At 58.2% G+C, this 56560-nt stretch carries 53 protein-coding genes, 1 other RNA gene and 1 riboswitch (1 of these 55 cut by a window edge); of the genes, 28 read left to right on the plus strand and 26 right to left on the minus strand.

Annotation, left to right across the window (positions count from 1 at the left end):
* The 3 genes from IM300_RS06495 (at position 1) to pnuC (ending at position 2186) form a co-directional block, all read left to right on the plus strand.
* Positions 1–169: non-coding RNA, RtT sRNA (locus IM300_RS06495), on the plus strand.
* A 231-nt stretch (positions 170–400) separates the two neighbouring features.
* A complete protein-coding gene (gene nadA / locus IM300_RS06500) occupies positions 401–1444 on the plus strand; it encodes a quinolinate synthase NadA (protein ID WP_193035791.1) in 1044 nt (347 codons plus the stop codon).
* A gap of 22 nt (positions 1445–1466) precedes the next feature.
* Positions 1467–2186 (plus strand): nicotinamide riboside transporter PnuC, encoded by a 720-nt coding sequence (gene pnuC / locus IM300_RS06505; protein ID WP_193035793.1) that lies wholly within the window; start codon positions 1467–1469, stop codon positions 2184–2186.
* Here pnuC and zitB read toward each other — a convergent pair.
* Both zitB and IM300_RS06515 read right to left on the minus strand, forming a co-directional pair.
* A complete protein-coding gene (zitB, locus tag IM300_RS06510) occupies positions 2183–3121 on the minus strand; it encodes a CDF family zinc transporter ZitB (RefSeq protein WP_193035795.1) in 939 nt (312 codons plus the stop codon). The two genes, pnuC and zitB, sit on opposite strands and share 4 nt — an antisense overlap.
* 99 nt (positions 3122–3220) lie before the next feature.
* Positions 3221–3580 carry a protein YbgS gene (locus tag IM300_RS06515; RefSeq protein WP_063449330.1) on the minus strand — a complete coding sequence of 120 codons (360 nt, stop codon included), beginning with the start codon at positions 3578–3580 and terminating at the stop codon, positions 3221–3223.
* A 304-nt stretch (positions 3581–3884) separates the two neighbouring features.
* Here IM300_RS06515 and aroG point away from each other — a divergent pair, with 304 nt between their 5' ends.
* A complete protein-coding gene (gene aroG / locus IM300_RS06520) occupies positions 3885–4937 on the plus strand; it encodes a 3-deoxy-7-phosphoheptulonate synthase AroG (RefSeq protein ID WP_193035797.1) in 1053 nt (350 codons plus the stop codon).
* Between the two features lie 61 nt (positions 4938–4998).
* Here the strand turns inward: aroG and gpmA are convergent, their stop codons facing one another.
* The 7 genes from gpmA to modE form a co-directional block, all read right to left on the minus strand.
* Positions 4999–5751, minus strand: a complete 753-nt coding sequence (gene gpmA / locus IM300_RS06525) for a 2,3-diphosphoglycerate-dependent phosphoglycerate mutase (RefSeq protein WP_006809557.1) — start codon at positions 5749–5751, stop codon at positions 4999–5001.
* A 273-nt stretch (positions 5752–6024) separates the two neighbouring features.
* Entirely contained in the window at positions 6025–7068 is a 1044-nt protein-coding gene (gene galM / locus IM300_RS06530; RefSeq protein ID WP_193035799.1) for a galactose-1-epimerase, read from the minus strand.
* Positions 7062–8210 (minus strand): galactokinase, encoded by a 1149-nt coding sequence (galK, locus tag IM300_RS06535; RefSeq protein WP_107534946.1) that lies wholly within the window; start codon positions 8208–8210, stop codon positions 7062–7064. The genes galM and galK overlap by 7 nt, the downstream gene beginning before the upstream one ends.
* A 2-nt stretch (positions 8211–8212) precedes the next feature.
* Complete coding sequence (galT, locus tag IM300_RS06540) at positions 8213–9259, minus strand: galactose-1-phosphate uridylyltransferase (protein ID WP_193035801.1); 1047 nt, start codon at positions 9257–9259, stop codon at positions 8213–8215.
* 9 nt (positions 9260–9268) lie between these two features.
* Complete coding sequence (galE, locus tag IM300_RS06545) at positions 9269–10285, minus strand: UDP-glucose 4-epimerase GalE (protein ID WP_063449325.1); 1017 nt, start codon at positions 10283–10285, stop codon at positions 9269–9271.
* Positions 10286–10486: 201 nt separating this feature from the next.
* Positions 10487–11959 carry a molybdate ABC transporter ATP-binding protein ModF gene (gene modF / locus IM300_RS06550; protein ID WP_193035803.1) on the minus strand — a complete coding sequence of 491 codons (1473 nt, stop codon included), beginning with the start codon at positions 11957–11959 and terminating at the stop codon, positions 10487–10489.
* Between the two features lie 67 nt (positions 11960–12026).
* The gene (modE, locus tag IM300_RS06555) at positions 12027–12815 is read right to left on the minus strand and encodes a molybdenum-dependent transcriptional regulator (protein WP_193035805.1); all 789 of its coding nucleotides are present in this window, start codon (positions 12813–12815) and stop codon (positions 12027–12029) included.
* Between the two features lie 127 nt (positions 12816–12942).
* On the opposite strand from modE, the gene IM300_RS06560 reads away from it, so the two are divergent.
* The 4 genes from IM300_RS06560 (at position 12943) to modC (ending at position 15797) form a co-directional block, all read left to right on the plus strand.
* On the plus strand, positions 12943–13095 hold the full coding sequence (locus IM300_RS06560; RefSeq protein WP_003858549.1) for an AcrZ family multidrug efflux pump-associated protein: 153 nt from the start codon (positions 12943–12945) through the stop codon (positions 13093–13095).
* 178 nt (positions 13096–13273) lie between these two features.
* The gene (modA, locus tag IM300_RS06565; protein WP_102751480.1) at positions 13274–14050 is read left to right on the plus strand and encodes a molybdate ABC transporter substrate-binding protein; all 777 of its coding nucleotides are present in this window, start codon (positions 13274–13276) and stop codon (positions 14048–14050) included.
* Complete coding sequence (gene modB, locus IM300_RS06570; RefSeq protein ID WP_063866136.1) at positions 14047–14739, plus strand: molybdate ABC transporter permease subunit; 693 nt, start codon at positions 14047–14049, stop codon at positions 14737–14739. Before modA ends, modB begins: the two co-directional genes overlap by 4 nt.
* Positions 14739–15797: a molybdenum ABC transporter ATP-binding protein ModC gene (modC, locus tag IM300_RS06575; protein WP_112792583.1), complete on the plus strand. Its 1059-nt coding sequence runs from the start codon at positions 14739–14741 to the stop codon at positions 15795–15797. The genes modB and modC overlap by 1 nt, the downstream gene beginning before the upstream one ends.
* Here modC and IM300_RS06580 read toward each other — a convergent pair whose 3' ends face one another.
* On the minus strand, positions 15798–16616 hold the full coding sequence (locus tag IM300_RS06580; protein ID WP_063449319.1) for a pyridoxal phosphatase: 819 nt from the start codon (positions 16614–16616) through the stop codon (positions 15798–15800).
* 120 nt (positions 16617–16736) lie between these two features.
* Here IM300_RS06580 and pgl point away from each other — a divergent pair, with 120 nt between their 5' ends.
* Entirely contained in the window at positions 16737–17732 is a 996-nt protein-coding gene (pgl, locus tag IM300_RS06585; RefSeq protein WP_063449318.1) for a 6-phosphogluconolactonase, read from the plus strand.
* A gap of 90 nt (positions 17733–17822) precedes the next feature.
* Here pgl and IM300_RS06590 read toward each other — a convergent pair whose 3' ends face one another.
* Positions 17823–19106, minus strand: coding sequence for a putative acyl-CoA thioester hydrolase (locus IM300_RS06590; protein WP_063449317.1), 1284 nt, complete (start codon positions 19104–19106; stop codon positions 17823–17825).
* Between the two features lie 223 nt (positions 19107–19329).
* On the opposite strand from IM300_RS06590, the gene hutI reads away from it, so the two are divergent.
* From hutI to hutH, 5 genes are all read left to right on the plus strand, one after another.
* A complete protein-coding gene (gene hutI / locus IM300_RS06595) occupies positions 19330–20553 on the plus strand; it encodes an imidazolonepropionase (RefSeq protein WP_193035807.1) in 1224 nt (407 codons plus the stop codon).
* A complete protein-coding gene (hutG, locus tag IM300_RS06600; protein ID WP_193035809.1) occupies positions 20550–21488 on the plus strand; it encodes a formimidoylglutamase in 939 nt (312 codons plus the stop codon). The genes hutI and hutG overlap by 4 nt, the downstream gene beginning before the upstream one ends.
* An 18-nt stretch (positions 21489–21506) precedes the next feature.
* Positions 21507–22241 carry a histidine utilization repressor gene (locus IM300_RS06605; protein ID WP_193035811.1) on the plus strand — a complete coding sequence of 245 codons (735 nt, stop codon included), beginning with the start codon at positions 21507–21509 and terminating at the stop codon, positions 22239–22241.
* A 127-nt stretch (positions 22242–22368) separates the two neighbouring features.
* On the plus strand, positions 22369–24057 hold the full coding sequence (hutU, locus tag IM300_RS06610) for a urocanate hydratase (RefSeq protein WP_193035813.1): 1689 nt from the start codon (positions 22369–22371) through the stop codon (positions 24055–24057).
* Complete coding sequence (hutH, locus tag IM300_RS06615; RefSeq protein ID WP_193035815.1) at positions 24054–25574, plus strand: histidine ammonia-lyase; 1521 nt, start codon at positions 24054–24056, stop codon at positions 25572–25574. The genes hutU and hutH overlap by 4 nt, the downstream gene beginning before the upstream one ends.
* An 84-nt stretch (positions 25575–25658) precedes the next feature.
* Here the strand turns inward: hutH and IM300_RS06620 are convergent, their stop codons facing one another.
* Both IM300_RS06620 and bioA read right to left on the minus strand, forming a co-directional pair.
* Complete coding sequence (locus IM300_RS06620; RefSeq protein WP_063449311.1) at positions 25659–26135, minus strand: kinase inhibitor; 477 nt, start codon at positions 26133–26135, stop codon at positions 25659–25661.
* A gap of 47 nt (positions 26136–26182) precedes the next feature.
* Complete coding sequence (bioA, locus tag IM300_RS06625) at positions 26183–27490, minus strand: adenosylmethionine--8-amino-7-oxononanoate transaminase (RefSeq protein ID WP_193035817.1); 1308 nt, start codon at positions 27488–27490, stop codon at positions 26183–26185.
* Between the two features lie 68 nt (positions 27491–27558).
* Between bioA and bioB the strand changes: the two genes are divergently transcribed.
* From bioB to bioD, 4 genes are read left to right on the plus strand one after another with little or no spacing between them, the layout of a single operon-like run.
* Positions 27559–28599 (plus strand): biotin synthase BioB, encoded by a 1041-nt coding sequence (gene bioB / locus IM300_RS06630; RefSeq protein WP_063866146.1) that lies wholly within the window; start codon positions 27559–27561, stop codon positions 28597–28599.
* Positions 28596–29753 carry an 8-amino-7-oxononanoate synthase gene (gene bioF, locus IM300_RS06635; protein ID WP_193035819.1) on the plus strand — a complete coding sequence of 386 codons (1158 nt, stop codon included), beginning with the start codon at positions 28596–28598 and terminating at the stop codon, positions 29751–29753. The genes bioB and bioF overlap by 4 nt, the downstream gene beginning before the upstream one ends.
* A complete protein-coding gene (gene bioC / locus IM300_RS06640; protein WP_193035821.1) occupies positions 29737–30492 on the plus strand; it encodes a malonyl-ACP O-methyltransferase BioC in 756 nt (251 codons plus the stop codon). The genes bioF and bioC overlap by 17 nt, the downstream gene beginning before the upstream one ends.
* Complete coding sequence (bioD, locus tag IM300_RS06645) at positions 30485–31186, plus strand: dethiobiotin synthase (RefSeq protein ID WP_173937199.1); 702 nt, start codon at positions 30485–30487, stop codon at positions 31184–31186. The genes bioC and bioD overlap by 8 nt, the downstream gene beginning before the upstream one ends.
* Here bioD and IM300_RS06650 read toward each other — a convergent pair.
* The gene (locus tag IM300_RS06650) at positions 31149–31871 is read right to left on the minus strand and encodes an ABC transporter ATP-binding protein (RefSeq protein ID WP_193035823.1); all 723 of its coding nucleotides are present in this window, start codon (positions 31869–31871) and stop codon (positions 31149–31151) included. The two genes, bioD and IM300_RS06650, sit on opposite strands and share 38 nt — an antisense overlap.
* A gap of 748 nt (positions 31872–32619) precedes the next feature.
* Between IM300_RS06650 and uvrB the strand changes: the two genes are divergently transcribed.
* A complete protein-coding gene (gene uvrB, locus IM300_RS06655; RefSeq protein WP_063449304.1) occupies positions 32620–34635 on the plus strand; it encodes an excinuclease ABC subunit UvrB in 2016 nt (671 codons plus the stop codon).
* 89 nt (positions 34636–34724) lie between these two features.
* Here the strand turns inward: uvrB and yvcK are convergent, their stop codons facing one another.
* Positions 34725–35633: a uridine diphosphate-N-acetylglucosamine-binding protein YvcK gene (gene yvcK / locus IM300_RS06660; protein WP_063866505.1), complete on the minus strand. Its 909-nt coding sequence runs from the start codon at positions 35631–35633 to the stop codon at positions 34725–34727.
* A gap of 226 nt (positions 35634–35859) precedes the next feature.
* Positions 35860–35993: riboswitch (molybdenum cofactor riboswitch) on the plus strand.
* Here yvcK and moaA point away from each other — a divergent pair.
* The 6 genes from moaA (at position 35981) to IM300_RS06690 (ending at position 39454) form a co-directional block, all read left to right on the plus strand.
* A complete protein-coding gene (moaA, locus tag IM300_RS06665; RefSeq protein WP_063866152.1) occupies positions 35981–36970 on the plus strand; it encodes a GTP 3',8-cyclase MoaA in 990 nt (329 codons plus the stop codon). It overlaps the preceding riboswitch by 13 nt.
* Positions 36971–36994: 24 nt before the next feature.
* Positions 36995–37507 (plus strand): molybdenum cofactor biosynthesis protein B, encoded by a 513-nt coding sequence (gene moaB, locus IM300_RS06670; protein WP_063449302.1) that lies wholly within the window; start codon positions 36995–36997, stop codon positions 37505–37507.
* A gap of 3 nt (positions 37508–37510) precedes the next feature.
* On the plus strand, positions 37511–37996 hold the full coding sequence (gene moaC, locus IM300_RS06675; protein ID WP_063449301.1) for a cyclic pyranopterin monophosphate synthase MoaC: 486 nt from the start codon (positions 37511–37513) through the stop codon (positions 37994–37996).
* Entirely contained in the window at positions 37989–38234 is a 246-nt protein-coding gene (gene moaD, locus IM300_RS06680) for a molybdopterin synthase sulfur carrier subunit (RefSeq protein ID WP_193035825.1), read from the plus strand. The genes moaC and moaD overlap by 8 nt, the downstream gene beginning before the upstream one ends.
* 1 nt (position 38235) lies before the next feature.
* Complete coding sequence (gene moaE / locus IM300_RS06685; RefSeq protein ID WP_107534963.1) at positions 38236–38688, plus strand: molybdopterin synthase catalytic subunit MoaE; 453 nt, start codon at positions 38236–38238, stop codon at positions 38686–38688.
* A gap of 58 nt (positions 38689–38746) precedes the next feature.
* Entirely contained in the window at positions 38747–39454 is a 708-nt protein-coding gene (locus tag IM300_RS06690) for a Bax inhibitor-1/YccA family protein (RefSeq protein ID WP_063866155.1), read from the plus strand.
* Between the two features lie 89 nt (positions 39455–39543).
* Here IM300_RS06690 and IM300_RS06695 read toward each other — a convergent pair whose 3' ends face one another.
* Genes IM300_RS06695 through IM300_RS06705 form a run of 3 tightly spaced genes read right to left on the minus strand, consistent with a single transcriptional unit; the run spans position 39544 to position 42502 of the window.
* On the minus strand, positions 39544–40506 hold the full coding sequence (locus IM300_RS06695; RefSeq protein ID WP_193035827.1) for a YbhN family protein: 963 nt from the start codon (positions 40504–40506) through the stop codon (positions 39544–39546).
* Positions 40506–41744, minus strand: a complete 1239-nt coding sequence (clsB, locus tag IM300_RS06700; RefSeq protein ID WP_193035829.1) for a cardiolipin synthase ClsB — start codon at positions 41742–41744, stop codon at positions 40506–40508. The genes IM300_RS06695 and clsB overlap by 1 nt, the downstream gene beginning before the upstream one ends.
* Positions 41741–42502, minus strand: a complete 762-nt coding sequence (locus IM300_RS06705; protein ID WP_107534966.1) for an endonuclease/exonuclease/phosphatase family protein — start codon at positions 42500–42502, stop codon at positions 41741–41743. The genes clsB and IM300_RS06705 overlap by 4 nt, the downstream gene beginning before the upstream one ends.
* 133 nt (positions 42503–42635) lie before the next feature.
* Here IM300_RS06705 and IM300_RS06710 point away from each other — a divergent pair, with 133 nt between their 5' ends.
* The gene (locus tag IM300_RS06710; RefSeq protein WP_006809522.1) at positions 42636–43046 is read left to right on the plus strand and encodes a YbhQ family protein; all 411 of its coding nucleotides are present in this window, start codon (positions 42636–42638) and stop codon (positions 43044–43046) included.
* Here the strand turns inward: IM300_RS06710 and IM300_RS06715 are convergent.
* Genes IM300_RS06715 through cecR form a run of 5 tightly spaced genes read right to left on the minus strand, consistent with a single transcriptional unit; the run spans position 43008 to position 48696 of the window.
* Positions 43008–44114 (minus strand): ABC transporter permease, encoded by a 1107-nt coding sequence (locus tag IM300_RS06715; RefSeq protein WP_063866159.1) that lies wholly within the window; start codon positions 44112–44114, stop codon positions 43008–43010. The two genes, IM300_RS06710 and IM300_RS06715, sit on opposite strands and share 39 nt — an antisense overlap.
* Before the next feature lie 57 nt (positions 44115–44171).
* Complete coding sequence (locus IM300_RS06720) at positions 44172–45305, minus strand: ABC transporter permease (protein WP_193035831.1); 1134 nt, start codon at positions 45303–45305, stop codon at positions 44172–44174.
* Positions 45295–47034 carry an ATP-binding cassette domain-containing protein gene (locus IM300_RS06725; protein WP_107534967.1) on the minus strand — a complete coding sequence of 580 codons (1740 nt, stop codon included), beginning with the start codon at positions 47032–47034 and terminating at the stop codon, positions 45295–45297. The genes IM300_RS06720 and IM300_RS06725 overlap by 11 nt, the downstream gene beginning before the upstream one ends.
* A complete protein-coding gene (gene hlyD, locus IM300_RS06730; RefSeq protein WP_107534968.1) occupies positions 47027–48022 on the minus strand; it encodes a secretion protein HlyD in 996 nt (331 codons plus the stop codon). The genes IM300_RS06725 and hlyD overlap by 8 nt, the downstream gene beginning before the upstream one ends.
* Complete coding sequence (cecR, locus tag IM300_RS06735) at positions 48019–48696, minus strand: transcriptional regulator CecR (RefSeq protein ID WP_193035833.1); 678 nt, start codon at positions 48694–48696, stop codon at positions 48019–48021. Before cecR ends, hlyD begins: the two co-directional genes overlap by 4 nt.
* 204 nt (positions 48697–48900) lie before the next feature.
* On the opposite strand from cecR, the gene rhlE reads away from it, so the two are divergent.
* Both rhlE and dinG read left to right on the plus strand, forming a co-directional pair.
* Entirely contained in the window at positions 48901–50283 is a 1383-nt protein-coding gene (rhlE, locus tag IM300_RS06740; RefSeq protein WP_193035835.1) for an ATP-dependent RNA helicase RhlE, read from the plus strand.
* Positions 50284–50380: 97 nt separating this feature from the next.
* On the plus strand, positions 50381–52564 hold the full coding sequence (dinG, locus tag IM300_RS06745) for an ATP-dependent DNA helicase DinG (protein WP_193035837.1): 2184 nt from the start codon (positions 50381–50383) through the stop codon (positions 52562–52564).
* Here the strand turns inward: dinG and IM300_RS06750 are convergent.
* The 3 genes in view from IM300_RS06750 to IM300_RS06760 are tightly spaced (at most 22 nt apart) and all read right to left on the minus strand, a layout consistent with a single transcriptional unit that may run on beyond the window.
* Entirely contained in the window at positions 52551–53054 is a 504-nt protein-coding gene (locus tag IM300_RS06750; RefSeq protein ID WP_112792568.1) for a fimbrial protein, read from the minus strand. The two genes, dinG and IM300_RS06750, sit on opposite strands and share 14 nt — an antisense overlap.
* A gap of 5 nt (positions 53055–53059) precedes the next feature.
* Positions 53060–54049 carry a fimbrial protein gene (locus IM300_RS06755; RefSeq protein WP_193035839.1) on the minus strand — a complete coding sequence of 330 codons (990 nt, stop codon included), beginning with the start codon at positions 54047–54049 and terminating at the stop codon, positions 53060–53062.
* 22 nt (positions 54050–54071) lie between these two features.
* Positions 54072–56560, minus strand: partial view of a fimbria/pilus outer membrane usher protein gene (locus IM300_RS06760; protein ID WP_139158012.1) — the 3' portion only. 55 nt of this gene lie beyond the right edge of the window; the window shows 2489 of its 2544 coding nt (coding positions 56–2544); its start codon lies off the right edge, out of view; its stop codon occupies positions 54072–54074.

Here is a 56560-nt window from a genome sequence, read left to right on the forward strand (position 1 = left end):
TAGCTCAGTTGGTAGAGCAGTTGACTTTTAATCAATTGGTCGCAGGTTCGAATCCTGCACGACCCACCAATTTTAATGTCTTACTCAGATGTTAAACGTGAAGGATAACGTTGCTGTAGCAACGGCCCGAAGGGCGAGGCGAAGCCGAGTCATCCTGCACGACCCACCAATGTAAAAAGGCGCCCTAAAGGCGCCTTTTTGCTATCTGTCGTTCCCCAGTGCTTTGTAGGTCGGGTGAGGCGAAGCCGCCACCCGACAAATGCTGCCGGCACCAATTCCCGATGACATTCCACCTGATATTCGCTATCTTGTTTAGTATATAAAACACCATTGCCGTCATTTTTGCTATCTACCGCAAAACAAAGGCAATATTGTTAAGCCAGTAAAACGAGAAGCCATAATGAGTGTGATGTTTGATCCCGAAGCCGCAATTTATCCCTTCCCGCCGAAGCCAGCGCCGCTAAGCCGGGATGAGAAGCAGTTCTATCGTGAGAAAATTAAGCGCCTTCTTAAAGAGCGTGATGCGGTGATGGTGGCGCATTACTACACTGACCCGGAAATTCAGCAGCTGGCAGAAGAGACGGGCGGCTGTATCTCAGACTCGCTGGAGATGGCGCGTTTCGGCGCTAAACATCCTGCCTCTACGCTTCTCGTTGCGGGCGTTCGTTTTATGGGCGAAACGGCAAAAATCCTCAGCCCGGAAAAAACGATTCTGATGCCGACGCTGAATGCCGAATGCTCCCTCGATCTCGGCTGCCCGATTGATGAGTTCACCGCCTTCTGTGATGCTCACCCCGACCGTACCGTCGTGGTCTACGCCAACACCTCCGCTGCCGTCAAAGCCCGGGCAGACTGGGTAGTGACGTCCAGTATCGCCGTTGAGCTGATTGAACATCTGGACAGCATGGGTGAAAAAATCATCTGGGCGCCCGATCGCCATCTGGGAAACTACGTGCAAAAACAGACTGGTGCGGATGTGCTGTGCTGGCAGGGTGCCTGTATCGTCCACGATGAGTTCAAGACCCAGGCGCTGACCCGGATGAAAGCCTTATACCCGCAGGCCGCGATTCTGGTGCACCCGGAATCCCCGCAGTCGATCGTCGAGATGGCGGACGCCGTCGGCTCAACCAGCCAGTTAATTAACGCGGCAAAAACGCTGCCACACAAGCAGCTCATCGTGGCGACCGATCGCGGTATCTTCTACAAAATGCAGCAGGCCGTGCCGGAAAAAGAGCTGCTTGAAGCGCCAACCGCCGGAGAAGGGGCGACCTGCCGTAGCTGCGCGCACTGCCCGTGGATGGCGATGAATGGCCTCAAAGCCATTGCGGAGGGGCTGGAGAACGGTGGCGCTGCGCATGAGATCCACGTGGATGCTGCCCTGCGTGAAGGCGCGTTAATTCCGCTTAACCGCATGCTGGATTTTGCGGCTACACTACGTACTTAACTTATTACGCCCCGGAGAAAAAATGGATTTTTTTAGTACACAGAACATCCTGGTTCACATCCCCATCGGTGCGGGCGGCTATGACCTGTCGTGGATTGAAGCGGTAGGTACGCTGGCCGGTTTACTCTGTATCTGGCTGGCTAGCCTTGAGAAGATCAGCAACTATGCGTTCGGGCTGATTAACGTTACGCTGTTTGCGATCATCTTCTTTCAGATCCAGCTCTACGCCAGCCTGCTACTACAGCTGTTCTTCTTTGCGGCCAACATCTACGGCTGGTATGTCTGGTCACGGCAAAACAGCCAGCAGGAGGCGGAGCTGCAAATCCGCTGGCTGCCGTTGCCCAAAGCCCTCGCCTGGCTCGCGGCCTGCGTGGTGGCTATCGGGCTGATGACCGTCTTTATCGATCCGGTATTTGCCTTCCTGACGCGCGTGGCGGTCGCGGTGATGTCGGGGCTGGGATTGAACGTCACCCTGCCAGAGCTTCAGCCGGACGCCTTCCCGTTCTGGGATTCCTGCATGATGGTGCTGTCGATTGCGGCGATGATCCTGATGACGCGTAAATACGTTGAGAACTGGCTGTTGTGGGTGGTGATTAACGTGATTAGCGTGGTGATTTTTGCCCTTCAGGGCGTTTATGCCATGTCGCTGGAGTACATGCTGCTGACCTTCATTGCTCTCAACGGCAGCCGCATGTGGATTAACAGCGCGCGTGAGCGTGGCTCTCGCGCGCTTTCCCGTTAATGGTGATGTGCGTGTGAGTGGCCCGACTGCGCCTCGTTAAGGTGGCAGTCTGGCCCGCTGCAAGGCTGGTACTCCATCTGGATAGTGGAGTGCGCGATCTCATAGTGATGCTCAAGGAAATGCTGAATACGTTCAAGGAGCGCGTCGTGATCGTGGGGCGGAACAACCTGAACGTGCAGCGTCATAAGCGGTTTTTCGCCAACCAGCCAGACGTGAACGTGATGAACGTTACGAACCTCAGGAATGGAGCGACTCAGGTTGCGCTTCAGTTCGCCAATATCCAGTGACGTGGGCGCGCCTTCCAGCAGCTCATTTACGCTCTCCTTCAACAGCCGCCAGGCGCTGCGCAATACCAGGCACGATACCAGCACGGAAAGAATCGGGTCGATAGGGGTCCAGCCCGTGCCCATAATGATCAGCGCTGCCACAATCGCACCAACAGAACCCAGCAAATCACCGAGCACGTGGAGCGCCGCGGCCCGCACGTTCAGATTTTTTTCGCTGCTGCCGCGGTGCAATATCCAGAACGCCAGAATATTGGCAATCAGGCCGGCAATGGCAATCACCATCATCGTTGTCCCGGCTACCGGTTGAGGATGCCGAAAGCGCTGAAAAGCCTCCCAGACGATGAGTATGGTAATCACCACTAAGGCAATCGCATTCACAAAGGCGGCAAGCGTGGTCAGCCTGAGCCAGCCAAACGTGTGGCGGGCATTGGGCGGGCGACGGGCAAACTGCACGGCCAGCAGCGCGAAAAGCAGCGCCGCGGCATCGGTAAGCATGTGACCTGCATCGGCCAGCAGCGCCAGCGAGCCGGATATAAGGCCACCGATGACCTCAATAACCATAAACGTGGCGGTGACCGCAAATGCCAGCAGAAGCCGTTTGGCGTTTTCATCGCCGGAAGAGGGAGAATGGGAGTGGGAATGCGCCATGATATCTTTCCTGATTTATTATTATTTTTAGTGTAGCGTTTTTAAGTGCTTAAATAAAAAAGGAGAGCATGCGCTCTCCTTATTTCTTCTTAGACAGGCTTACTGAGTGGTGCCGTCCGTTTTGGTATTGGCATCGCTACCCACTTTGTCATTGGGGTCCGGACATTTACCGTCTTTACACATCGAGTTTTTATGAACCTCATCGTTGGTCATGCCGTCGTGGTTCATGGTGCCGGTATTCGTACCGCCGGTGTTAGTATTGCCCGTGTTGATATTGCTGTTATCAACATTATTTGGCGCAATATTCTGTTTTGCATCCGGCGCAACCTGGCCTGCTTCGGCAGCAGCATTCGCGTCACCGTTGCTGCCGGATGAACCTGCATCGGCTGCCAGCACGCTGCCGCTTGCCAGGGTAAGGGTTGCCGTCAGGAAAAGCGTAGTCAGTTTCGTCATTTTCATCATGGTGCTCCTGTTCTTATCGTTACGCTGGATAACATTCTCCAACAGTGCATCTTGTTCAGTGGCGAAAGATCCCGGATTTCTGCGTGAGGGCAGAATGGAATCGCGTATAAATATTTAAATTCAGCTGTTACAAGTAAAAAGTTTAGGCCAGATCTCATTTTTCGCTATTTTGTGGTGAATTTTAGGCGAATTCCAGGAATTATCTGCGTGAAGTGTAAAAGCCCGTTTACACTTCAAGGCCGACAAGTTAGATTGAAAGCATTGCTTTCATTACTAAAGATATGGCAGAGCCGGAAAGAAGATGAATTATCAGAACGACGATTTACGCATTAAAGAGATCAATGAGTTATTACCTCCCGTAGCGCTCCTTGAAAAATTCCCCGCCACTGAAAATGCCGCTAACACGGTGTCTCATGCCCGCAAGGCGATCCACAAGATCCTCAAAGGTAGCGACGATCGTCTTCTGGTGGTGATCGGGCCGTGCTCTATTCACGATCCTGCTGCGGCCAAAGAGTACGCGTCACGACTGCTCACCCTGCGTGAAGAGCTGAAGGACGAACTGGAAATCGTGATGCGCGTCTATTTCGAAAAACCGCGTACCACCGTGGGCTGGAAAGGGCTGATTAACGATCCGCACATGGACAACAGCTTCCAGATTAACGATGGTCTGCGCATTGCGCGTAAGCTGCTGCTGGAAATTAACGACAGCGGGCTGCCGGCGGCGGGAGAATTCCTGGATATGATCACGCCGCAGTATCTGGCTGACCTGATGAGCTGGGGCGCCATCGGCGCGCGCACCACGGAATCTCAGGTTCACCGCGAGCTGGCGTCTGGCCTCTCATGCCCGGTGGGCTTCAAAAACGGCACGGATGGCACCATCAAGGTCGCGATTGATGCCATCAATGCGGCTGGCGCGCCGCACTGCTTCCTGTCGGTGACCAAGTGGGGCCACTCGGCGATTGTGAATACCAGCGGTAACGGCGACTGCCATATCATTCTGCGCGGCGGTAAAGAGCCTAACTACAGCGCAAAACACGTGGCGGAAGTGAAGGCGGGTCTGGAGAAAGCGGGACTGGCGCCGCAGGTGATGATCGATTTCAGCCATGCGAACTCCAGCAAACAGTTCAAAAAGCAGATGGAAGTCGGGGCGGATGTTTGTCAGCAAATCGCCAACGGTGAACGCGCGGTGATTGGGGTGATGATCGAGAGCCATCTGGTGGAAGGTAACCAGAATCTTGAGGGCAGCGAACCGCTGGTCTACGGCAAGAGCGTGACGGATGCCTGCATTGGCTGGGACGATACCGATGCGATCCTGCGCCAGCTGGCGGATGCGGTAAAAGCGCGTCGCGGCTGAGTCTATCGCGGGCAATAAAAAAGCGTGGATGGCTCCACGCTTTTTTTATGTCCGGCGAAAATTACTTCGCTTTACCCTGGTTCGCCACTGCCGCCGCTTTTGCAGCGATTTCGTCGGCGTTACCCAGATAGTAATGTTTAACAGGTTTGAAGTTCTCGTCGAACTCGTACACCAGCGGTACGCCGGTAGGGATGTTCAGCTCGAGGATCTCATCTTCACCCATGTTGTCCAGGTATTTCACCAGCGCGCGCAGGGAGTTACCGTGAGCAGCGATAATAACGCGCTCGCCGCTTTTCAGGCGCGGCAGAATGGTTTCGTTCCAGTAAGGCACCACGCGGTCGATGGTCAGCGCCAGGCTTTCGGTCTGTGGCAGTTCAGCCTCAGTCAGCTTCGCGTAGCGCGGATCGTGACCCGGGTAGCGCTCGTCATCTTTGCTCAGCTCTGGAGGCGTTACCGCGAAACCGCGACGCCACTGCTTAACCTGCTCGTCACCGTATTTCTCTGCGGTTTCCGCTTTGTTCAGACCTTGCAGCGCACCGTAGTGACGCTCGTTCAGTTTCCAGGATTTCTCAACCGGCAGCCAGGCCTGATCCAGCTCGTCCAGAACGTTCCACAGGGTATGGATGGCACGTTTCAGCACAGAGGTGTAAGCAAAGTCAAAGGTGAAGCCTTCTTCTTTCAGCAGTTTACCTGCCGCTTTTGCTTCGCTCACGCCTTTCTCGGACAGATCAACGTCATACCAGCCGGTGAAGCGGTTTTCATTGTTCCACTGGCTTTCGCCGTGGCGCACCAGGACAAGCTTAGTATTAGCCATTTCTTACTCCTCAAGCATTTTGAATGATAACAATTCTCATTATATTGCCGTGACTGTGCCAGCAGCAACGCTTAACCCTAACCATAGCGAAAATAGTTCGAGAGTGTAAGATGCATGTGAATCCAGGGTTATGATTTTGTCTGCGATCGCCGCTATTTTCAGCAAGCGGAGATAAAAAAGCCCTCGCGGTGAGGGCCTGGCTTTTTTGCCGGACGGCGCTTCGCTTATCCGGCCTACATTCAAAGGCCCGTGCAGGCGCAGCGCCGCCGGGCGTTAAGCGCGCGGAATGAAATGATACTCGGTGACGCTCGTGTACTCTTCACCCGGACGCAGTACGCAGTCCGGCTGCGGCCATTCTGGATGGTTAGGGCTGTCCGGCAGGAATTCGCTCTCCAGCGCCAGACCTTGCCAGGCGGCGTAGTCGTTATATTCACGCGCCGTGGTGCCCTCCAGGTAGTTGCCGGAGTAGAACTGAAGGGCAGGGGCGGTGGTGTAGACCGTCATCTGTAACTTCTCATCCGCGGACCAGACCTGTGCGGCAGGTTGAGAAAGATCGCCTTTCGCCTGCAACAGGAAAGCGTGGTCGTAGCCTTTCACCTTGCGCTGATCGTCATCACTCAGAAAATCCTGGGCGATGGTTTTCGGCTGACGGAAATCAAAGCTATTGCCGCTTACCGGTTTCAGCCCCTGGTACGGGATACCCATCTCATCGACCGGCAGATACGCGTCCGCCAGGATCTGGAGTTTGTGGTTACGGACATCGGTCTGGTTGCCGTCAAGGTTGAAGTAAGCGTGGTTAGTCAGGTTAACCGGGCACGGCTTGTCGACCGTCGCGCGGTACTCAATAGCGATGCGATTATCCCCGGTCAGGGTGAAGCGCGCGGTTGCGGTCAGATTGCCCGGGAAGCCCTGGTCACCGTCGAGGGAGTCCAGAGAGAACCAGACCTCACCGTCATTTTGCTGCACAATCTTCCAGCGGCGTTTATCAAACCCTTCCGGACCGCCGTGCAGCTGATTTTCCCCCTGGCTTGAAAGCAGGGAATATTCTACGCCGTCCAGCTCAAACCGGCTTCTGGCGATGCGGTTGGCGTAGCGGCCTATGGACGCGCCAAGAAAAGCGTTCTGCTCAATATACTGCTCGGGGGATGCGCAGCCGAGCAGGGTTTCGCGCACGCTGCCGTCAGGCATGGGGACGCGGGCAGAAAGTAGGGTTGCGCCCCAGTCCATCAGCGTAACCACCATCCCGGCGCTGTTGCGCAGGGTTAACAGGCGATACGGCAGACCATCCGGTGCGAGTGTAGGTATTTCGTTTAGCACTGTCCGGCTCCTTGTGATGCTTTGCAGACATAGAAAGTTTCTTTGATGCCCGTTTTGGCTTCGTACTGTTTCGCCACGGCGTCCTGAACGGCAGGAACCAGCTCTTCCGGCACCAGGGCGACGACGCAGCCGCCAAACCCACCGCCGGTCATACGCACGCCGCCTTTGTCGCCAATCGTGGCTTTTACAATTTCAACCAGGGTGTCGATTTGCGGCACGGTGATTTCGAAATCGTCGCGCATGGAGGCATGCGATTCTGCCATCAGTTCGCCCATGCGCTTCAGGTCACCTTTCGCCAGCGCGGAGGCGGCTTCTACGGTACGGGCATTTTCCGTCAGCACGTGACGCACGCGCTTCGTTACGACCGGATCCAGCTCGTGGGCAACCTTGTTAAATTCATCGAGAGAAACATCACGCAGGGCCGGCTGCTGGAAGAAGCGCGCGCCGGTTTCACACTGCTCGCGGCGGGTGTTGTACTCGCTGCCCACCAGGGTGCGTTTGAAGTTACTGTTGATGATCACCACCGCCGCACCTTTTGGCAGCGGAACCGCTTTGGTGCCGAGCGAGCGGCAGTCAATCAGCAACGCATGCTCTTTCTTGCCCAGCGCGGAAATAAGCTGATCCATAATGCCGCAGTTGCATCCCACGAACTGGTTTTCCGCTTCCTGACCGTTGAGGGCGATCTGCGCGCCGTCCAGCGGCAGATGATAAAGCTGCTGGAAGACGGTGCCGACCGCCACTTCCAGTGATGCAGAAGAGCTTAATCCTGCTCCCTGCGGCACGTTGCCGCTGATAACCATGTCGGCCCCGCCGAAATCCTTGTTACGCTTCAGAAGATGCTTCACCACGCCGCGCACATAGTTCGACCACTGCTGGCTGTCGTGGGTCACGATCGGCGCGTCGAGGGAAAATTCGTCCATTTCGTTGCCGTAATCCGCGGCGATCACCCGCACCATACGATCTGAACGTTTCGCGCAGCCGATCACCGTCTGGTAGTCAATGGCACAGGGCAGCACAAAACCGTCGTTATAGTCGGTGTGCTCGCCAATTAAATTAACGCGGCCTGGCGCCTGAATAACGTGGGTGGCAGGGTAGCCAAATTTTTCAGCAAACAGGGATTGTGTTTTATCTTTCAGATTCATTTTTAGACTCCTGATTCGCGGTAATGGACGTCGCTAACGGCACGCAGACGTTCTGCCGCCTGTTCCGCCGTCAGGTCGCGCTGGGTTTCCGCCAGCATTTCATAGCCCACCATGAATTTACGTACCGTTGCTGAGCGCAGCAGCGGCGGGTAGAAATGCGCATGTAGCTGCCAGTGTTGATTCTCTTCGCCGTTGAACGGCGCGCCGTGCCAGCCCATGGAGTAAGGGAAGGAGCACTGGAAGAGGTTATCGTAACGGCTGGTCAGTTTTTTCAGCGCCAGGGCAAGGTCGTCTTTCTGCGCGTCGCTGAGATCGGTAATGCGCTGGACGTGGGCTTTTGGCAGCAGCAGCGTTTCAAACGGCCACGCCGCCCAGTACGGCACCACGGCAAGCCAGTGCTCGGTTTCCACCACGGTGCGGCTGCCGTCCGCCAGCTCACGCTGGGTGTAATCCACCAGCATCGGCGACCCGTTCTCTGCGAAATAGGCTTTTTGCAGCCGGTCTTCACGTTCGGCTTCGTTCGGCAGGAAGCTGTTCGCCCAGATCTGGCCGTGCGGGTGCGGGTTAGAGCAGCCCATCGCCGCGCCTTTGTTTTCAAACACCTGCACCCACGGATAGGTCTGGCCCAGCTCCGCCGTTTGCGCCTGCCAGGTGCTGACAACCTCTTTCAGCGCCTCAACGCTCAGCTCCGGCAGCGTTTTGCTGTGGTCGGGTGAGAAGCAGATCACGCGGCTGGTGCCGCGGGCGCTTTCGCAGCGCATCAGCGGGTCGCGGTTTTCCGGCGCGTCCGGCGTGTCGGTCATCAGCGCCGCGAAATCGTTTGTGAAAACGAAGGTGCCCTTGTAGTCCGGGTTTTTATCGCCCGTCACGCGCGTGTTGACCGGACAGAGGAAGCAGTCCGGATCGTGCTGTGGCAGCGTCTGTTTTGCAGGCGTCTCTTGCGCCCCCTGCCAGGGGCGCTTGGCGCGATGCGGTGAAACTAAAATCCATTGCCCGCTGAGCGGGTTAAAACGACGATGCGGGTGATCGACGGGATTAAATTGCGTCATGACAAATCCTTAGTCCGGATAGCCCTGCGGATGGCGTGACTGCCAGTGCCAGGTATCCTGTGCCATTTCATCGAGCGTGCGTGTGACACGCCAGTTAAGCTCTTTATCCGCTTTGGAGGCATCGGCCCAGTAAGCCGGAAGATCGCCATCGCGGCGCGGCGCGAAGTGGTAGTTCACCGGCTTGCCGCAGGCTTTGCTGAAGGCATTCACCACATCCAGCACGCTGCTGCCGACGCCGGCGCCGAGGTTGTAAATATGCACGCCCGGTTTATCTGCCAGCTGCTGCATCGCCGCCACGTGGCCGTCGGCCAGATCCATCACGTGAATGTAATCGCGCACGCCGGTGCCGTCTTCGGTGGGATAGTCGTTACCAAAAATCGCCAGGGAGTCGCGACGCCCCACGGCAACCTGCGCGATATACGGCATCAGGTTATTAGGAATGCCCTGCGGATCTTCGCCCATGTCGCCTGACGGATGCGCGCCAACCGGGTTGAAGTAGCGCAGCAGCGCAATGCTCCACTCAGGCTGGGCTTTTTGCAGGTCGGTCAGGATCTGCTCCACCATCAGCTTGCTTTTGCCATACGGGCTTTGCGGCGTACCGGTCGGGAAGCTTTCAACGTAAGGAATTTTTGGCTGGTCGCCGTAGACGGTCGCGGAGGAGCTGAAGATAAAGTTTTTCACGTTTGCCGCACGCATGGCGGAGATCAGACGCAGGGTACCGTTGACGTTGTTGTCGTAGTACTCAAGCGGTTTTGCTACCGATTCGCCCACCGCTTTCAGGCCGGCGAAGTGGATAACGGTTTCAATCGCGTGATCGTGAAGGATTTCAGTCATCAATGCTTCATTGCGAATATCGCCTTCCACGAAAGTCGGCTGTTTTCCCGCAAGGCGTTCAATGACCGGCAGCACGCTGCGCTTACTGTTGCACAGGTTATCAAGAATGACGACGTCGTGACCGCTTTGCAGCAGTTGCACACAGGTATGACTACCTATGTAACCGCTACCACCTGTTACCAGAACTCGCATATTTCGCTCCATTAGGCTTATGGTATGAATTAACCATAGCATATCAGAGACGCGAAAAGTGTGACATGGGATAAAATAGTGGTATCGTTTACACAGGGTTTCACACGCGCTTTTTCACAGACTTCGTGCATTTTAGATCAAAGAGATAGAGAAGTATTGTTGCGGGTTGTCTGAAAAGCGGAGGGCGGCGCCCTCCATGGGTTAATCGATTTTGCTTAGCAGGTAGCGGTAATGCTCGCCGTCAGGCACAAATTCCAGCCGATGGGTCATGCAGGACGGGGCGTCTTCAGCATGGTGGGAGACAAACAGCAGCTGGGTTTCACCTTCGCTAATCAGTACATCCACAAAGCGTCGGATCAGCTGGCGGTTAAGCGGATCCAGTCCCTGCAACGGTTCGTCCAGAATCAGCAGCGTAGGGTGTTTGACCAGCGCGCGGACGATCAACGCCAGCCGCTGCTGCCCCCACGACAGGCTGTGGAAGGGCGCATCGGCTACCCGATGGTCCATGCCCAGAATATTCAGCCACTCCTGCGCCAGCTTGTGCTGCTTGTCCGATACCGCCTGATAAATACCGATAGAATCAAAGAAGCCGGACAGGATCACGTTGCGCACCGTAGTGCTGACGCGGTAGTCCAGATGCAGGCTGCTGCTGACATAGCCGATGTGCTTTTTGATGTCCCAGATGGTTTCCCCGCTGCCGCGACGACGACCGAAGAGGGTCAGATCGTTGCTGTATCCCTGGGGGTGATCCCCGGTGATCAGGCTCAGCAGCGTGGATTTACCCGCCCCGTTGGGGCCGACGATCTGCCAGTGCTCACCGGGATTAACCGTCCAGCTGAGGTGATTAAGAACAGGGCGATCGTCGTAGGCAACCACACCATCGCGCAGCACGATGCGCGGCTGATCGGGATCAAGCCCGTGTCGCGCCGATGGCGCATCCGGCTCCGGCAGGGCGATACCGTCCAGCTTTTCGCTGTGCGCCAGCTGCGCAATCAGCGCCTGCCGGAGCAGTCCGGCTTTCTCGCCGGTTTCGGTCAGGCTACAGTCAGCCAGCACGCCCGCATAATGAACGAAATCAGGGATCTCATCAAAGCGGTTAAGGACCAGCACAAGCGTGTATCCCTGCTGGTTAAGCGTTGACAGCAACGCGGCCAGCTGCGCGCGGGACTGCACATCCAGCCCGTCAAACGGTTCATCCAGAATCAGGAGTTCCGGCTCGCTCATCAGCGCCTGGCACAGCAGCGTTTTGCGCGTCTCGCCGGTAGAAAGGTATTTGAAACGGCGGTTAAGCAGGGCGGTAATGCCAAATTGCTCCGCAAGCTGCTGACAGCGGGCAGGGTCTTTAATTTCATCCTGGATAATCTCCGCCGTCGTGCGGCCGGTATCTTCTTCACCGGGGCTGAGCAAATCGGTATTGTTACGCTGCCACTCATCGCTGACCAGCTTTTGCAGCTGTTCGAAGGAAAGGCGCGTCAGCCGGGTAAACGTGCACCGACGCTCACCCTCCAGCTGGGTTAATTCACCCGCCAGGGCGCGGGCCAGCGCCGATTTTCCGCTGCCGTTCGTACCCACAAACGCCCAGCTTTCTCCGGCGCGCAAGGTTAACTCTGGCAGCGATAAGGTACGGGTATCGCCAAGACGAAACGTGCCTTGCGAAATATGCAATGATGACATGTGTTATCCCATTTTTTGCAGCAACAGATGTCAGGGATACCCAGAGTCGTCAGGGTTGTCAATGCGCTTAGCATAATGTGGCGATAATTACCCGGTCGGCATTGAAATATGCGGTCACCACAGCACCTTCGACTAATTCAGCCGCGTTGTTCACCGGAACGGTGGCGCAGAGCGACTGTCCATCCGGCAGGGTCATCAGCACTTCACACTGTTCTGCGCCGCGTTCAATGTGGCTGATTTCACCGCGTAGCTGGTTGTCGGCCTCTGCGGCCTGCTCAGGGTTCAGCGCGATGCCGATCCAGGGCGCTTTAAGTAATACCAGCACCTCCTGACCTTCATTCAGCCCGAGGCGCTGACCGCTTTGCGCGGTGATGGCGGCTTTAAGGCGCGTCGTACCGTCCGCCAGCAGGATCTCAATATGCTCCTGCACCTGCGAATGGTCGCGTCCCGTCACCGTACCAAACCACTGGTTGCGGGCGCTGGTCTGTAATGAAAAACGGGAGATGGCGCCCAGCAGGCTGTCCAGCGGCAGATTGTCGTCATCGCTCAACACATCAAATGCTTTTTGCTGGATCTGCGCCAGTAAATCGTAGAGCTGGATCAGACGTTGCCCGTAACGCGTCAACACGGCGCCGCCGCCGCCTTTTCCGCCTGTGGCGCGCTCAACCAGCGTTTGTTCGCTCAGGGTGTTCATGTCGTTAATCGCATCCCAGGCGCTTTTATAGCTGATGCCGGCGTTTTTGGCGCCCTGGCTAATCGAGCCAGTTTGTTCTATTTGTTTTAACAGGGCGATGCGTCGCGGATCGGCGAAAAGCTTCTGCTGAAGGCGTAGGGTGAGGAGAATTTCAGCCTGCATAACGGGGTCCCGGCAAAAAGGCTATTGTGACCCAAATGCCCTGATGCGAAAAGCGCACCGCACAAAAGGGGATGTTTTTCTTACTTTTCAGGGTAGAATAAGCCGTTCACAAGATCTGGAGAAAACCATGTTAGAGTTGTTGAAAAGTCTGGTATTCGCGGTAATCATGGTGCCAGTAGTGATGGCTATCATCCTCGGTGCCATCTACGGCCTGGGTGAAGTGTTCAACGTCTTTTCGAACATTGGTCATCGTCGTGACCAGCCTAAAAAGCAGCAATGATTTCCTCCAAAACGCCCGGTCAGTCCGGGCGTTTTGCTCTCAAGTTTATTTCTCTCCCGCCGATATCTTTTACAACGTTCCTTGAGTTTACGCACTAATGGGTACGATTTAACGCTATGAACGCCTGTGATATATCGTTATATTTATTTGTATATAACGAAACGCACAGGAGCTTCAAATGGCACGTTCATGGGTACGCCTTTTCGCAGGGGCAACGCTGACACTCTCGCTCACCGGCCACGCGCTGGCGGATGAAGGAAAAATCACGGTCTTTGCGGCGGCGTCGCTGACTAACGCGATGCAGGATATTGCTGCGGAATACAAAAAAGAGAAAAACGTCGAGGTTGTCTCGTCATTTGCTTCCTCTTCCACGCTGGCCCGCCAGATCGAGGCGGGGGCGCCTGCGGATCTGTTCATCTCTGCCGATCAGAAATGGATGGATTACGCGGTGGACAAGAAGTCTGTTGAAACGGCTACCCGCGAAACGCTGCTGGGCAATAGCCTGGTGGTGGTCGCGCCCGCAAACAGCAAGCAGGGCGACATTGCCATTAACAAACAGACGGACTGGACCCGTCTGTTGAACGGTGGCCGTCTGGCGGTGGGCGATCCGGAGCATGTTCCTGCCGGAATTTATGCGAAGGAAGCGCTGCAAAAGCTGGGCGCATGGGAGACCTTATCGCCTAAGCTGGCACCCGCAGAAGATGTGCGTGGCGCGCTGGCGCTGGTGGAGCGTAACGAAGCCCCGCTCGGGATTGTTTACGGCTCCGATGCCGTTGCCAGTAAAGGCGTGAAGGTAGTGGGTACCTTCCCGGAAGACTCGCATAAGAAAGTGGAATATCCTGTTGCGATAGTTGATGGACATAAAAATGCGACCGTGACGGCCTTCGTTGACTACCTGAAGGGGCCGGAAGCGTCCGCTATCTTTAAACGTTACGGATTTACGACTCACGAATGATATTGACCGAACCTGAATGGCAGGCCGTGCTGCTGAGCCTGAAAGTCTCTTCCCTGGCGGTTGCGCTGAGTTTGCCCTTTGGGGTGTTCTTTGCCTGGTTACTGGTTCGCGTGAAGTTTCCAGGCAAAGCCCTGCTCGACAGTGTTCTTCATCTTCCGCTCGTCTTGCCGCCTGTGGTGGTCGGCTATCTGCTGCTGATCTCCATGGGGCGACGCGGCGTTATCGGCGAGTGGCTGTACGACTGGTTTGGCCTGACCTTTGCTTTCAGCTGGCGCGGCGCGGTGCTTGCCGCGGCGGTGATGTCTTTCCCGCTGATGGTGCGCGCTATCCGTCTGGCGCTGGAAGCGGTGGATATCCGGCTGGAACAGGCCGCCCGCACGCTGGGCGCAGGCCGCTGGCGGGTATTTCTGACCATCACCCTGCCGCTCACGTTACCGGGCATTATCGTCGGTACGGTGCTGGCCTTCGCCCGCTCGCTGGGCGAGTTTGGTGCGACTATTACTTTTGTATCAAACATTCCGGGCGAGACGCGGACCATCCCGTCGGCGATGTATACCCTGATTCAGACGCCGGGCGGCGAAGGTGCGGCGGCCCGGCTGTGTATTATTTCGATTGTGCTCGCCCTGGTCTCGCTGCTGGTGTCGGAGTGGCTGGCGCGCCTCAGCCGTGAACGGATGGGGAAACCGTGATGCTGGAACTCAACTTTACGCAAACCCTGGGCAACCACACCCTGACGCTGAACGAAACGCTGCCTGCCAGCGGTATCACCGCGATTTTTGGCGTTTCCGGGGCGGGAAAAACGTCGCTGATAAATGCGATTAGCGGCCTGACGCGCCCCCAGTCTGGCCGCATTGTGTTAAATAATCGCGTCTTAAACGACGCGGAAAAGAAGGTTTGCTTGTCACCGGACAAGCGCCGCATCGGCTATGTGTTTCAGGATGCGCGCCTGTTTCCACACTACAGCGTGCGCGGTAACCTGCGCTACGGCATGGCAAAAAGCATGGCCGGACAGTTCGATAAGCTGGTGGCGCTGCTGGGTATCGAATCGCTGCTGGATCGTCTGCCGTCTTCGCTGTCGGGGGGCGAAAAACAGCGCGTGGCGATTGGCCGCGCCCTGTTAACCGCGCCGGAGCTGCTGCTGCTGGATGAGCCGCTGGCCTCGCTGGATATTCCGCGCAAGCGCGAGCTGCTGCCGTACCTGCAACGTCTGGCGCGGGAAATCAACGTGCCCATGCTGTACGTCAGCCATTCGCTGGATGAGATCTTACATCTGGCCGATAAAGTGCTGGTACTGGAAGCGGGGAGGGTGAAGGCCTTCGGTAATCTCGAAGAGGTGTGGGGCAGCAGCGTTATGCACCCGTGGCTGCCAAAGGAGCAGCAGAGCAGCATTCTGAAGGTGAGCGTACTGGAGCACCATCCGCACTATGCGATGACCGCCCTGGCGCTGGGCGATCAGCATCTGTGGGTTAACAAAATCGACACGCCGATTCAGTCGACGTTACGCATCCGCATTCAGGCGTCAGATGTCTCACTGGTCCTGCAACCGCCGCTGCAAACCAGTATCCGCAATGTGTTGCGCGCAAAAGTGGCGCAGTGTTTTGATGATAACGGCCAGGTGGAAGTGCAGCTGGAAGTGGGCAGCAGAACGCTGTGGGCGCGCATCAGCCCGTGGGCCAGGGATGAGTTAGGCATCAGGCCTGGCCTGTGGCTTTACGCGCAAATCAAGAGCGTCTCCATCACCGCCTGATTACAGCAGGTGGGTGTAGATAAACTGCGCGATGCTGTCGGTGGTGTTATCGCCAATTACTACGTCAGCACGCGCTTTCACCGCGTCATCGGCGTTGCCCATCGCCACGCCCGTGCCGGCGGCTTCCAGCATGCTGATGTCGTTATAGTTATCGCCAAAGGCAATCACGTCGCGCATCGATCCGCCCTGAGATTCAACGAACTGGGTCAGACGTTTGCCTTTGCTGTTGCCTTTGCGGGCGATATCCACCTGATCGTGCCAGGACCATTCACATTCCAGACCCAGCGTATGCTCAACATGCTTCGCGAAGGTATTGAGTTTGCTGGTGTCCTCATCGGTCAGGGCAAATTTCCAGATGGCCTCAACGTCTTCCGCCGCCCGGCGCAGGGAGGCAACCTGAGTGAACACCGGACGCTGCGCTTCCGGCAGGGACAGAGCCCAGTTGCTGGTGCGGATCACATGACCGGTAGGGCGTTCATACAGCATGGCGTTATCCACATACATCAGGCCGTGAATTGCGTGCTCATCCAGTAAATCAATTAATTGCAGCGCCTGAGAAACAGGAAGCGGATCGGAGGTTAAAACCTTTTTTGCCTGATAATCATACAAATAGGTGCCATTACAGCAAATTGCAGGTGTATCTAAGCCCAGTGCCTGATAAAAAGGATGAATGGCAACGTGATGTCGACCCGTTACGATGAGGAGTTGATACCCCGCTTCCTGGGCTCGTTTGAGGGCTTCAAGGGAAGAGGGGAGCAGGGTTTTCTGCGGGGTAAGCAGTGTTCCGTCTAAATCCAGTGCAATCACTCGCGAGGTCATTTTTTCTTCCGGGTTAACGTTGAATTTAAGGTCTGTCGGGATGGTACACCGAGAGCGGAACCCTGCAAAATCCCGGACTACAATTCAGCATTCACCGTTAAAAAATAATCAGGAGTATTCATGAAACAAACCGTTTATACCGCCAGTCCTGAAAGTCAGCAGATCCATGTCTGGCGTTTGAATACAGAAGGTTCGCTTACGCTGGTTCAGGTTGTTGATGTGCCAGGCCAGGTTCAGCCGATGGTCGTCAGCCCGGATAAACGTTTTCTGTATGTCGGCGTGCGCCCGGAATTCCGCGTGCTGGCCTACCGCATCTCCCCGGATGATGGCGCCCTGACCTATACCGCAGAAGCCCCGCTGCCGGGCAGCCCGACCCATATTTCTACCGACCACAAAGGCAACTTTATCTTCAGCGGCTCCTACAATGCAGGCTGCGTGAGCGTTACCCGCCTGGAAGACGGTATTCCCGTTGAAACCGTCGACGTGGTCGAAGGGCTCGAAGGATGCCACTCCGCCAACATCTCGCCGGATAACCGTACGCTGTGGGTGCCCGCGCTCAAGCAGGATCGCATCTGCCTGTTTACCCTGAGCGATGACGGCCATCTGGTCGCGCAAAGCCCGGCGGAAGTCACCACCGTGGAAGGGGCAGGCCCGCGCCACATGGTCTTCCACCCGAATCAGCAGTATGCCTATGTCGTTAACGAGCTGAACAGCTCGGTAGACGTGTGGGAACTGAAAGATCCTAACGGGCAGATCGAGTGCGTACAGACGCTGGATATGATGCCATCTGACTTCTCCGACACGCGTTGGGCGGCAGACATTCATATCACGCCGGATGGCCGTCACCTGTATGCCTGCGACCGTACCTCCAGCCTGATCACCGTGTTCAGCGTTTCAGAAGACGGCAGCGTCCTGGCAGTTGAAGGCTTCCAGCCGACAGAAACCCAGCCGCGCGGCTTTAACGTCGACCACAGCGGCAAATATCTGATTGCTGCGGGGCAGAAATCCCACCACATCGCGCTGTATGAAATCACAGGCGTGCAGGGGCTGCTGGAAGAGAAAGGCCGCTACGCGGTCGGACAAGGTCCAATGTGGGTTGTGATTAACGCGCACTGATCCGCAGACATAAAAAAACCTCGCCCATGCGAGGTTTTTTTATGTCTGGAGTAGGCCGGGTAAGGCGAAGCCGCCACCCGGCAAAACAGCTTACTGCTTCGGCTCAGCAACCACTTTACTGCCCAGACCGCGGTTGTTGTATTCCCACATGCGGTTAAAGTTAGCGTCGTTCAGGTTGCGCTGCACGTTCTCTTTATCATCCACCGTGCCCGTGTTGCCGGAGAATGGACGTTTCGAGATCGCCGCATCCGCCCACGGTTTCGCCATGTTAAAGCCTTCATTAATCACGCTGTCGCGGATCACGACCTGGCCATTGGTGGCAGAGTCTACGTCCAGAGAGCGACCAAGCTGGGCAACGCCATCGCCAGCCGCAGTAAAGCGGCTATTCACGGCCAGGAAACCATAGAACAGGTTGGACTGCGTGGCCGGTGCGAACACGTAACCTTCCTGCTGAGTACGTGAATTCACCACGCGGAAATCGGTGTTCTCAAACACCACCGCACCACGGCCAGAGACCATATCCACGTCGCCTTCAACGTAGCTGTTGGTCACCAGAGTACGCGTCAGACGGTTGTTCTGAAGGGTGTTCTGCACGCCGCTGTTGGTCACGAAGAAGGTGTTCTGGCGGCCCAGAATATTGACGTTGTTAATCTGTACCTTGTCGCCATCGCTGCGCAGCGCCACGGCCTGGTGATTACCCGCGTCAACGCTGTCCCCCAGGGTGTTCTGAATGGTCAGGTTCTGCAATTGCAGGCCGTTGTTCTGTGACCAGAATACCGCAGAGCACATCACGCCAATGGTGGCGGCACGCTTGCTCTGGCAGTTATCAAACATATACCACGCCGGTTTACCTGGCATGTATTTACCGGCCGGGTTCACCAGATGACGCCAGGTGGTACTGTCGATTTCGGAATCAATCGCCAGGCCAATTTTCACGTCGACCGCTTTTTCACCCAGGCCGTAAAGCGTAATGCTTCCCGGCGCGGCAGGAACGTAAACGGTTCCTTCGTATTCACCCGGCAGGATGGCAATGTACTGCCGAGATGCGCTGTGTTTGGTGATGGCAGCATCAACGGCTGCCTGAATGGAGGTGTGCGTCACGCCCTGCGCCCCGGCCGGACCCACGACGAAGTCTGGCTGTTTCGGCAGATTAATAGAAGAAGGCGTCCACGGGGCTGCATTAGGATCCATCGCCGAGAAGTAGTGCGCACGGGTGAAGTTCTTCGCTTCATCCGCTGACAGGATCGGACGGGAAGCGGTGCCCGGAGCAACCTGCTCAGAAGGTTGCTGATCCGGTGGAGTTGAACTGCAAGCGGATAAAGTCACGCCAAAGGCAAGTGCCAACGCCAGACGGGAAATCCTGGATATAGTCAAGGTAATGCTCCTGGGTATGCAAGTCTTATCTGGATAGACGAAATAGCCTGCTTTTTTATACTAAGTTGAGCGAAACGGGAAGATAAAAAGGGCAAAAGTTGCATTTTTGCCCTGAGGCGACGGGAAAGTCATCACAAATAAATAACATTTTCCCACAAGGCGGTTGACAGCAGGCGACAGATGAAAATAAATGTCTATACAACCCATGACAAGTGGAAGGCACATGCAGCAGCTTCATCCCGACGATGTGATATGGCGAAATGCGCGACTGGCAACCCTGGCCGCAGGCGAGCCGGAACCCTATGGCCTGAAGGCGCATCATGCCCTCGTCGTGCGCGGCCAGACGATCCTGGCCGTTATCCCTGATTCAGAGGTTCCCTCCGGGCATTCCCAGTGTATCGATCTCCATGGACGTCTGGTGACACCCGGCCTGATTGACTGCCACACCCATCTGGTGTTCGGCGGCGATCGCGCAGCGGAATGGGAGCAACGGCTTAACGGCGTGTCGTATCAGCGTATCAGCGAGCAGGGCGGCGGCATTAACGCCACGGTCACGGCCACCCGCAACAGTTCGCCGGAAACGCTGCTGACCGTGGCACAGCAGCGGCTCCAGCGGCTGATGAATGAAGGCGTAACGACCATTGAAATCAAATCGGGATACGGACTGAATGCCGAAGCCGAAGAGAAAATGCTGCGGGTTGCCCGTCAGCTCAGCCTGAACAATCAGGTCGATATAAGCCCGACGCTGCTGGCCGCGCACGCCGTCCCCGCGGAGTACCGACAGGATCCGGATGCGTATCTGACGCTGGTCTGTGAGCAGATCGTGCCCGCGCTGTGGCAAAAAGAGTTGTTTGAAGCGGTGGACGTGTTTTGTGAAAACGTTGGCTTTACGCCGGCGCAAACCGAGCGCCTGTTCCGGGCCGCTACCGCGCTCGGTATTCCGGTAAAAGGGCATGTGGAGCAACTGTCGAATCTGGGCGGTGCAGCGCTGGTCAGCCAGTATAAAGGGCTGTCGGCCGATCATATTGAGTATCTTGATGACGCGGGTATTCAGGCAATGGCGCAAAGCGGTACGGTGGCGGTATTGCTCCCCGGCGCGTTCTATTTTCTTCAGGAGCGCCAGCGTCCACCGGTGGCGCAGCTCAGAAAGCAGGGCGTGCCGATGGCCGTCGCCACCGACTACAACCCCGGCACCAGTCCGTTTGCCAGCCTGCATCTGGCGATGAACATGGCCTGCGTCCAGTTTGGCCTCACGCCGGAAGAGGCCTGGGCTGGCGTGACGCATCATGCGGCGCAGGCGTTAGGACGTGGTGAGACGCACGGGCAGTTAAGGGCGGGTTATGTGGCTGATTTCGTCGTCTGGGAGGCGGACCATCCGGTTGAGATGGTTTATGAGCCGGGGCGGAACCCTTTATATCAACGCGTGTTTCGGGGGCAGGTAGCATGAAATTGTGGCATCCCGTTTCCCCGCAGGTGTGGCAGGGACGTGACGACAGCGCCGAGTCCAGCACCGCAAAACGTCTCTTCCAGACCATACAGCAGCGCGAACGCTTTTCACCCGTACCGTCGGGCATCGCCCTGATGGGCTTTGAATGTGATGAAGGGGTAAAGCGTAACCAGGGCAGGCCCGGCGCTGCACGGGCGCCCGATGCGTTGCGCGGTGCGCTGGCGAATATGGCAAGCCATCAGGGACATGCGCGTCTCGTGGATATGGGCTCCATTTACGTTGAGGGCAATGATCTGGAGGCGGCGCAGCAGGCGCTGAGCGAGGCCATAACCACGTGCCAGCAATCCGGGATGCGTACTCTTGTTTTCGGCGGTGGACATGAAACCGCCTGGGCGCACGGGCGCGGCGTACTGGACGCTTTTCCACAGGATCGCGTTGCGGTGATTAACCTGGATGCGCACCTCGATTTGCGCAAGGCCGAGCGGGCCACCTCCGGTACGCCGTTCCGCCAGCTGGCGCAGTACTGCGCGTCGCAGTCGCGGGACTTTCTCTACGCCTGCCTGGGGGTCAGCCGCGCGGCGAATACTCAGGCGCTGTGGGAGGAAGCCGGGCGGCGGAACGTTACGCTGGTTGAAGATCTTGATTTTCGCCGCGACGCGTTATCCGCGCTGGACAGCGTGCTTGCGCAGGCAGATCGGGTTTATCTCACCGTTGACCTTGATGTGCTGCCCGCCGCAGAAATGCCCGCCGTGTCGGCCCCTGCGGCGTTGGGGATCCCGGCGCTGGATCTGTTACCGGTGATTGAGCGTATCTGCCGAAGCGGTAAACTACAGGCGGCGGATCTGGTGGAATATAATCCGCACTACGACCGGGACGGTCAGGGGGCGAAGCTTGCTGCCCGACTGGCCTGGCAAATTGCTCACTGGTGGGCATAACACATTACAGGAGTCAGCATGTTTTCACGCTCACCGCAGCAACCCTCCAGCCCACCCGCACCTTTTTATGAGAAGGTGAAAAAGGCGATCAGCGAAAAAATTGCTGCCGGCGTCTGGCGTCCGCACGATCGTATTCCCTCAGAAGCCGAGCTGGTCGCACAGTTTGGCTTTAGCCGGATGACCATCAACCGGGCGCTGCGGGAACTTACCGATGAGGGATTGCTGGTGCGTTTGCAGGGCGTCGGGACCTTCGTGGCCGAGCCTAAAGGGCAGTCGGCGCTGTTTGAAATCCGCAGCATTGCCGATGAGATTGCCGCCCGTAACCATCAGCACCACTGCGAGGTGCTGGTGCTTGAAGAGACGCAGGCCAGCGGCGAGCAGGCCATCGAGCTGAACGTTAAAGAGGGCACGCGAATTTTTCATTCGGTGATGGTGCATTATGAGAACGACATTCCTGTCCAGATTGAGGATCGCTGCGTCAACGCGGAGCGGATACCGGAGTACCTGAATCAGGATTACACCCAAACCACGCCGCACGCGTATCTCTCGCTCGTCGCCCCGCTGACGGAAGGGGAGCATATCGTGGAGGCCGTGCGCGCGACCCCGCAGGAGTGCGAGCTGTTGCGCATTAAAGAGCACGATCCCTGCCTGCTGATCCGCCGTCGGACCTGGTCGTCCACGCACATTGTGTCGCATGCGAAGCTGCTGTTCCCGGGGGATCGCTACCGGTTACAGGGCCATTTTATGTCATAAGTTTTATAAGCGTGATCGCTAACGCAATATAGCAAAATTGTATCTTTTTTGTTAAATCCGGCCTTGTGTGTGCTTGTCTATACAAGTATATCTAAATGCATCACCTGTCCCTTATGAGGAACACACAATGTCGTCAGATAAATACCGCAAGCAGGATGTCCGCGCCCCGCGCGGCACCACGCTCACTGCAAAAAGCTGGCTCACCGAAGCACCGCTGCGCATGTTGATGAACAACCTCGATCCTGAGGTGGCTGAAAATCCCCACGAGCTGGTGGTCTACGGCGGTATTGGCCGCGCCGCGCGCAACTGGGCGTGCTATGACGCCATTGTCGACTCTTTGACGAATCTCGAAAACGACGAAACGCTGCTGGTGCAGTCCGGTAAGCCGGTCGGCGTATTCAAAACCCATAAAAATGCGCCACGGGTGCTGATTGCCAACTCCAACCTGGTGCCGCACTGGGCGACGTGGGAGCACTTTAACGAGCTGGACGCGAAAGGGCTGGCCATGTACGGCCAGATGACCGCCGGTAGCTGGATCTACATCGGCAGCCAGGGGATTGTGCAGGGCACCTATGAAACCTTCGTGGAAGCGGGGCGTCAGCACTACAGCGGCTCGCTGAAAGGCCGCTGGGTGCTTACCGCCGGACTGGGCGGCATGGGCGGTGCCCAGCCGCTGGCCGCGACGCTGGCGGGCGCGTGCTCGCTGAACATTGAATGCCAGCAGAGCCGCATTGATTTCCGTCTGCGTACCCGTTACGTCGATGAACAGGCCGACAACCTCGATGACGCACTGGCGCGCATCAAACGCTACATCGCCGAAGGAAAAGCGGTGTCGGTTGCCCTGTGCGGCAACGCGGCGGATATCCTTCCTGAACTGGTCGCGCGCGGCGTGCGTCCGGATCTGGTTACCGACCAGACCAGCGCCCACGATCCGCTCCACGGCTATCTGCCAAAAGGCTGGACGTGGGAAGACTACCAGCAAAAAGCAGAAACCGACCCTGAAGGTACGGTGCTGGCGGCGAAGCGTTCGATGGCGGAACACGTCTCCGCGATGCTGGCCTTCAGCCAGATGGGTATTCCAACCTTTGATTACGGGAATAACATCCGCCAGATGGCGAAAGAGATGGGTGTGAATAACGCCTTTGACTTCCCCGGCTTCGTGCCCGCCTATATTCGTCCGCTGTTCTGTCGCGGCATCGGGCCGTTCCGCTGGGTTGCCCTGTCCGGCGACCCGGAAGATATCTACAAAACCGATGCCAAAGTGAAGGAAATTGTTGCCGACGACGAACACCTGCACCGCTGGCTGGATATGGCGCGCGAGCGCATTAATTTCCAGGGCTTACCGGCGCGTATCTGCTGGGTCGGGCTGGAGTGGCGGCAAAAACTCGGCCTGGCCTTTAACGAAATGGTGCGCAGCGGTGAGGTCTCCGCGCCGATTGTTATTGGTCGCGATCACCTGGACTCCGGCTCCGTCGCCAGTCCGAACCGTGAAACCGAAGCCATGCGCGACGGCTCGGATGCGGTTTCCGACTGGCCGCTGCTGAATGCTTTACTGAATACCGCCAGCGGTGCGACCTGGGTGTCGCTGCACCACGGCGGCGGCGTCGGGATGGGCTTCTCCCAGCACTCGGGGATGGTTATTGTCTGTGACGGTACCGACGAAGCGGCGGCGCGTATTGCCCGCGTACTGCATAACGACCCGGCAACCGGCGTGATGCGCCATGCGGATGCGGGTTACGAGATTGCCATTGATTGTGCCAAAGAGCAGGGTCTGAACCTGCCGATGATCCACGCCACACAAGGAAAGCCTGCATGAACGCCTTAACACTGACTCCCGGCTCTCTGACGCTCAAACAGCTGCATAACGTCTGGCGTAAGCCGGTCACGCTCTCCCTTGACGAAAGCGCCCACCGTGCCATTAACGACAGCGTGGCCTGCGTAGAGGCGATTGTGGCAGAGGGACGCACCGCCTACGGCATCAATACCGGTTTTGGCCTGCTGGCGCAGACCCGCATCGCTACGCACGATCTGGAGAATCTACAGCGCTCGCTGGTGCTGTCGCACGCGGCGGGGGTTGGCCAGCCGCTGGATGATGAGATCGTCCGCCTGATGATGGTATTGAAAATCAATAGCCTGGCGCGCGGTTTTTCCGGCATTCGCCTGAGCGTGATCCAGGCGCTGATGGCGCTGGTCAATGCGGAAGTTTACCCGTGGATCCCGGCGAAAGGTTCTGTCGGGGCCTCCGGCGATCTGGCGCCGCTGGCGCATATGTCGCTGCTGCTGCTGGGTGAAGGCAAAGCGCGCTGGCAGGGCGAGTGGCTGCCTGCGAAAGAGGCGCTGGCAAAAGCCGGCTTAACCCCAATCACCCTCGCGGCAAAAGAGGGGCTTGCGCTGCTTAACGGCACCCAGGCGTCGACCGCTTTCGCGCTGCGCGGCCTGTTTGAAGCGGAAGATCTGTTCGCCTCCGCGGTGGTCTGCGGTGCGCTGACCACCGAAGCCGTGCTCGGCTCACGTCGTCCGTTTGACGCGCGTATTCACGCGGTGCGCGGCCAGCGCGGGCAGATTGATGCCGCCGCCATGTACCGCCACGTGCTTACCGACACGAGTGAGATTGCGGATTCACACCATAACTGTGAGAAGGTGCAGGATCCGTATTCCCTGCGCTGTCAGCCGCAGGTGATGGGCGCATGCCTGACGCAGCTGCGCCAGGCGGCAGAGGTGCTGCTGGTGGAGGCCAATGCGGTCTCCGACAACCCGCTGGTGTTTGCACAGGAAAATGAGGTGGTTTCCGGCGGCAACTTCCACGCCGAGCCGGTGGCAATGGCGGCGGATAATATCGCGCTGGCGATTGCCGAAGTGGGCGCGTTGTCCGAACGTCGCATCGCGCTGATGATGGATAAACATATGTCCCAGCTGCCGCCGTTCCTGGTGCGCAACGGCGGGGTGAACTCGGGCTTTATGATCGCCCAGGTGACCGCCGCGGCGCTGGCAAGCGAGAACAAAGCGCTGTCGCATCCGCACAGCGTGGATAGCCTGCCAACCTCCGCGAACCAGGAGGATCACGTGTCGATGGCCCCGGCTGCCGGGCGTCGACTGTGGGAGATGGCCTCTAACACCCGTGGTGTGCTGGCAGTAGAATGGCTGGCGGCGTGTCAGGGTATCGATCTGCGCGAAGGGCTTAAATCCAGCCCGCTGCTGGAGCAGGCGCGTCATACGCTGCGCGAGCACGTTACGCACTACGATGATGACCGCTTCTTTGCGCCGGATATTGATAAGGCGATGCAGCTTCTGGAAGAAGGAACCCTTGCTGGACTGCTACCTTCCGTGCTGTGATTTTTTGCCCGGTGGCGCTGCGCTTACCGGGCCTGCGAATGCGAAATGTAGGCCGGGTAAGGCGTAGCCGCCACCCGGCTTTTTTTATGAATACATCGCCGTAATCGACGCGCTGCCCAGCGTATGGAAATGGACGTTGAAACCGACCATCGCGCCGCTTGCCTCTTCGTCGACCTCAATCTTGTCCACGTCCAGCGCGTGCACCGTGAAGATATAGCGGTGGGTTTCCCCTTTTGGCGGCGCCGCGCCGCCGTAGCCCGCTTTACCAAAGTCCGTGCGCGTCTGTATCGCGCCGTCCGGCAGGGCGACCAGGTCGGAGCCCGACCCCTGCGGCAGCACGCGCGTATCCGCAGGCAGGTTTGCCACCACCCAGTGCCACCAGCCGGAGCCGGTCGGGGCGTCCGGATCGTAGCAGGTCACCACAAAGCTTTTGGTTCCCGGCGGCACGTCGTCCCACGCCAGATGGGGAGAGATGTTATCCCCCTGATAGCCCATCCCGTTAAACACATGACGTTCCGGCAGCTTTTCACCGTCGCGCAAATCTTTACTGATGATTTTCATCCGATTTCCCTCGTTACTGACTCATTCAGAAAGTGTAACGCATGGGGCTAAATCGTGAAATGCGCTGGCATGTGAACGGCTTTGACCACTGCGTCGGTCAGTTTGCGTAACTGCTCCGGAGAAATGGTGTACGGCGGCATGAGGTAAATCAGCTTGCCGAAGGGCCGCACCCACACGCCCTGGTCAACGAAGAAGCGCTGCAATGCGGCCATGTTTACCGGATGCGTTGTCTCGATCACGCCGATGGCGCCCAGCACGCGGACGTCCGCAACGTATTCCGCTTCCGCCGCCGCGCTCAGCTGCTGCTTCAGCTGCGCCTCAATCGCCGCCACCTGCGCCTGCCACTCGCCGCTTTCCAGAATGGCGAGGCTTTCGCTTGCCACGGCGCAGGCCAGCGGGTTGCCCATAAACGTCGGGCCGTGCATAAAGCAGCCCGCGTCGCCGTCGCTGATGGTGTCGGCAACATGCCGGGTGGTGAGCGTGGCGGAGAGCGTCATGGTGCCGCCGGTCAGCGCTTTACCCAGGCACAAAATATCCGGTGCGATCCCCGCATGTTCGCAGGCGAAAAGCTTCCCGGTGCGGCCAAAGCCGGTGGCAATCTCATCGGCAATCAGCAGAATACCTTCGCGGTCGCACATCTTGCGAATGCGCTTCAGCCACTCGGGGTGGTACATCCGCATTCCGCCCGCGCCCTGCACAATCGGTTCGAGAATAACGGCGGCAATTTCATGGCGATGGGCCGCCAGCAGCCGCGCGAAGCCCACCATGTCCCTCTCGTCCCATTCGCCGTCAAAGCGGCTTTGCGGAGCCGGCGCAAACAGGTTTTCCGGCAGATAGCCTTTCCACAGGCTGTGCATGGAGTTGTCCGGATCGCACACCGACATCGCCCCGAAGGTGTCGCCGTGATAGCCGTTGCGGAAGGTGAGAAACCGCTGGCGCGTTTCGCCCTTCGCATGCCAGTACTGCAACGCCATTTTCATCGCCACCTCCACGGCCACCGAGCCGGAATCGGCAAGGAACACGCACTCCAGCGCGTCGGGGGTCATTGCGACCAGGCGGCGACACAGATCGACCGCAGGCTGATGGGTGATCCCGCCAAACATCACGTGTGACATCCGGTCAATCTGCGCCTTCATCGCCGCGTTCAGCCGCGGGTGGTTGTAGCCATGGATCGCCGCCCACCAGGAGGACATTCCGTCAACCAGCCGCTCGCCGCTGGCGAGATGCAGCTCGCAGCCGTGGGCTGAGGCCACCGGATAGACGGGAAGGGGGCGGGTCGTGGAGGTGTAAGGGTGCCAGATATGCTGCTTGTCGAAGGCGAGATCGTCCTGGGTCATAATCGACTTGTAAACCATTTTGAAAAGTTTTAGGTTTACAAGTATAAACCGAACCGACAATTAACAAAACCCTTTGGAGAAGCCCGATGGCTCACCACGCACGCTGGACGATGTCGCAAGTCACTGAATTGTTCAATAAACCTTTCCTGGAGCTGATGTTTGAAGCGCAACAGGTGCACCGCCAGCACTTCGATCCTCGCCATGTGCAGGTCAGCACGCTGCTGTCGATCAAAACCGGGGCCTGCCCGGAAGACTGCAAATATTGCCCGCAAAGCGCGCGCTACAAAACCGGTCTCGAATCCGAACGCCTGATGGAAGTCGAGCAGGTACTCGACTCCGCGCGTAAGGCCAAAAACGCCGGCTCGACCCGCTTCTGCATGGGCGCCGCGTGGAAGAATCCACATGACCGCGACATGCCCTATCTGGAGCAGATGGTGAAGGGCGTGAAGGAGATGGGGCTTGAGGCCTGCATGACCCTCGGCACGCTGAACGAGGAGCAGGCGCAGCGCCTCTCGGCGGCGGGGCTGGATTACTACAACCACAACCTTGATACCTCGCCAGAATTTTACGGCAATATCATCACCACGCGCACCTATCAGGAGCGTCTGGACACGCTGGATAAAGTGCGCGATGCGGGGATCAAGGTCTGTTCAGGCGGCATCGTGGGGCTGGGCGAGACGGTAAAAGATCGTGCCGGCCTGCTGTTACAACTGGCGAACCTGCCGACCCCGCCGGAAAGCGTGCCCATCAACATGCTGGTGAAGGTAAAAGGCACGCCGCTGGCGGATAACGAGGACGTGGATGCCTTCGATTTTATCCGCACCATCGCGGTGGCGCGCATCATGATGCCGACCTCCTACGTGCGCCTCTCTGCCGGTCGCGAGCAGATGAGCGAGCAGACCCAGGCGATGTGCTTTATGGCCGGGGCCAACTCTATTTTCTACGGCTGCAAGCTCCTGACCACGCCGAACCCGGAAGAGGACAAAGACGTCCAGCTGTTCCGCAAGCTGGGGCTGAACCCGCACCAGACAGAGGTGCTGGCGGGGGATAACGAGCAACAGCAGGAGCTGGAGCAGCAGATTTTCAACGCCGACACCGACCAGTTCTACAACGCGGCAGCCGTATGACCTGGCAGGCACGTATCAATTCCGCGCTCGACGAGCGTCGGGCAGCGGATGCGTTTCGGGTACGCGGGGTAGTGGAAAACGGCGCAGGCCGTTTTCTCACCCGGGAAAGCCGGCGGTTCTGTAATTTCTCCAGCAATGATTATCTTGGCCTGAGCCAGCACCCGCAGATCGTTCGCGCCTGGCAGCAGGGCGCGGAACGATACGGCGTGGGCAGCGGTGGCTCCGGGCACATCAGCGGCTATACCACGGCGCATCAGGCGCTGGAGGAGGCGCTGGCAGACTGGCTGGGTTACCCGCGAGCGCTGCTGTTTATCTCCGGTTTTGCCGCGAATCAGTCGGTCATTGCCGCCCTGATGGGCAAAGACGACCGCATTGTCGCGGACCGCCTGAGCCATGCCTCCCTGCTTGAAGCGGCACACCTCAGCCCGGCACAGCTGCGGCGTTTTGCCCATAACGATGCCGCTCAGCTGAACGTCCTGCTGGGGAAACCCTGCGCAGGACTTCAGCTGGCGGTAACGGAAGGGATCTTTAGCATGGATGGCGACAGCGCGCCCCTTGCCGCGCTGCACGACGCCGCAAAGCAGCAGAACGCCTGGCTGCTGGTTGACGATGCCCACGGCATTGGCGTTACCGGCGAGGAGGGACGCGGAAGCGCTTATCAGCAGAGCGTCAGGCCGGAACTGCTGGTGGTCACCTTTGGAAAAGGCTTTGGCGTCAGCGGCGCTGCGGTGTTATGCAGCGAGCCGGTGGCCGACTACCTGATGCAGTTCGCCCGACACCTGATCTACAGCACCAGCATGCCCCCGGCGCAGGCCGTGGCGCTGTCTGCCTCGCTGGACGTGATCCGCGGCGAGGATGGCGCTGAACGCCGCGCGCGTCTGGCTGAACATATTCAGCGTTTTCGTCGGGGAGTCAGCGAGCTTTCTTTCCGGCTAACCGACTCCCGCAGCGCCATTCAGCCCGTAATGGTGGGTGAAAACCCGCGCGCGCTGGCGCTGGCACAGATGCTGCGAGAACGCGGGCAGTGGGTAACGGCGATCCGTCCGCCTACCGTGCCGCCGGGTACGGCGCGTTTGCGTCTGACGCTCACGGCAGCGCACGAGCCGCAGGATATCGATACGCTTCTGGAGGCTCTGCATGTCTCCTGTCAATAAACAGGCCGTTGCCGCCGCGTTTGGCCGCGCAGCGCAAAGCTATTCCCGGCACGATGAGCTGCAACGCCTGAGCGCGCGCGGGCTGCTGGCCGCGCTCGGTGAGAGCCGGTTTGCGCAGGTGCTGGACGCTGGCTGCGGGCCAGGAGGCAACAGCCGCTACTGGCGCGCAGCGGACAGCCACGTGACGGCGCTGGATTTATCCGCGCAGATGCTGGATGAAGCCCGCCAGCAGCAGTCAGCAGACCGCTATCTGGTGGCTGACATCGAGGCCATCCCGCTGGAGGATGCCCAGTTTGACCTCGTCTGGAGCCATCTGGCGGTGCAGTGGTGCGCCAGCCTGCCGCAGGCGCTACGCGAGCTTTACCGCGTGGCGCGTCCCGGCGGAACGGTGGCCTTTACCACCCTGCTGGAAAGTTCGTTGCCGGAGCTGAATCAGGCGTGGAAGGCGGTGGACGAGCAGCCGCACGCCAACCGGTTTCTCGCTCACGAGCAGGTCATTCAGGCCCTGGCTGGCTGGCGCTATCGCAGCGTGGTCCAGACCGTCACCCTCGAATTTAGCGATGCGTTAAGCGCCATGCGCTCTCTTAAGGGCATAGGCGCTACGCACCTGCACGCCGGGCGGGAGAAGAAACCCCTTACCCGCGGGCAGCTCCAGCGTCTGGAGCTGGCGTGGCCGCAGGAACGGGGCCAGTTCCCGCTCTCTTATCATCTTTTTCATGGGATTATTGAACGTGACTGAACGTTATTTTGTTACCGGCACGGACACCGAAGTCGGTAAAACCGTTGCCAGCGCCGCGCTGTTACAGGCGGCGCGTCTGCTGGGGAAAACGACGGCGGGGTACAAGCCCGTGGCCTCCGGCAGCGAGATGACGCCGGAAGGCTTACGCAATACCGATGCGCTGGCGCTACAGCGTAACAGCAGCCTTGCGCTGGCCTATTCTGCGGTAAATCCTTATACCTTTGCTGAACCCACCTCGCCGCACATCGTCAGCGCTGATGAAGATCGGCCGATTGATTTTTCGGTTCTCTCTTCCGGGTTACGCGCACTGGAAACGCAGGCCAGCTGGGTGCTGGTGGAAGGGGCCGGTGGCTGGTTCACCCCGCTGTCTGACGAGCAGACGTTTGCTGACTGGGTGCAGGCCGAACAGCTTCCGGTCATTCTGGTGGTGGGCGTGAAGCTTGGCTGCATCAACCACGCCATGCTGACCGCGCAGGCGGTGCAGCAGGCCGGGTTGCGTCTGGCTGGGTGGATTGCCAACGACGTGGTTGCGCCGGGCAAACGTCATGCTGAGTATCTGGCGACGCTGAAGCGAATGCTGCCTGCGCCGTTCCTCGGGGAGATTCCATGGCTTGCTGACGGCGCAGAGCAGGCGGAAACCGGACGCTATCTTGACCTCAGCGCCTTATGTCCCGCGCCATCCAGTGGGCAATAAGATCGTCATCCAGCTCGTTAACGTGGCCCTGCGCCACGTTACGCCCGCGATAAAGCATGCAGAAACGATCCGCGACCCGGCGGATGAACGACAGCTGTTGCTCCGCTAACAGCACCGTCATGCCCAGCTCCCGATTTAGCCGCACCAGCAGTTGCCCGAGCCTGCGGGCAAAACGATGTCCTGCGCCATGCATAGGCTCGTCCAGGATCAGCACGCGCGGGCGATTAACCAGCGCGCTGGCGAGGGCGAGCTGATACTGGTCGTCAGGGGACAGCGTAGAGGCCCTGATCTGTCGCAGCGTATAAAGCTCCGGAAACAGGGCGTATACCTCATTTTTTAATGCCGGATCGGGTTTCCCCGTCGCCCGCATGGCGATATGCAAATTTTCATCGACGGTCAGTTGGGAAAATATCCGCCGGTCCTGCGGGACGTAGCCTATCGTTGGCGTCGCAGGACATTCTGAGGCAGGGCTGAGCAAATTTCGCGGCGGTGCACCGGCCTCGTGCCAGATGATGGTGCCGCTCTCGACGGGCACTTTCCCGGTAATGCAGTTCATGAGCGTGGACTTACCCATACCCGGCAGGCCAACGATGCCTGTACAGATGCCTTGCGGGAAATCGATATTCACGTTCCATAGCGTATGTTGGCTTCCGTAAAACTGATTTACAGCACGCAGACTCAACATCTTTCTCTCCTTAAAAATGTGTGGGGTGATGCTCAGATTGATATCTGCAAAACGCCTGCCAGGAACTTCATAATGATTAAAAAAAGGCCATTTTTAGGAATAACTCACTGCTAAAAGCGCAACGTTTGTTCGAAATGCACGCTTCCGGTGCCGTGCATGTCGGGTTGTGGTGCAGTGAAAATGACGGAAATGTGATTAAGATCTCGCCAGGTGCTTATGAAAAAATGAACGTTTTCCAGGCAAAAAAGAGTGATAAAAATATTTTATTGCCGCTTCGTGGGAAAAACCGGGAATTTGCGGGAGTGCATGCTGTACGGGCTGGAGGCAGTTATCCACTATTCCTGTGGATAACCTTGTGCATTAGAGTTAGAAAACACGCGATAAGCGAGAGAATACGCGGGTTACGCCCAAATTGATGCGAAACGCGGCTTTAGGAAATAGTCTATATTTTTTAACGAATTAGATAAAAGCAATTCCCTCAACCCCGGCGAGACCTGTTGCCATAAAACTTTCATAACCGCCCTTGACAAATGTTAAAAAAGTAATAGTTCTGGGGATAACCCCCTGAGGCTGGTGTTTTATAGGGTCACAGTCGAAATTTGGCTCGCGAAGGCACTCATCCTCTCCGTGCTACGCTAAATATCCTGACACGCTACTGGTTTTTCATCCAGTGTTTTTTACTGGCAATCCTGGCCACAACGAGTAAAATTACTCACCTGCCGCTTATTCTGTCATCAGGTCGTCGCCAATGAGTAAACCGTTCAAACTGAATTCTGCTTTCCGTCCTTCCGGGGATCAGCCCGAGGCCATTCGTCGCCTGGAAGAGGGGCTGGAAGACGGGCTGGCGCACCAGACCCTGCTGGGGGTAACCGGTTCGGGTAAAACCTTCACCATTGCCAACGTCATTGCCGATCTCCAGCGTCCGACGATGGTCCTCGCGCCGAACAAAACGTTGGCGGCGCAGCTGTATGGTGAGATGAAAGAGTTCTTCCCGGAGAACGCGGTGGAATATTTCGTCTCTTACTACGACTACTACCAGCCGGAAGCCTACGTTCCCAGCTCTGACACGTTTATCGAGAAAGATGCCTCGGTGAACGAACATATCGAGCAGATGCGTTTGTCTGCGACCAAGGCGCTGCTTGAGCGTCGCGATGTGGTGGTGGTGGCCTCGGTGTCGGCGATCTACGGCCTGGGCGATCCGGATCTCTATCTCAAGATGATGCTGCACCTGACGCAGGGGATGATCATCGATCAGCGGGCGATTTTGCGCCGTCTGGCGGAGTTGCAGTACACCCGTAACGATCAGGCGTTCCAGCGCGGGACCTTCCGCGTGCGCGGTGAGGTGATTGATATCTTCCCGGCGGAATCGGACGACATGGCGCTGCGCGTTGAGCTGTTCGACGAAGAGGTTGAACGCCTGTCGCTGTTCGATCCGCTGACCGGTCACGTCGAGTCGGTGATCCAGCGCTTCACCATCTACCCCAAAACGCACTACGTGACGCCACGCGAGCGTATCGTGCAGGCGATGGAAGAGATCAAAGGCGAGCTGGCGGACCGCCGCAAGGTGCTGCTGGCGAACAACAAGCTGCTGGAAGAGCAACGCCTGAGCCAGCGTACCCAGTTCGATCTGGAGATGATGAACGAGCTGGGCTACTGCTCCGGCATTGAAAACTACTCGCGCTACCTCTCCGGGCGCGGGCCAGGTGAAGCGCCGCCAACGCTGTTCGACTACCTTCCGGCGGACGGCCTGCTGGTGATCGACGAATCTCACGTTACGATCCCGCAGATCGGCGGGATGTATCGCGGTGACCGGGCGCGTAAAGAGACGCTCGTGGAGTACGGCTTCCGTCTGCCGTCGGCGCTGGACAACCGTCCGATGAAGTTTGAAGAATTTGAGGCGCTCGCCCCTCAGACCATCTACGTATCGGCAACGCCGGGCAACTACGAACTGGAAAAATCCGGTGATGACGTGGTGGACCAGGTGGTGCGTCCGACCGGGCTGCTGGATCCGATTATCGAGGTGCGGCCCGTGGCGACGCAGGTGGACGATCTGCTCTCGGAAATCCGTGCCCGTTCCGCCATCAACGAGCGCGTGCTGGTGACCACGCTCACCAAACGTATGGCGGAAGATTTGACGGAGTATCTGGAAGAACACGGCGAGAAGGTGCGGTATCTGCACTCTGATATCGATACCGTGGAGCGTATGGAGATCATCCGCGACCTGCGCCTGGGCGAGTTCGACGTGCTGGTGGGTATCAACCTGCTGCGAGAAGGTCTGGATATGCCGGAAGTGTCGCTGGTGGCGATTCTGGACGCCGACAAAGAGGGTTTCCTGCGTTCTGAGCGCTCGCTGATCCAGACCATTGGCCGCGCCGCGCGTAACGTCAACGGGAAGGCGATTCTGTACGGGGATAAAATTACCCCGTCGATGGCCAAAGCCATTGGCGAAACGGAGCGCCGTCGCGAGAAGCAGCAGCGCTACAACGAAGAGCACGGCATCACGCCGCAAGGGCTGAACAAGAAGGTGGTGGATATCCTGGCGCTGGGTCAGAACATAGCGAAGACCAAAGCGAAAGGCCGCGGCAAGGCCCGTTCAGTGGTGGAAGAGGATACCGTTGCGCTGACGCCAAAAGCGTTGCAGCAGAAGATCCACGAGCTGGAAGGGCAGATGATGCAGCACGCGCAGAACCTGGAGTTCGAAGAGGCTGCGCAAATCCGCGATCAGCTGCATCAGCTGCGGGATCTGTTTATTGCGGCATCGTGAGTTTTTTGCCCGGTGGCGCTGCGCTTACCGGGCCTACAGGTTTCGCGTCTTTTGTAGCCCCGATAAGCGCAGCGCCACCGGGGTTTTTGTTAACCCAATTCCTGAATCGCTTTCTCCAGCGCCTCGCGCAGCAGGTGGCGGTCGTGACGATATTTAATATCGCTGGCTTCCAGCGGCTCCTGCACCACCACGCGATCGCCAATCCCTGACACATCCACTTTCGGCCCAACCACGACACCGTCGATAATTTTCTTACCGACGTACTGTTCCATCAGGTTCAGCTTGTCCGCCAGCGACAGGCTCGCCGCCGCCGGGCTAAGTTCGCGGCCTAAATTACCGATATAGACCATGGGTGCAGGCGTTCTGCGCAGCGCCTGCGCCAGCTCTTTGACCAGCAGGAGCGGCATCAGGCTGGTGTAGAAACTCCCCGGCCCAATCAGGATCAGATCGGCCTCACCAATCGCTTCAACCGCTTCCCGCGTCGCGGGTACGCTGGGGTAGGTCATCAGCTCTTTCGGCGGCAGGAGAAGCTGGTCGATATTCACTTCACCATACACTTCGTGATCGTCGGCATCGATCGCCATCAAATCTACCGGCTGTTCGGACATCGGGATCAGAAACGCATCCACCTTAAGCAGGTTACGAATTAAATTGATCGCTTCCAGAGGGCGCACGCTCAGGTGGTCCAGGGCCTTTAACATCAGATTTCCAAGGTTATGGCCGGAAAGTTCGCCATTACCGCCAAAACGGTACTCAAACATCGCTGAAGCCACGCTGGGCTCCGTAATGAGCTGGTTAAGGCAGTTGCGCATGTCACCCCAGGCGATCCCGCCTTCAGCACGTCGGATCCGCCCGGTCGAGCCGCCGTTATCCGTTGTTGTCACAATGCCCGTCAGGCGTGAGCCCAGTGACGATAACGACGACATGACCCGTCCCAGACCGTGACCCCCGCCAAGAGCGACCACGCGGTCCAGATCCGCAAAAGTGCGATTGCGCATACCCATTCCTTATCCTGTTTAGCTTGCGTCACAGTAACGCAACTACTCCTAAAAGACGATGCCTCTCACAATCCATAATGACGTATATCAATGCGAAAGCGCGGTTTTTGCGTATTCTGTAGGGAAAATGCACGATAACATCGTTATGTATAAGATTATATAGCGAAAAGCGACAATGGCGAAGTGGCGATTTCCACGCTACTATCGCCATAACCACGTTTTCAAAACTGAAAACATACACTCTAGCCCTGGCGCCTGTGTCGAGAGATATGGCGCCCTGGCCGTGGCGGATTTGCCACCAGGGTACAGAAAGAAATGACTGTGCCTCCCGATCTGGAAAGGTGTACATGGCTTCACAACTTACTGATGCTTTCGCGCGTAAGTTTTTCTACTTACGTTTGTCGATTACCGACGTGTGCAACTTCCGTTGCACCTACTGCCTGCCCGATGGCTACAAGCCCGGCAGCGTCACCAACAACGGCTTTCTCTCCGTGGATGAAGTACGCCGCGTCACGCGTGCGTTCTCGGAACTCGGTACGGAAAAAGTGCGTCTGACCGGGGGAGAGCCTTCCCTGCGTCGTGATTTCCCTGACATCATCGCCGCCGTGCGTGAAAACGAACGTATCCGCCAGATTGCGGTGACCACCAACGGTTACCGCATGGCGCGTGACGTAGCGAACTGGCGCGATGCGGGTCTGACGGCGATTAACGTCAGCGTTGATAGCCTTGACGCCCGTCAGTTCCACGCGATTACCGGCCAGGACAAGTTCCGCCAGGTGATGGACGGCATCGATGCCGCGTTCACCGCCGGTTTCGATAAGGTCAAAGTCAATACCGTGTTGATGCGTGACGTGAACCATCATCAGCTGGACACCTTCCTGGCGTGGATCAAACCACGCCGCATTCAACTGCGTTTTATTGAGCTGATGGAGACCGGTGAGGGCAGCGATCTGTTCCGTCGGCATCACATCTCCGGCATGGTGCTGCGCGACGAGCTGCTGAAACGCGGCTGGATCCACCAGATCCGCCAGCGCAGCGATGGCCCGGCGCAGGTCTTTTGTCACCCGGACTACGAAGGCGAAATCGGCCTGATCATGCCCTATGAGAAAGACTTCTGTGCCAGCTGCAACCGCCTGCGCGTCTCATCGGTTGGTAAGCTGCACCTCTGCCTGTTCGGGGATGGCGGCGTAGAACTGCGCGATTTGCTGGAAGACGATGCCCAACAGGGCGCACTTGAAGCACGCATTTCCGAGGCGCTGACGCACAAAAAGCAGACCCATTTCCTGCATCAGGGCAACACCGGCATTACTCAGAACCTGTCCTATATCGGCGGGTAATCAGGCTTTAGAAGGAACCAGAAGATGAGTCAGGTAAGCGCGGAATTTATCCCGACACGCATTGCTATTCTTACCGTTTCCGATCGTCGTGGTGAAGAGGATGATACCTCCGGCCACTGGCTGCGCGAGGCGGCACACGAAGCCGGACACCAGATTGTTGATAAAGCGATCGTCAAAGAGAACCGTTACGCCATTCGCGCGCAGGTTTCCCAGTGGATTGCGAGTGACGACGTCCAGGTGGTGCTGATCACCGGCGGCACCGGCTTTACCGCAGGCGACCAGGCGCCAGAAGCGCTGCTTCCGCTGTTCGATCGCGAAGTGGAAGGCTTCGGCGAAGTGTTCCGCATGCTCTCGTTTGAAGAGATTGGCACCTCTACGCTCCAGTCCCGTGCCGTAGCGGGGATGGCGAACAATACGCTGATTTTCGCCATGCCGGGCTCGACCAAAGCCTGCCGCACCGCGTGGGAAAATATTATTGCCCCGCAGCTGGATGCCCGCACCCGTCCGTGTAATTTCCATCCTCATTTAAAGAAATAAGCTATGTCACAACTGACCCACATTAACGCCGCTGGCGAAGCGCATATGGTGGATGTCTCCGCCAAGGCCGAAACGGTGCGCGAGGCGCGTGCTGAAGCATTCGTCACCATGCTGCCGGAGACGCTGGCGATGATTATCGACGGCAGCCATCACAAGGGTGATGTGTTTGCGACCGCCCGCATCGCCGGTATTCAGGCCGCGAAGCGTACCTGGGACCTCATCCCGCTCTGTCATCCGCTGATGCTCAGCAAGGTTGAAGTGAATTTGCAGGCGCAGCCGGAGCATCACCGCGTGCGCATCGAGTCTCTGTGCCGCTTAACCGGGAAAACCGGCGTGGAGATGGAGGCGTTGACGGCAGCCTCCGTGGCGGCGCTCACCATCTACGACATGTGTAAAGCGGTACAGAAAGATATGGTGATTGGCCCGGTGCGTCTGCTGGCAAAAAGCGGCGGCAAATCCGGTGATTTTAAGGTGGAAAACCATGATTAAGGTGCTCTTTTTTGCCCATGTCCGTGAGCTGGTCAATACCGACAGCCTGACGCTGGACGGCGCTTTTGCAGACGTCGCCGCCCTGCGTGCGCACCTGGCGGCGCAGGGCGACCGCTGGGCGCTGGCGCTGGATGAAGGCAAGCTGCTGGCCGCCGTGAATCAGACGCTGGTTGAATTTACGCACCCGCTGGCTGACGGCGATGAAGTGGCGTTCTTCCCGCCGGTCACAGGGGGTTAAGATGACGGACACCCGAATTCTGGTCGGCCCTGAACGCTTTAGCGTCGGTACCGAATACAGCTGGCTGGCAGAGCGCGATGAAGACGGCGCGGTCGTGACGTTTACCGGGAAAGTGCGCAATCATAATCTCGGCGACAGCGTAAAAGCGCTGACGCTGGAGCACTATCCGGGGATGACCGAAAAATCGCTGGCGGCCATTGTCGAAGAGGCGCGAGGCCGCTGGCCGCTGGGGCGCGTGACGGTTATCCATCGCATCGGCGAAATGTGGCCCGGTGAAGAGATTGTGTTTGTCGGCGTCACCAGCGCACACCGCACAAGCGCCTTTGCGGCGGGGGAGTTCATCATGGATTACCTCAAAACCAAAGCGCCGTTCTGGAAGCGTGAAGCGACGCCGGAAGGCGAGCGCTGGGTGGAATCGCGGGACAGCGACAAACAGGCTGCCAGCCGCTGGTAACAGGTTTATGAGGATGTGTTAGTCTTAACGTGTGTGTTTACTTAATCAGGAGTGAATCATGGACCGATTTCCGCGTTCCGATTCGATAGTACAGCAGACCCGTAGCGGGCTGCAAACCTACATGGCTCAGGTGTATGGCTGGATGACGGTCGGCTTGCTGCTTACCGCGTTTATCGCGTGGTATGCGGCAAACACGCCTGAACTGATGATGTTCGTCTTCTCCAGCAAAATCACCTTCTTTGGGCTGATCATTGCGCAGCTGGCGCTGGTGTTCGTTCTCTCCGGGCTGGTGCACAAGCTCAGCGCGGGCATGGCGACTACGCTGTTTATGCTCTATTCAGCGCTGACCGGGCTGACGCTCTCCAGTATTTTCATCGTCTACACCTACTCCTCCATTGCCAGCACGTTTGTGGTAACCGGCGGGATGTTTGGCGTGATGAGCCTGTACGGCTACACCACGAAACGCGATCTGAGCGGTTTCGGCAGCATGCTGTTCATGGGGCTGATCGGGATTGTGCTGGCGTCGCTGGTGAATCTGTGGCTGAAGAGTGAAGCGCTGATGTGGGCGGTGACCTATATCGGGGTGGTGATCTTCGTTGGCTTAACCGCCTACGACACCCAGAAGCTGAAAAACATTGGTGAACAAATTGATGTTCGCGACAGTTCAAACCTGCGCAAACACGCCATTCTGGGCGCGCTGACGCTTTATCTGGACTTCATCAACCTGTTCCTGATGCTGCTGCGTATTTTCGGCAACCGTCGCTAGGATTGTTATGCCGGGTGGCGGCTTCGCCTTACCCGGCCTACGAAAGGCGAACCGTAGGTCGGGTAAGGCGAAGCCGCCACCCGGCTTATTCACTTCGCTAACATCCTCTCATTCTTCGCGCGCAACTTCTTCGCCCGACTCTCCAGCACCAGATAACAGACCGTTGCCAGCGCCAGCGGCAGGAAATAGTAGATCATGCGGTACGCGAGCAGGGCGGCGATAATCGTTCCCTGAGAGACATGCTCACCCGCAAGCAGCGCGATAAACACCGCTTCCAGTACGCCAATCCCCGCCGGAATGTGCACAATCACGCCGGCAATACTGCTTACCAGCAGCACGCCCAGCACGAAGAAGTAATTCACATCTTCCCCAATCAGCAACCAGATAATGGCTCCCATCGCCATCCAGTTGGCGCTGGATACCACCATTTGCAGAACGGCAAACTTCCATGAAGGCAGCACCAGCTTCTGCCCTTTAATGGTCATATGGCGACGTTTGGCAAAGGCGCAGGCCCACAGGTAGGCCGCGATAATCAACAGCAGCACGATGCCAAGAATGCGCAGCGTCGCTTCATCGATGTACCAGTGCGCAGGCAGCTGTACCACGCCAATGGTGAAAATCACCCCGCCCAGCAGGATATACCCCAGCCAGTTGGTGGTAATACTCAGCGAGAAAATGCGCGTGATGGTGCCGCCCGGCAATCCGAGGCGGGAGTACAGGCGATAGCGCATGCCAATCCCGCCCACCCAGGTGCTCAGCGTCAGGTTAAAGGCGTAGCAGATGAACGACACCAGCATGACCTGCCGCTTTGCCAGCTTGTGCCCGCAGTAGGCGCGCCCTAACAGGTCATAGCAGCCGTACATCAGGTAACTTACTATCACCAGCCCAATGGCGCCCAGCAGCACCGTCCGGTTGTAGTTGCGGATAACTTTCCACACCTCTTCCCAGTCTACCTTTTGCGCGTACACCACCAGCAGTACCGCGACGGCGATGAAGAACAGCCACGTCAGGATTTTTTTCGCCAGCCGCCAGCGAGGATGAGATTTCGACATCAGGTTTTCCCTCCATCTTCCGCCTCTACGCGGTCCTGGGTTTCCATTTCGGGTTGCACGGGCGGATCCACCAGCGCCAGTTTCGGCGTATGCGCCGGTAGCCAGCCCACCATGGCCGGGAAGTGGCGCAGGAAGTGGAACACCACCACGCCGATGCCCACGTTCCACCAGCTGCGTTTCGGCACCATGGATTCATCCACCCGCACGCAATCTTTATTGATCAGACCCTGAAGGTTATCGCGCAGGGTCTGATTAAACTGACGATCGTGGATAATCAGGTTCGCTTCCAGGTTGAGCGATAAGCTCAGCGGATCGAGGTTACTGGAGCCGACGGTCGCCCAGTGGTCATCCATCACCGCCACTTTGCCGTGCAGCGGGCGGCGGCGATATTCATAGATCTGCACGCCGCTTTTAACCAGATAGCGATAGAGCAGACGCGCGCCCACCTTCACAATCGGCATATCGGGCTCGCCCTGGACGATGAGCTTCACGCTCACGCCGCGTCGGGCCGCGTTGCGCATGGCGTGCAAAATCCGGTAGCCGGGGAAGAAATAGGCGTTGGCGATAATCACCTCGCGCTTCGCGTTCGCCAGCATCTTCAGGTAATGACGTTCGATATCGTCCCGGTGCTCCTCGTTATCCCGCCAGACAAACAGCGCCTGCGCCTCGCCGGGCTTGCGGTTCTCTTCCGGGCGATGACGGCGTCGCCACCAGCGGCGAGCGGCCTCTTTGCCGGGTAAGTTTTCCAGCACGAACAGCTGGATGTCCTGTACCACCGGTCCCTCAATGCGGATCGCATAATCCTGCTTGGCCTCAGGGCCGTAATCCGACATATGCTCGGCGGAGTAGTTGATGCCGCCCACGAAGGCCACCGTTTCGTCCACCACCACAATTTTGCGGTGCATTCGGCGGAACAGGTTGGTGCGCATGCCGAACAGACGCGGGCCGGGATCGTAATAGCGGAACACTACCCCTGCGGCGGTGAGTTCGTTAACAAATTCGTCGCTCAGATCCGGCGAACCATACCCGTCGAGCAGAACCTCAATTTTTATACCGCGACGGGCGGCATGCAGCAGCGCGCTGTGCAACTGCCTGCCCACGTCGTCTTCAAACCAGATGAACGTTTCCAGGAATACTTTCTGCTGTGCGTGTCTTATTGCCTCAAAGACCGCCGGATAAAAGTTATCGCCATTTTCCAGCAGCGTAATACGGTTACCTTCCTGCCATGTGCATTTCATAAGTGGATCTCCGCGCTGAGTGGGGCATGGTCGGAGAGATGTCGCCAGTTGAGCAAGGCCAGCGCCGTCGGGCTACTGGCGTGGGCATTTTTTACGTAGATGCGGTCAAGGCGCAGCAGGGGGAAGCGCACCGGAAACGTCCGCGCGGGCCGACCGCGGGCGCGGGTAAAAATCTCCTCCAGCCCCGCATTGACCTTCAGCGGATGGTTGGCGCGCTGACGCCAGTCGTTAAAATCACCGGCCACCACCACGGGTTCGCCCTCGGGCAGCGCATTCGTCCACTCGGCCAGCATCTGAAGCTGAGCCTGACGGTGGGCTTCACGCAGGCCGAGGTGAACGCAGCCCACGTGAATGGGAAAATCAAGATCCGGCGGCGCGATGCGGCAGTAAAGCAACCCGCGCTTTTCGCTCTCGCCGACCGACACGTCGCGATTTTCATAATGTTCAATCGGATAGCGCGACAACACCGCGTTACCGTGATGCCCCTCCGGGTAGACCGCATTGCGCCCGTACGCGTAATCGCTCCACATCGTGTCCGCCAGAAATTCGTAGTGTGGCGTGTCGGGCCAGTTTTCGAAATGCATCGGGTGCACCTCGTGCGCGCCCATGACCTCTTGAAGGCAGACAATATCGGCGCTAACGGTGCGTACCGCGTCGCGCAGCTCCGGTAAAATGAAGCGGCGGTTAAATGCTGTGAAGCCCTTATGAATGTTAATCGTCAGCACCTTGAGTGAGAAATGCTGCGTTTTTTTGCTCATAAACACCTTCCTGGGTGACTATCCCGATGAAAATAAAGTGTAGTAGGCGTCACAAAAAGATGCGGCGTTACGGAATTTTCCGTAAAGTGCGGTAGTCTGAACTAGCAGAGAAAAATCCTTCAGGAGAGAAGCCATGAAGTGGCAACAACGCGTTCGTGTCGCAACCGGTTTAAGTTGCTGGCAGATAATGTTGCATTTACTGGTCGTGGCCGTACTTGTAATGGGCTGGATGAGCGGCACGCTGGTGCGTGTGGGCTTAGGGCTATGTGTGCTTTACGGCGTGACCGTGCTGTCGATGCTGTTTTTACAGCGTCACCACGACGCGCGCTGGCGTGAAGTGGGTGATGTGCTCGAAGAGCTCACCACGACCTGGTATTTTGGTGCGGCAATGATCGTCCTGTGGCTGCTGTCACGCGTGCTGCAAAATAACCTGCTGCTGGCCCTGGCGGGTCTGGCTATCCTCGCAGGGCCGGCAGTGGTGTCGTTGCTCACCAAAGAGAAAAAGCTACGCGATGTTTCGTCTAAACATCGCATAGGCCACTGAGCCCGTTGTGGCCGCGATGACCAGTAGCGGCCACAAACTTCCCCACACAATATCCAGACTCGCATCCTTCAGATAGATTTGCTTGGTGATATCCGTGAAGTGACGAATCGGGTTTACCCACGTCAAATCCTGTAACCACACCGGCATGTTCTCAACAGGCGAAACGTACCCTGAAAGTAAAATCGCCGGCATCATAAAGACAAACACCCCGATAAACGCCTGCTGCTGGGTTGAGCAGAGCGCGGAAATCAGCAGCCCAAACCCGACCAGCGACAGGCCGTAAATCACCATCGTGAAGTAAAACAGCGCCAGCGATCCGGCAAACGGGATCTGGTAGGCCCAAATCCCGACGCCCAGCACGATGGTGGCCTGGAAGGTGGCGACGATCAGCGCCGGCACCGCCTTGCCGACAAATATTTGCCAGGTGGCGAGCGGAGAGACCAGCAGCTGATCCAGCGTGCCCTGTTCACGTTCGCGCGCTACGGACAGCGAGGTGACGATCATCACGCCAATGGTGGTGATCATGGCGATAAGCGACGGGACCACAAACCATTTGTAGTCCAGATTCGGGTTGTACCAGTTGCGCACCACCAGTTCGCTGTTGTTGGGCTTCGGTTTGCCCGTCATCAGCTCCTGCTGATAATCCTTCACCACCTGTTGCAGGTAGTTTGCCGCAATCTGGGCGCTGTTGGAGTTGCGCCCGTCGAGGATAAGCTGCATCGGCGCGGTCTGGAAGGTGTCCAGGTTACGAGAGAAATCCGCCGGGAAGCGCACCAGCAGTAACGCTTTCTGCGTGTCGATGGTGGGCTGGATCGCCTGCGGGCTTTTCAGCAACAGGACATGAGTAAAGGCCTTAGCACGGGCGAAACGCTGGGTCAGCTCGACGGAATGCTTGCCGTTGTCTTCGTTGTAAATCGCGATGGTGGCGTTGGTGACCTCCAGCGTGGCGGCAAACGGAAACAGTACAACCTGAAGCAGCACCGGCAGCACCAGAATGGCGCGGGTCTGCGGCTCACGCAGCAGCGATTGCAGCTCTTTGCGGATCAATGTCCATAAACGGTGAAACATCGCGTCGTCCTCCTGTCGGGTGGCGCTTGCGCTTACCCGACCTACAAAATCCGATGGCTAATCTAATCTTCTTTTCGTTTTCATCCACGTCAGGCCGATAAACATCACCGCCGACGCCAGCAAAAACAGGGTGTTGATAATCAGTACCACCGGGATATTCCCCGCCAGAAACAGGCTTTGCAGGGTGCTGACAAAGTAGCGCGCCGGAATGATGTAGGTCACGGCGCGGATCACCGCCGGCATGCTGTCTATCTGGAAGATAAACCCGGAGAGCATAATCGACGGCAGAAAAGCCGCGTTCAGCGCCACCTGCGCGGCGTTAAACTGGTTGCGGGTGATGGTGGAAATTAACAGGCCCATTCCCAGCGTGCTGAGTAAAAACAGGCTGGTAATAAAGAACAGCACCACCAGCGAGCCGCGGTACGGCACGCCAAGGATAAAGACGGCGACCAGCATGCACAGCAGCATCGCCAGCATGCCGAGAAAGTAGTAGGGGATGAGCTTACAGAGCAAAAGCTCGACGCGCGTCACTTCGGTTGAAAGCAGCGCCTCCATGGTGCCGCGCTCCCACTCGCGGGCGATGACCAGCGAGGTGAGGATCGCGCCAATCACCGTCATGATGATGGTCACCGCCCCCGGAATAATAAAGTGCTGGCTGATGGCGGCGGGGTTAAACCAGTAGCGCGTCTGCACGTCAATCAGCGGTTCAAACGTCTCCCCCCGGTCTTCGGCGCGCTGCATCTGCCACAGCTGCCAGATCCCCTCCGCATAGCCCTGCACAAAGTTGGCGGTGTTCGGCTCGCTGCCGTCGGTAATTACCTGGATCGGCGCATCGGCGCCCGGGCGCGCCATGTTGGCGGCGAAATCCACCGGGATGACGATCAGGCCGCGAATTTTCCCGGCCTGCATTTTCTGGATCAGTTCCTGCCGGCTGTCGCTGATGGTGGCGTCGATATAAGGCGAGCCGGTCATGGCGTGGGTGAAGTCCAGCGCCTCTTCGCTCTGCTGCTCCAGCAAAATCCCGATCCGCAGCTTGCTGGAGTCGAGGTTAATCCCGTAGCCAAAGATAAACAGCAGCAGCAGGGGGATCACCACCGCAATCAGCCAGCTGCTGGGATCGCGCACGATCTGCCGCGTCTCTTTGATGCACAGGGCGCGCACCCGGCGCCAGGAAAGGGCGTTACTGCGCATGAGCATTCTCCTTATCCCAGTCGTGGATGAGGGTGATAAACGCCTGCTCCATGGTCGGGTCTGGCTGTGCGTCGTCGGCGGCCTGCGCTTTCAGGTCGTCCGGCGTGCCGTGGGCAATCAGCTTGCCGCGATAGACCAGCCCGATGCGGTCGCAGTATTCCGCCTCATCCATAAAGTGGGTGGTGACCATCACGGTCACGCCTTTTTCCACCATGCTGTTGATATGCAGCCAGAACTCGCGGCGGGTGAGGGGGTCCACGCCTGACGTGGGTTCATCAAGAAACAGGATATCCGGCTCGTGCATCAGTGAGCAGGCCAGCGCCAGCCGCTGCTTGAAGCCAAGCGGCAGCGCGTCGGTAGCGTGTGACGCGATATCGGTCAGGCCGAAGGCCTCGCACATGCGGTCGATTTTCTCGTTCTGCGCCCGCCCCCGCAGGCCGTAGACGCCGGAGAAAAAGCGCAGATTTTGCTCAACCGTCAGGTTGCCGTAGAGCGAAAACTTCTGCGCCATATAGCCCAGGTGCTGGCGCGCCTTGCCGGAGCTGACTTTAAGATCCATGTCCAGCACCAGCGCCTTGCCAGACGTCGGCACCAGCAGGCCGCACATCATTTTAAAGGTGGTGGATTTTCCCGCCCCGTTCGGCCCGAGCAGGCCGAAAATCTCGCCGCGCTTCACGGCAAAATTGACGTTATCGGTGGCGGCGAAATCGCCGAATTTTTTGGTCAGCGATTTCGCTTCGATGACCGTTTCGCCCGGCGTGCCTTCCACCGTATGCAGAATGGCGCCAAGCGGTGATTCTGAGGTTCCCGCGCCGCCCAGAAGGTCGATAAACGCATCTTCAAAGCGCGGGGCGGTTTCCTGCATCTCAATCTCAGGCATCCCCTGCGCCTGGCGGATACTCTCGGCGGTCGCCTCTTTGCTGAGGATCACGCGCACCGAGCGGCCCTGAATCATGCCGTCGCTGATCTGCGGCAGCTTCAGCACCCGTTGCAGCAGCGTGCGGTTGGACTCCTGCGGACTATGCAGCAGAAAACTGCGCCCGGCCATGGTGTGCGTCAGCTCGGTGGGCTCGCCCTGATAGAGCAGTTCGCCTTCGTTCATCAGCAGCACGTCGCGGCACTGCTCCGCTTCATCAAGGTAAGAGGTGCTCCAGAGGATCAGCATGCCGTCACCCGCCAGCTCGTGCACCATCTGCCACAGCTCGCGGCGGGAAATTGGGTCCACGCCCACGCCGGGTTCATCCAGCAGCAGCACTTTTGGCTCGCCCACCAGCGTACAGGCCAGCCCCAGCTTCTGCTTCATCCCGCCGGAAAGCTTGCCCGCCAGCCGGTCGGTGAACGGGCCGAGGGAGGTAAATTCGAGCAGTCGGGCGAAGGTTTTCTGCCGGGTTTCGCCGGTGACGCTGCGCAGATCGGCATACAGATTGAGGTTTTCCATTACCGTCAGATCTTCGTACAGGCCAAACTTCTGCGGCATATAGCCGAGTATGCCGTGGAGCGCCGCGTCGTCTTTGATCGGATCTAGGCCAAGCACGCGGGCCGATCCCTCGTCCGGCTTCAGTAAGCCCGCCAGCATCCGCATCAGCGTGGTTTTACCCGCGCCGTCCGGCCCCACCAGCCCGGTCACATAGCCTTTCTGAATGGTGCAGTTCAGCGGCGCGACCGCCGGTTTGTCCATTCCCGGGAAACGTTTGACCAGATTATTGAGCTGGATAACCGCATCATTCATGTCGTTCCCCGTCGTTTAAGGTCACGGTAACAGGCATGCCCTGACGCAGCGCGTCGTCCGCATCGGTGACGATGATGCGCAGGCGGTACACCAGGTCGGTGCGCAGGTCCGGCGTTTCAACGGTCTTCGGCGTGAATTCGGCGGTAGGGGAGACGAAGCCCACTTTACCGTGATACGGCTTGTCCGGGCGACCGTCGGTATAGAGCAGCAGCTCGCGGCCCGGCTGCATCTGGCCGAGATTCGGTTCATCAATGTAGGCCCGCACCCAGACCGGACGGGTTAAGGACAGCGTCAACACGGTGCTGCCTGCGCTGAGCATGCTGCCAGGCTCCACGGCGCGGGTCATCAGCGTGCCGTCAGACGGGGCGATGAGCGTGGTATCGTGCAGATCCAGCTCCGCCTGAGCCAGCTGCGCCTGCGCCTGCTCGAGGCTGGCCTTCGCCTGGGCGATGTCTTGCGCGCGGTTACCGGAGCGGTACTGGCTGAGTTTATCCTGTGCCGATTTCAGCGTCGCCTGCGCCTGGTCACGGGATGAACGCGCGTTTTCCAGGTCGTTGGCGGAAATGGTGCGGCTTTTCCACAACCCCTGCTGGCGGTTGTAGAAGTTCTGCGCGTAGTCATAGGCGGCTTTGGCCTGCTTAACGGCAGCCGCCGCCTGGGAGATCTCTTCGTCACGATAGCCCGCCAGCATCAGGTCGTACTGCGCCTGGGCGACGGAGACGCCTGCTTTTGCCTGCATCAGCGCGTTCTCAAACGGGGCTTTGTCCAGCATTCCCAGCGTCTGCCCGGCTTTGATGGCGTCGCCCTCGTCAACGCTCAGCGAGGCGAGACGCCCGCCAACGCGGAAGCTCATATTCACGGTGCGGATATCCACGTTGCCGTACAGCGTCAGGCCGCGATCCTGCTGGCTCTGATACCACAGCCAGCCGCCGATTCCCGCAGCAAGCAAAACAACAACCACCAGTATGATGGCGACAGGTTTTTTCATGACTTATGGCTCCTTTGCGTTAAGCCTTGCAGGATGAGATCAACGTGACAGGTAATGACCTGGCTGATTTGCCCGGCTTTATCCTCATCGAACTGTGTCCAGCCCGTACGTAAGAGGATGGTCTCGCGCCCCAGACGGAAGGCGAGCACTTCGCCCAGCAGGGCGTGGGTATGCAATATGGTGTCGGTATCGCCGGCGTCCCGTCCGGTATAGGCGGCGATCAGCCGGGTCAGATGGCTATGCATCGGGGCGATCACCTGATCGTGCATCAGCTGGTAGGCGGCGGTGGGGGAGAGCTGCTCGCGGGAGATAAATTTGCTCAGGCTCAGCGTATCGTCGTGCGTCAGCAGGCGGATCATATTGTGGCAGGCGTTAAGGATCAGCTGGCGGATGGCCGCCCGGTCCGGCTCTGGCTGGCTGAATAACGCGGTGGCCTCTTCCACGTGCGGACGAAAGCTGGTGTCGATAAAATCCGCGATCCACTGGGCGCAGGCGAGATATAAATCCTCTTTTGAACCAAAATAGTAGGTAATGGCCGCAATATTCTGCCCGGCCTGGGCGGCGATATCCCGCGTGGTGGCATGCAGACCATACTCGCCAAACTGTGCCAGCGCGGCGGCAATCAGCTGACTTTTCGCCTGTTCGCCTTTGGTCGTCGTTGGGGTTGTATTCATAGCGTCATTAAAAATTAATCAATCGATTGATTAAGATTATGCCTGATTTCCGCAAACGTCGAGCCATCACCGGGGATATTTTATGCGCCACGTCACAAAAGCTGCTACACTCCGCACCTTCGCGACATTGTGGTTTTTGTCCTCTTATTCGTTATATCTCCCTGAAAACTACACCTGTGATGGTCGGGGCGGTTCGGAGTTTTTATGTCTTTTGATTCCCTTGGTCTGAACCCGGAAATTCTGCGCGCCATCGCAGAGCAGGGCTACATTGAGCCAACCCCTATCCAGCAGCAGGCCATTCCGGCCGTGTTGCAGGGCCGTGACCTGATGGCCAGCGCGCAGACCGGTACCGGTAAGACTGCGGGCTTTACCCTGCCGCTGCTTGAGCTGCTGGTAAAAAACCAGCCGCACGCCAAAGGACGCCGTCCGGTGCGCGCGCTGATCCTCACCCCAACCCGCGAGCTGGCGGCCCAGATTGGTGAGAACGTGCGTGAGTACAGCCGCTACCTCAATATTCGCTCGCTGGTGGTGTTCGGCGGGGTGAGCATTAACCCGCAGATGATGAAGCTGCGCGGCGGCGTGGACGTACTGGTGGCAACGCCGGGTCGTCTGCTGGATCTGGAGCACCAGAACGCGGTGAAGCTCGACAGCATTGAAATTCTGGTGCTGGACGAAGCCGACCGCATGCTGGATATGGGCTTTATTCACGACATTCGCCGCGTGCTGGCCAAGCTGCCGGCGCGTCGCCAGAACCTGCTGTTCTCCGCGACCTTCTCCGATGAGATCAAGGCGCTGGCGGAAAAGCTGCTGCATAACCCGCTGGAAGTGGAAGTGGCGCGCCGCAACACCGCCTCCGAACAGGTGACGCAGCACGTGCACTTCGTTGATAAGAAGCGCAAGCGGGAGCTGCTCTCCCAGATGATCGGCCAGGGCAACTGGCAGCAGGTACTGGTCTTTACCCGCACCAAGCACGGCGCCAACCACCTGGCGGAACAGCTGAATAAAGACGGCATCCGCAGCGCGGCGATCCACGGCAACAAGAGCCAGGGTGCGCGTACCCGCGCGCTGGCGGACTTCAAATCTGGCGATATTCGCGTGCTGGTGGCGACCGACATCGCCGCCCGCGGTCTGGACATTGAAGAACTGCCGCACGTGGTGAACTACGAGCTGCCAAACGTGCCGGAAGACTACGTACACCGTATCGGCCGTACCGGTCGCGCGGCGGCAACCGGTGAAGCGCTCTCTCTGGTTTGTGTGGATGAACACAAACTGCTGCGCGACATTGAACGCCTGCTGAAGAAAGAGATCCCGCGCATCGAAACCCCGGGATATGAAGTTGACCCGTCCATCAAAGCCGAGCCGATTCAGAACGGTCGTCAGGGTGGCGGTCGCGGTCAGGGCGGCGGCGGTCGCGGCCAGCAGCCGCGTCGTTCCGAAGGCGGCGCGCCAAAATCCGCAGGCAAGCCGCCGCGTCGTAATAACGACAGCAAACCGGCCGGTGAAAACCCGTGGCGCAGCGGTGAAGGTAAACCGGCAGGCGAGGGGCAGCGCCGACGCCGCCCGCGCAAGCCTGCTAACCCGCAGTAATCTGGAAGCCCGGTCGTAAAGCCGGGCTTTTCTTTTTGCGGCGGCGAAGAGAAAGTGCCACAATAGTGGCTGTTTATACAGTATTTCAGGTTTTCCAATGGCTTTAACCGCCGCGCTGAAAGCGCAAATAGGCGCCTGGTATAAGGCGCTACAGCAGCAGATCCCCGACTTTATCCCCCGAGCGCCGCAGCGGCAGATGATTGCCGACGTGGCAAAAACGCTCGCCGGGGACGACGGGCGACATCTGGCGATTGAAGCCCCGACCGGCGTCGGGAAAACCCTGTCGTATCTCATTCCCGGCATCGCCATCGCGCGGGAAGAAGACAAAACGCTGGTGGTCAGCACCGCCAACGTGGCCTTGCAGGATCAGATCTTCAGCAAAGATTTGCCGCTGCTGCGCAAAATCATCCCCGATCTTCGCTTCACTGCCGCCTTTGGGCGCGGGCGGTATGTCTGCCCGCGCAATCTGGCGGCACTGGCCAGCAGCGAGCCCTCGCAGCAGGATCTGCTCGCCTTTCTTGATGACGAGCTGACGCCCAATAACAAGGCGGAACAGGAGCAGTGCGCAAAGCTGAAGGCCGATCTTGATGGCTACAAGTGGGACGGCCTGCGGGATCACACCAGCCAGGCGATCGGCGACGACCTGTGGCGCAGGCTCAGCACCGATAAAGCCAGCTGCCTGAACCGCAACTGTCACTACTACCGTGAGTGCCCATTCTTCGTCGCCCGACGTGAAATTCAGGAAGCGGAGGTGGTTGTCGCCAACCATGCGCTGGTCATGGCCGCGCTGGAGAGTGAGGCGGTGCTGCCGGAGCCGAAAAACCTGCTGCTGGTGCTTGATGAAGGCCACCATCTGCCTGACGTGGCGCGGGATGCGCTGGAGATGAGCGCGGAAATCACCGCCCCGTGGTTTCGACTTCAGCTGGATCTGTTCTGCAAGCTGGTGGCGACCTGCATGGAGCAGTTTCGCCCGAAAACCACGCCGCCGCTGGCGGTCCCGGAGCGGCTGAGCGAGCACTGCGAAGAGGTGTACGGCCTTATTTCCTCGCTCAATAACATCCTCAACCTCTATCTTCCCGCCGCCCAGGAAGCAGAACATCGCTTTGCGATGGGCGAGCTGCCGGAAGAGGTGATGGACATTTGCCAGCAGCTGGCGAAGCACCTCGAAAAGCTGCGCGGGCTGGCGGAGATGTTCTTAAACGATCTCAGCGAGAAAACCGGTAGCCATGACGTGGTGCGTCTGCACCGTATTCTGCTGCAAATGAACCGCGCGCTGGGCATGTTTGAAGCCCAGAGCAAGCTCTGGCGGCTGGCCTCCATGGCGCAGGCATCGGGCGCACCGGTCACCAAATGGGCCACCCGCGAGGTGCGGGACGGGCAGGCCCATCTGTTCTTCCACTGCGTGGGCATCCGCGTGGCCGATCAGCTGGAAAAGCTCATCTGGCGCAGCGTGCCGCACGTCGTGGTGACGTCGGCGACCCTGCGCTCCCTGAACAGTTTTTCACGGTTGCAGGAGATGAGCGGCCTGAAAGAGAAAGCGGGCGACCGCTTTGTGGCGCTGGACTCGCCGTTCAACCACTGCGAGCAGGGCAAGCTGGTCATTCCACGCATGCAGTACGAGCCGCTTATCGACAACGAAGAGCAGCATATTGCGGAGATGGCGGCCTACTTCCGCGAGCAGGTCGAGAGCAAAAAATACCCCGGCATGCTGGTGCTGTTTGCCAGCGGACGGGCGATGCAGCGTTTCCTTGAGCACGTCACCGACCTGCGTCTGCTTCTGCTGGTGCAGGGCGACCAGCCCCGCTACCGGCTGGTGGAAACCCACCGCAAGCGCATCGACAGCGGCGAGCGCAGCGTGCTGGTGGGGCTACAGTCGTTTGCTGAAGGGCTGGATTTGAAGGGAGATTACCTGACGCAGGTGCATATCCATAAAATCGCCTTCCCGCCCATCGACAGCCCGGTGGTGATCACCGAGGGCGAGTGGCTGAAAAGCCTCAACCGCTATCCGTTTGAGGTGCAAAGCCTCCCCGCCGCCTCGTTTAACCTGATCCAGCAGGTGGGGCGATTAATCCGTAGTCACGGCTGCTGGGGGGAAGTGGTGATCTATGACAAGCGTCTGCTCACCAAAAGCTATGGTCAGCGGTTGCTGAACGCGCTGCCGATCTTCCCGATTGAGCAGCCGGAGGTGCCGGAGGTAAAAAAACGCCCGGCAAAACTGGCCGCCGGGCGCAGGAGCAGGAAAAGCATCCGTGCTAAGGGGCGCGGTCCTACTGGTAAGTGAAGGTCACCTGAATCACGCTGCTGAACGTGCCGGCGGTGACGGGCATGGACGTGGCGTAGTAGCGTGCGGACAGCGGGAACGTGGCCGTGTGGTCACTCGGGTTAATGGCGGCGTTAAAGGCGGCCTGCGGGGCAATCAGGATCTTGTCCTGACGGTCTGCCAGCTCCAGCGCCAGCCCTTTTGCGCTGCCGATATTGGCGAATTTCGTCGGGTGCACGCTGTCGGCCTGGCCGTAAAAATAGGCCGTGGCAAGCGCAAGCGTGGCCGGGCAGTGCGACACCGAGAGCGAAAAGTCTTTCCACTCGCCGGTATCCCCCACGTCTTTAAAACTGCCCGACACCGCCTGGCCTAAATCTACCGTCAGGTTGCGGCTGGCGCTGTCAATGATGCAGGTGTTGGCGTAAATATTCCCGTTCATCTGGATCTGGATATCGTCGGCGTGAGCCTGGGCGATCAGCCCCAGCGCCAGAATCGCAATACGCTTTTTCATGTCGGTCACTTATAGGCGAGGGTAATGGTGGCAACGGTGTTGGCAGGTCCTGGCGTAACAACATCGCTGACCTGCTCGTAACGAACCTCAAACGGGATCACCAGCGTTTCGTTGGCAATGGCCTCGCTTTGCGTGTTCACATAGGTATCAAAGGTGGCGATATGGTCATCAAACAGCATTCTCACCCCGACGCCGGTTGCCACGCCGGTCTGCTGTGTGAGCTTAAGCACCCCTTCGAACGCCGATTCATAGCCGTTGGCGCTGGTGACCTTAACCTCTGGCTGCACGGTGCTGTTGCAGTTCACCGTGACGTCAAAGTTCTGCGCCGGGCTTGACAGCATCCCGACGCTGACAAAATCGCTCACCGGGAAATCGCCCAGGTTTACGGTCAGGTTTTTCGGCAGGACGGAGCAGGTCACGTTCTGAAGTTCAACGTTCCCGGCATAGGAAATGGTGTTCGGATCGCTGATGCCTTCATGTTGATAAACGCCGATGCCAAACTTTGACTGCGCCTGAGAAAGCGAACCGGATTTCACCGTATCGCTCGTTTTAACCAGCTCCAGCGTCACGTTAAAATTGAACGCCTCGCTGGAATCCGTTGAAACAAACCCGAGCGGCGTGGCGGTGGAATTACAGTACATGCCGCCCGCGCCGGTAATTCGCTGACCTTTATCATTCATCAGCGCCACGCCAACGCCCTCAACGCCCGACTCATAAACGCCGGAGAGCCCCGGTATTTCAAGACCCGAGCCGTAGTAGCACGCCACAATCGGCAGCCCGTAGTCAGAAGGGTTATAGCAATTACCCGCCACGTGAACGGTTTGTTCCGTACCCGGGATAGTGGCGCCCACGGGCAGGGTGCTGGAGACGGAGATGGCGGCGACGTTAATCTGCCGGGGCAAATCGGACGACGTACAGGTTGCCTTCGCGTGCGGCATAAATAACGCCGCGGTCCCGAGAACCAGTAAGAAAAAGCACTGTTTAATCATTTGCATAATCGTTAGCCTGAACGGTGGATCAGTGACACTGCGCGGCAGCGTTAATGATGCTGGTTTTCTCTTTCTCATCCGTTAGCGCATAGTCAGCGATGCAGCGCTCGCTCGCGTCCTGTCCCCAGGAAACGGCGAGATGCCCCTGCTGCGGCAGACCTGAGAGATAGGTCTGGCCGTCATTACCGACGATAAATTCGCTGTCCTTATCCTCCGTGGTGACCGTCGCGCCGAACGGCAGCGGTTTGCCGTTGTGCGTGAGCGTCATCAGCACGCGGTTGCCCACGCGAGTGTTAAAGCTGGCGCGCACCACGGCCCCGCGGGTTGGGGTGACGATCTGCGCCGCGTGGGTGACGTCGGCGTCGTCCGGCAGCGTTTCAGTATCCAGCGCAATGGTGTTGTGGCGATACGCAGTGACGAACGGCACGACGGTGTAACCGCGGAAGTCGGTTTCAACGCCGGTCTGGTTAGTGATGTGCGTCCCGTGCGTGCCCGGCGCTTTCACCAGCGCGATGGTCTCCCCGAGCGGCTGGCTCAGGGTTATCCCGTTTGCGTGGGCCACCACGCCGCCCTGTAGCCCGACGTTCACGCTCTGCTGATATTTATCCTGACTGACGCCGCCGCTCAGTTCGCCATACGTTGCTTTGTAATCGGCGTTAAGGCTGGTGGAGTTACCGCTGCCGGTACTGCTCAGCCCTTCCTGAATGTTCCAGTTCAGGTTGTCCTCTTTCAGGGCCGTACCGTTCAGACCGATGTTCTGCGTGGTGCCCTCTTTGGTGTTGTTCAGGTTGTACGTGGCCCAGGTGTTATGCATCCAGCGATCCAGCGGAACCGAGACGCTCAGCGCGAACTGGTTATCGTTCGTCACCTCATTGCCGTCTTCGTCACTGTCGTTGGTGTTTTTGTTCATGCTGTAGCTGAGGCTGTAGCTCACGCCGTGCCAGCTGTTGTTGTAGCTGACGCTCACGGAGGTCATGTTCTGGCTCTGGCTCCAGTAGGTCTCTTTCACCAGGCTCAGGGTCAGGGACCCCCAGCCTTCCGGCAGCGTCTGGTCAACGGTGGCTTCGGTGCGGGCGCGGCGCTGCTGCGGTGCAGACCAGTCGTCAGCGCGGGTATAGGACTCCATGGTGTCTTCCAGGGTGTAAAACCCTTTGCTGTTATAGCGATAGCCGGCCAGCGAGAAGTTAGTGCCTGACTGGACGATATCTTTGCTGTAGCGCACGCGCCACGACTGGCCTTTGCTGGCCTGCTGTTTTTTCAGCAGGGCTTTGGCGCGGGTGACGTCAATGGAGAAGGCGCCTAAATCGCCCATGTTTTTCCCGACGCCGACCGCCTGAGACTGATAATGGCTGCTCTGCTGCACGCCACCGTAGGCGGTAACACCGTAGGGTAAACCGTAGATGGCGCTGCCCTGGGCAAACGGAGTCTTTTCCACGTCTTTGTCATAAGAACGATAGCGTCCGGCGGTCACGCTGTAGCGCAGGTTTTTCTCACGCTGCAATACCGGCACGGAGGCAAACGGCACCACGAAATGGCTTTCGCTGCCGTCGGTCTCTTTCACGGTCACCTGGAGGTCGCCGCTGCTTCCGGTGGGGTAAAGATCGTTAATTTCGAACGCGCCCGGCGCGACCGTGTTTTGATAAATGACGTAGCCGTTCTGGCGAACCACCACCAGCGCGTTGCTGTGGGCAGTGCCGCGAATAATGGGCGCATAGCCTTTCTCGCTGTCCGGCAGCATGTCGTTGTCGGATTTCAGCTCCACGCCGGTGTAGGGCACGCTGTCAAAAACATCGGCAGGCGATGAGCTCTGGCCGACGGTGACGTCGCTTTTCATCGCCACAATATCGCGCTGCGCATAGGTATAAACGGAGGTGAATTTCTGTTCCTCCTCCTTACCCGTGGTGCTGCGATTCCAGGTGGAATAGTTGCGAATGCGCCATGCGCCAACGTTCAAACCCGGACGCAGGTTAACGTACTGGCTGCTGTTATCCTGCTCGCCGCGCTGGCGTGCACGGCTGTGGCTGGCATTTGCGCTGTAGTTAAGCAGGCCGGCAGTGATGCCTTCGTCAAACGCTTTCGGGTCAATGTAACCGCGAGGCACCTGGCCCAGCGCCGTTTGAGGAATGCTCAGCAGCAGCTGCTGGTTGCGAACGCGAAAGGTTGCGGATGCCGCAGGGATGACACGTAAATTGGCGCACTGGCCTTTGGCCATCAGCTGCGGAAATTTTTTGGTCTTAATACCGAGGCTTTTTAAATCGTCCAGGCTAAAACAAGGTTGCAGCGTGCCGTTGCCCTGCGGATCTTTCTCAAGCGTAAAGGTCACGTTGCGGGTATCAATTTTATTATTATTGATAAACACCGCGACCTCATATTTTCCCGGTGCCTGGCCGGGCCCTTTTTCATAAACGGACAGATCGGTTTTTCCCTGCTGGGGATTATCAATATCCAGCAGGGCAGGGTTAAAATAATCATCAGCCATTACCTGCTGGGCAAAGATCGCCATTGCCAGGCCACAAA

The sequence above is a fragment of the Enterobacter cloacae complex sp. I2 genome (assembly GCF_014896205.1).
GTDB classification, from domain to species: Bacteria; Pseudomonadota; Gammaproteobacteria; order Enterobacterales; family Enterobacteriaceae; genus Enterobacter; species Enterobacter quasihormaechei.

Excerpts from the sequence above, each read along its gene's own strand:
- hutU (WP_193035813.1), top strand. The coding sequence starts at position 22,369 with ATGTCGTCAGATAAATACCGCAAGCAGGATGTCCGCGCCCCGCGCGGC.
- IM300_RS06690 (WP_063866155.1), top strand. The coding sequence starts at position 38,747 with ATGGACCGATTTCCGCGTTCCGATTCGATAGTACAGCAGACCCGTAGC.
- bioB (WP_063866146.1), top strand. The coding sequence starts at position 27,559 with ATGGCTCACCACGCACGCTGGACGATGTCGCAAGTCACTGAATTGTTC.
- pgl (WP_063449318.1), top strand. The coding sequence starts at position 16,737 with ATGAAACAAACCGTTTATACCGCCAGTCCTGAAAGTCAGCAGATCCAT.
- IM300_RS06715 (WP_063866159.1), bottom strand. The coding sequence starts at position 44,114 with ATGTTTCACCGTTTATGGACATTGATCCGCAAAGAGCTGCAATCGCTG.
- IM300_RS06620 (WP_063449311.1), bottom strand. The coding sequence starts at position 26,135 with ATGAAAATCATCAGTAAAGATTTGCGCGACGGTGAAAAGCTGCCGGAA.
- IM300_RS06580 (WP_063449319.1), bottom strand. The coding sequence starts at position 16,616 with ATGACCTCGCGAGTGATTGCACTGGATTTAGACGGAACACTGCTTACC.
- bioA (WP_193035817.1), bottom strand. The coding sequence starts at position 27,490 with ATGGTTTACAAGTCGATTATGACCCAGGACGATCTCGCCTTCGACAAG.
- modE (WP_193035805.1), bottom strand. The coding sequence starts at position 12,815 with ATGCAGGCTGAAATTCTCCTCACCCTACGCCTTCAGCAGAAGCTTTTC.
- IM300_RS06750 (WP_112792568.1), bottom strand. The coding sequence starts at position 53,054 with ATGAAAAAGCGTATTGCGATTCTGGCGCTGGGGCTGATCGCCCAGGCT.
- modF (WP_193035803.1), bottom strand. The coding sequence starts at position 11,959 with ATGTCATCATTGCATATTTCGCAAGGCACGTTTCGTCTTGGCGATACC.
- IM300_RS06710 (WP_006809522.1), top strand. The coding sequence starts at position 42,636 with ATGAAGTGGCAACAACGCGTTCGTGTCGCAACCGGTTTAAGTTGCTGG.
- dinG (WP_193035837.1), top strand. The coding sequence starts at position 50,381 with ATGGCTTTAACCGCCGCGCTGAAAGCGCAAATAGGCGCCTGGTATAAG.
- moaB (WP_063449302.1), top strand. The coding sequence starts at position 36,995 with ATGAGTCAGGTAAGCGCGGAATTTATCCCGACACGCATTGCTATTCTT.
- aroG (WP_193035797.1), top strand. The coding sequence starts at position 3,885 with ATGAATTATCAGAACGACGATTTACGCATTAAAGAGATCAATGAGTTA.
- hutI (WP_193035807.1), top strand. The coding sequence starts at position 19,330 with ATGCAGCAGCTTCATCCCGACGATGTGATATGGCGAAATGCGCGACTG.
- moaE (WP_107534963.1), top strand. The coding sequence starts at position 38,236 with ATGACGGACACCCGAATTCTGGTCGGCCCTGAACGCTTTAGCGTCGGT.
- modC (WP_112792583.1), top strand. The coding sequence starts at position 14,739 with ATGCTGGAACTCAACTTTACGCAAACCCTGGGCAACCACACCCTGACG.
- gpmA (WP_006809557.1), bottom strand. The coding sequence starts at position 5,751 with ATGGCTAATACTAAGCTTGTCCTGGTGCGCCACGGCGAAAGCCAGTGG.
- nadA (WP_193035791.1), top strand. The coding sequence starts at position 401 with ATGAGTGTGATGTTTGATCCCGAAGCCGCAATTTATCCCTTCCCGCCG.
- modB (WP_063866136.1), top strand. The coding sequence starts at position 14,047 with ATGATATTGACCGAACCTGAATGGCAGGCCGTGCTGCTGAGCCTGAAA.
- IM300_RS06725 (WP_107534967.1), bottom strand. The coding sequence starts at position 47,034 with ATGAATGATGCGGTTATCCAGCTCAATAATCTGGTCAAACGTTTCCCG.
- moaD (WP_193035825.1), top strand. The coding sequence starts at position 37,989 with ATGATTAAGGTGCTCTTTTTTGCCCATGTCCGTGAGCTGGTCAATACC.
- hlyD (WP_107534968.1), bottom strand. The coding sequence starts at position 48,022 with ATGAAAAAACCTGTCGCCATCATACTGGTGGTTGTTGTTTTGCTTGCT.
- zitB (WP_193035795.1), bottom strand. The coding sequence starts at position 3,121 with ATGGCGCATTCCCACTCCCATTCTCCCTCTTCCGGCGATGAAAACGCC.
- IM300_RS06560 (WP_003858549.1), top strand. The coding sequence starts at position 12,943 with ATGTTAGAGTTGTTGAAAAGTCTGGTATTCGCGGTAATCATGGTGCCA.
- hutH (WP_193035815.1), top strand. The coding sequence starts at position 24,054 with ATGAACGCCTTAACACTGACTCCCGGCTCTCTGACGCTCAAACAGCTG.
- cecR (WP_193035833.1), bottom strand. The coding sequence starts at position 48,696 with ATGAATACAACCCCAACGACGACCAAAGGCGAACAGGCGAAAAGTCAG.
- galT (WP_193035801.1), bottom strand. The coding sequence starts at position 9,259 with ATGACGCAATTTAATCCCGTCGATCACCCGCATCGTCGTTTTAACCCG.
- uvrB (WP_063449304.1), top strand. The coding sequence starts at position 32,620 with ATGAGTAAACCGTTCAAACTGAATTCTGCTTTCCGTCCTTCCGGGGAT.
- moaA (WP_063866152.1), top strand. The coding sequence starts at position 35,981 with ATGGCTTCACAACTTACTGATGCTTTCGCGCGTAAGTTTTTCTACTTA.
- moaC (WP_063449301.1), top strand. The coding sequence starts at position 37,511 with ATGTCACAACTGACCCACATTAACGCCGCTGGCGAAGCGCATATGGTG.
- IM300_RS06720 (WP_193035831.1), bottom strand. The coding sequence starts at position 45,305 with ATGCGCAGTAACGCCCTTTCCTGGCGCCGGGTGCGCGCCCTGTGCATC.
- galK (WP_107534946.1), bottom strand. The coding sequence starts at position 8,210 with ATGAATCTGAAAGATAAAACACAATCCCTGTTTGCTGAAAAATTTGGC.
- IM300_RS06755 (WP_193035839.1), bottom strand. The coding sequence starts at position 54,049 with ATGCAAATGATTAAACAGTGCTTTTTCTTACTGGTTCTCGGGACCGCG.
- yvcK (WP_063866505.1), bottom strand. The coding sequence starts at position 35,633 with ATGCGCAATCGCACTTTTGCGGATCTGGACCGCGTGGTCGCTCTTGGC.
- IM300_RS06605 (WP_193035811.1), top strand. The coding sequence starts at position 21,507 with ATGTTTTCACGCTCACCGCAGCAACCCTCCAGCCCACCCGCACCTTTT.
- IM300_RS06705 (WP_107534966.1), bottom strand. The coding sequence starts at position 42,502 with ATGAGCAAAAAAACGCAGCATTTCTCACTCAAGGTGCTGACGATTAAC.
- rhlE (WP_193035835.1), top strand. The coding sequence starts at position 48,901 with ATGTCTTTTGATTCCCTTGGTCTGAACCCGGAAATTCTGCGCGCCATC.
- IM300_RS06695 (WP_193035827.1), bottom strand. The coding sequence starts at position 40,506 with ATGTCGAAATCTCATCCTCGCTGGCGGCTGGCGAAAAAAATCCTGACG.
- clsB (WP_193035829.1), bottom strand. The coding sequence starts at position 41,744 with ATGAAATGCACATGGCAGGAAGGTAACCGTATTACGCTGCTGGAAAAT.
- bioC (WP_193035821.1), top strand. The coding sequence starts at position 29,737 with ATGTCTCCTGTCAATAAACAGGCCGTTGCCGCCGCGTTTGGCCGCGCA.
- modA (WP_102751480.1), top strand. The coding sequence starts at position 13,274 with ATGGCACGTTCATGGGTACGCCTTTTCGCAGGGGCAACGCTGACACTC.
- bioF (WP_193035819.1), top strand. The coding sequence starts at position 28,596 with ATGACCTGGCAGGCACGTATCAATTCCGCGCTCGACGAGCGTCGGGCA.
- galE (WP_063449325.1), bottom strand. The coding sequence starts at position 10,285 with ATGCGAGTTCTGGTAACAGGTGGTAGCGGTTACATAGGTAGTCATACC.
- IM300_RS06515 (WP_063449330.1), bottom strand. The coding sequence starts at position 3,580 with ATGAAAATGACGAAACTGACTACGCTTTTCCTGACGGCAACCCTTACC.
- pnuC (WP_193035793.1), top strand. The coding sequence starts at position 1,467 with ATGGATTTTTTTAGTACACAGAACATCCTGGTTCACATCCCCATCGGT.
- IM300_RS06650 (WP_193035823.1), bottom strand. The coding sequence starts at position 31,871 with ATGTTGAGTCTGCGTGCTGTAAATCAGTTTTACGGAAGCCAACATACG.
- hutG (WP_193035809.1), top strand. The coding sequence starts at position 20,550 with ATGAAATTGTGGCATCCCGTTTCCCCGCAGGTGTGGCAGGGACGTGAC.